At 36.9% G+C, this 57,671-nt stretch carries 53 protein-coding genes and 1 pseudogene (1 of these 54 running past the window's edge); 8 read left to right on the top strand and 46 right to left on the bottom strand.

What is annotated here, in order from left to right; translation table 11 throughout:
* The 4 genes from HMPREF3129_RS00265 to HMPREF3129_RS00250 form a co-directional block, all read right to left on the bottom strand.
* On the bottom strand, nucleotides 1-94 hold the 5' portion of the coding sequence (locus HMPREF3129_RS00265) for an oxamate carbamoyltransferase subunit AllH family protein (protein ID WP_036918919.1). The gene continues 731 nt to the left of window position 1, outside the view; 94 of the gene's 825 nt are visible here — the first part of the coding sequence; it begins with the start codon at nucleotides 92-94; its stop codon lies off the left edge, out of view.
* A gap of 36 nt (nucleotides 95-130) precedes the next feature.
* Complete coding sequence (locus HMPREF3129_RS00260) at nucleotides 131-1,396, bottom strand: YlbE family protein (protein ID WP_004244300.1); 1,266 nt, start codon at nucleotides 1,394-1,396, stop codon at nucleotides 131-133.
* Nucleotides 1,397-1,408: 12 nt separating this feature from the next.
* Entirely contained in the window at nucleotides 1,409-3,076 is a 1,668-nt protein-coding gene (locus tag HMPREF3129_RS00255; protein WP_004244301.1) for an acyl-CoA synthetase FdrA, read from the bottom strand.
* 599 nt (nucleotides 3,077-3,675) lie between these two features.
* A complete protein-coding gene (locus tag HMPREF3129_RS00250) occupies nucleotides 3,676-4,353 on the bottom strand; it encodes a hydrolase (protein ID WP_004244302.1) in 678 nt (225 codons plus the stop codon).
* 279 nt (nucleotides 4,354-4,632) lie between these two features.
* Between HMPREF3129_RS00250 and HMPREF3129_RS00245 the strand changes: the two genes are divergently transcribed.
* Entirely contained in the window at nucleotides 4,633-5,508 is an 876-nt protein-coding gene (locus HMPREF3129_RS00245) for a pirin family protein (protein ID WP_004244304.1), read from the top strand.
* A gap of 73 nt (nucleotides 5,509-5,581) precedes the next feature.
* Here the strand turns inward: HMPREF3129_RS00245 and HMPREF3129_RS00240 are convergent, their stop codons facing one another.
* Nucleotides 5,582-6,487, bottom strand: coding sequence for a LysR substrate-binding domain-containing protein (locus tag HMPREF3129_RS00240; protein WP_004248666.1), 906 nt, complete (start codon nucleotides 6,485-6,487; stop codon nucleotides 5,582-5,584).
* Between the two features lie 510 nt (nucleotides 6,488-6,997).
* On the opposite strand from HMPREF3129_RS00240, the gene HMPREF3129_RS00235 reads away from it, so the two are divergent.
* A complete protein-coding gene (locus HMPREF3129_RS00235; RefSeq protein WP_004244306.1) occupies nucleotides 6,998-8,470 on the top strand; it encodes an anion permease in 1,473 nt (490 codons plus the stop codon).
* 53 nt (nucleotides 8,471-8,523) lie between these two features.
* Here the strand turns inward: HMPREF3129_RS00235 and HMPREF3129_RS00230 are convergent, their stop codons facing one another.
* The 8 genes from HMPREF3129_RS00230 to HMPREF3129_RS00195 form a co-directional block, all read right to left on the bottom strand.
* Nucleotides 8,524-8,877 carry a helix-turn-helix domain-containing protein gene (locus HMPREF3129_RS00230; RefSeq protein ID WP_004244307.1) on the bottom strand — a complete coding sequence of 118 codons (354 nt, stop codon included), beginning with the start codon at nucleotides 8,875-8,877 and terminating at the stop codon, nucleotides 8,524-8,526.
* Entirely contained in the window at nucleotides 8,870-9,853 is a 984-nt protein-coding gene (locus HMPREF3129_RS00225; protein WP_036918921.1) for a fimbrial protein, read from the bottom strand. Before HMPREF3129_RS00225 ends, HMPREF3129_RS00230 begins: the two co-directional genes overlap by 8 nt.
* Nucleotides 9,834-10,127, bottom strand: a complete 294-nt coding sequence (locus HMPREF3129_RS00220) for a helix-turn-helix domain-containing protein (RefSeq protein ID WP_036920127.1) — start codon at nucleotides 10,125-10,127, stop codon at nucleotides 9,834-9,836. The genes HMPREF3129_RS00225 and HMPREF3129_RS00220 overlap by 20 nt, the downstream gene beginning before the upstream one ends.
* 22 nt (nucleotides 10,128-10,149) lie before the next feature.
* Entirely contained in the window at nucleotides 10,150-10,647 is a 498-nt protein-coding gene (locus HMPREF3129_RS00215; protein ID WP_004244312.1) for a fimbrial protein, read from the bottom strand.
* Nucleotides 10,648-10,659: 12 nt separating this feature from the next.
* On the bottom strand, nucleotides 10,660-11,181 hold the full coding sequence (locus HMPREF3129_RS00210; RefSeq protein WP_004244313.1) for a fimbrial protein: 522 nt from the start codon (nucleotides 11,179-11,181) through the stop codon (nucleotides 10,660-10,662).
* 66 nt (nucleotides 11,182-11,247) lie between these two features.
* Nucleotides 11,248-13,755, bottom strand: coding sequence for a fimbria/pilus outer membrane usher protein (locus HMPREF3129_RS00205; protein ID WP_036918923.1), 2,508 nt, complete (start codon nucleotides 13,753-13,755; stop codon nucleotides 11,248-11,250).
* A gap of 16 nt (nucleotides 13,756-13,771) precedes the next feature.
* Nucleotides 13,772-14,437 carry a fimbrial biogenesis chaperone gene (locus HMPREF3129_RS00200; RefSeq protein ID WP_004244317.1) on the bottom strand — a complete coding sequence of 222 codons (666 nt, stop codon included), beginning with the start codon at nucleotides 14,435-14,437 and terminating at the stop codon, nucleotides 13,772-13,774.
* A gap of 70 nt (nucleotides 14,438-14,507) precedes the next feature.
* Nucleotides 14,508-15,032 carry a fimbrial protein gene (locus HMPREF3129_RS00195; RefSeq protein ID WP_004244318.1) on the bottom strand — a complete coding sequence of 175 codons (525 nt, stop codon included), beginning with the start codon at nucleotides 15,030-15,032 and terminating at the stop codon, nucleotides 14,508-14,510.
* 695 nt (nucleotides 15,033-15,727) lie between these two features.
* Between HMPREF3129_RS00195 and HMPREF3129_RS00190 the strand changes: the two genes are divergently transcribed.
* Nucleotides 15,728-16,657: a Dyp-type peroxidase gene (locus HMPREF3129_RS00190; RefSeq protein ID WP_004244320.1), complete on the top strand. Its 930-nt coding sequence runs from the start codon at nucleotides 15,728-15,730 to the stop codon at nucleotides 16,655-16,657.
* 131 nt (nucleotides 16,658-16,788) lie between these two features.
* On the opposite strand, the gene HMPREF3129_RS00185 is transcribed toward HMPREF3129_RS00190, so the two are convergent.
* The 12 genes from HMPREF3129_RS00185 to licT form a co-directional block, all read right to left on the bottom strand.
* Nucleotides 16,789-17,808, bottom strand: a complete 1,020-nt coding sequence (locus tag HMPREF3129_RS00185; RefSeq protein WP_004244321.1) for a hypothetical protein — start codon at nucleotides 17,806-17,808, stop codon at nucleotides 16,789-16,791.
* 71 nt (nucleotides 17,809-17,879) lie between these two features.
* The gene (locus tag HMPREF3129_RS00180; protein WP_004244322.1) at nucleotides 17,880-18,425 is read right to left on the bottom strand and encodes a fimbrial protein; all 546 of its coding nucleotides are present in this window, start codon (nucleotides 18,423-18,425) and stop codon (nucleotides 17,880-17,882) included.
* Complete coding sequence (locus tag HMPREF3129_RS00175) at nucleotides 18,418-18,984, bottom strand: fimbrial protein (RefSeq protein ID WP_004244323.1); 567 nt, start codon at nucleotides 18,982-18,984, stop codon at nucleotides 18,418-18,420. Before HMPREF3129_RS00175 ends, HMPREF3129_RS00180 begins: the two co-directional genes overlap by 8 nt.
* A 15-nt stretch (nucleotides 18,985-18,999) precedes the next feature.
* The gene (locus HMPREF3129_RS00170) at nucleotides 19,000-19,503 is read right to left on the bottom strand and encodes a fimbrial protein (protein ID WP_170832178.1); all 504 of its coding nucleotides are present in this window, start codon (nucleotides 19,501-19,503) and stop codon (nucleotides 19,000-19,002) included.
* Between the two features lie 23 nt (nucleotides 19,504-19,526).
* The gene (locus tag HMPREF3129_RS00165; protein ID WP_004244325.1) at nucleotides 19,527-20,237 is read right to left on the bottom strand and encodes a fimbrial biogenesis chaperone; all 711 of its coding nucleotides are present in this window, start codon (nucleotides 20,235-20,237) and stop codon (nucleotides 19,527-19,529) included.
* Between the two features lie 34 nt (nucleotides 20,238-20,271).
* Nucleotides 20,272-22,770, bottom strand: coding sequence for a PapC/FimD family outer membrane usher protein (locus tag HMPREF3129_RS00160; protein ID WP_004248675.1), 2,499 nt, complete (start codon nucleotides 22,768-22,770; stop codon nucleotides 20,272-20,274).
* Between the two features lie 77 nt (nucleotides 22,771-22,847).
* Nucleotides 22,848-23,414: a fimbrial protein gene (locus HMPREF3129_RS00155; protein ID WP_036918929.1), complete on the bottom strand. Its 567-nt coding sequence runs from the start codon at nucleotides 23,412-23,414 to the stop codon at nucleotides 22,848-22,850.
* A 59-nt stretch (nucleotides 23,415-23,473) separates the two neighbouring features.
* Nucleotides 23,474-24,025, bottom strand: a complete 552-nt coding sequence (locus HMPREF3129_RS00150; RefSeq protein ID WP_004244332.1) for a fimbrial protein — start codon at nucleotides 24,023-24,025, stop codon at nucleotides 23,474-23,476.
* A 185-nt stretch (nucleotides 24,026-24,210) separates the two neighbouring features.
* On the bottom strand, nucleotides 24,211-24,519 hold the full coding sequence (locus HMPREF3129_RS00145) for a helix-turn-helix domain-containing protein (RefSeq protein ID WP_004244333.1): 309 nt from the start codon (nucleotides 24,517-24,519) through the stop codon (nucleotides 24,211-24,213).
* A gap of 758 nt (nucleotides 24,520-25,277) precedes the next feature.
* Nucleotides 25,278-26,102, bottom strand: a complete 825-nt coding sequence (locus HMPREF3129_RS00140) for a PHP domain-containing protein (RefSeq protein ID WP_004244334.1) — start codon at nucleotides 26,100-26,102, stop codon at nucleotides 25,278-25,280.
* Between the two features lie 83 nt (nucleotides 26,103-26,185).
* Nucleotides 26,186-28,075 (bottom strand): beta-glucoside-specific PTS transporter subunit IIABC, encoded by a 1,890-nt coding sequence (locus HMPREF3129_RS00135; protein WP_036918933.1) that lies wholly within the window; start codon nucleotides 28,073-28,075, stop codon nucleotides 26,186-26,188.
* Nucleotides 28,076-28,182: 107 nt separating this feature from the next.
* A complete protein-coding gene (gene licT, locus HMPREF3129_RS00130; RefSeq protein WP_004244338.1) occupies nucleotides 28,183-29,043 on the bottom strand; it encodes a BglG family transcription antiterminator LicT in 861 nt (286 codons plus the stop codon).
* Between the two features lie 417 nt (nucleotides 29,044-29,460).
* On the opposite strand from licT, the gene HMPREF3129_RS00125 reads away from it, so the two are divergent.
* Entirely contained in the window at nucleotides 29,461-29,910 is a 450-nt protein-coding gene (locus HMPREF3129_RS00125; RefSeq protein ID WP_036918935.1) for an acetyltransferase, read from the top strand.
* A gap of 206 nt (nucleotides 29,911-30,116) precedes the next feature.
* On the opposite strand, the gene HMPREF3129_RS18580 is transcribed toward HMPREF3129_RS00125, so the two are convergent.
* On the bottom strand, nucleotides 30,117-30,281 hold the full coding sequence (locus HMPREF3129_RS18580; RefSeq protein WP_175437858.1) for a hypothetical protein: 165 nt from the start codon (nucleotides 30,279-30,281) through the stop codon (nucleotides 30,117-30,119).
* A 477-nt stretch (nucleotides 30,282-30,758) separates the two neighbouring features.
* Here HMPREF3129_RS18580 and HMPREF3129_RS00120 point away from each other — a divergent pair, with 477 nt between their 5' ends.
* Together HMPREF3129_RS00120 and mutS are read left to right on the top strand one after the other, a co-directional pair.
* A complete protein-coding gene (locus HMPREF3129_RS00120; RefSeq protein ID WP_036905079.1) occupies nucleotides 30,759-31,541 on the top strand; it encodes an OB-fold protein in 783 nt (260 codons plus the stop codon).
* Between the two features lie 332 nt (nucleotides 31,542-31,873).
* Entirely contained in the window at nucleotides 31,874-34,438 is a 2,565-nt protein-coding gene (gene mutS, locus HMPREF3129_RS00115; protein WP_017627877.1) for a DNA mismatch repair protein MutS, read from the top strand.
* Nucleotides 34,439-34,503: 65 nt separating this feature from the next.
* Here mutS and rpoS read toward each other — a convergent pair whose 3' ends face one another.
* The 15 genes and pseudogenes from rpoS to cysJ all read right to left on the bottom strand — a co-directional run bounded on the left by rpoS (nucleotide 34,504) and on the right by cysJ (nucleotide 50,631).
* The gene (rpoS, locus tag HMPREF3129_RS00110) at nucleotides 34,504-35,493 is read right to left on the bottom strand and encodes an RNA polymerase sigma factor RpoS (protein WP_004244343.1); all 990 of its coding nucleotides are present in this window, start codon (nucleotides 35,491-35,493) and stop codon (nucleotides 34,504-34,506) included.
* 674 nt (nucleotides 35,494-36,167) lie between these two features.
* Nucleotides 36,168-37,292: a murein hydrolase activator NlpD gene (gene nlpD, locus HMPREF3129_RS00105; RefSeq protein ID WP_036918938.1), complete on the bottom strand. Its 1,125-nt coding sequence runs from the start codon at nucleotides 37,290-37,292 to the stop codon at nucleotides 36,168-36,170.
* A 153-nt stretch (nucleotides 37,293-37,445) separates the two neighbouring features.
* Nucleotides 37,446-38,072, bottom strand: coding sequence for a protein-L-isoaspartate(D-aspartate) O-methyltransferase (locus tag HMPREF3129_RS00100; protein WP_004244345.1), 627 nt, complete (start codon nucleotides 38,070-38,072; stop codon nucleotides 37,446-37,448).
* Entirely contained in the window at nucleotides 38,066-38,830 is a 765-nt protein-coding gene (gene surE / locus HMPREF3129_RS00095; protein ID WP_004244347.1) for a 5'/3'-nucleotidase SurE, read from the bottom strand. Before surE ends, HMPREF3129_RS00100 begins: the two co-directional genes overlap by 7 nt.
* Nucleotides 38,808-39,860, bottom strand: coding sequence for a tRNA pseudouridine(13) synthase TruD (gene truD / locus HMPREF3129_RS00090; RefSeq protein ID WP_036918940.1), 1,053 nt, complete (start codon nucleotides 39,858-39,860; stop codon nucleotides 38,808-38,810). Before truD ends, surE begins: the two co-directional genes overlap by 23 nt.
* The gene (ispF, locus tag HMPREF3129_RS00085; protein WP_004248690.1) at nucleotides 39,860-40,342 is read right to left on the bottom strand and encodes a 2-C-methyl-D-erythritol 2,4-cyclodiphosphate synthase; all 483 of its coding nucleotides are present in this window, start codon (nucleotides 40,340-40,342) and stop codon (nucleotides 39,860-39,862) included. The genes truD and ispF overlap by 1 nt, the downstream gene beginning before the upstream one ends.
* 1 nt (nucleotide 40,343) lies before the next feature.
* On the bottom strand, nucleotides 40,344-41,090 hold the full coding sequence (ispD, locus tag HMPREF3129_RS00080; protein WP_017627876.1) for a 2-C-methyl-D-erythritol 4-phosphate cytidylyltransferase: 747 nt from the start codon (nucleotides 41,088-41,090) through the stop codon (nucleotides 40,344-40,346).
* A gap of 39 nt (nucleotides 41,091-41,129) precedes the next feature.
* Nucleotides 41,130-41,420, bottom strand: coding sequence for a cell division protein FtsB (ftsB, locus tag HMPREF3129_RS00075; RefSeq protein WP_026090399.1), 291 nt, complete (start codon nucleotides 41,418-41,420; stop codon nucleotides 41,130-41,132).
* Between the two features lie 291 nt (nucleotides 41,421-41,711).
* Nucleotides 41,712-42,326 (bottom strand): adenylyl-sulfate kinase, encoded by a 615-nt coding sequence (gene cysC / locus HMPREF3129_RS00070; RefSeq protein WP_004244354.1) that lies wholly within the window; start codon nucleotides 42,324-42,326, stop codon nucleotides 41,712-41,714.
* Nucleotides 42,326-43,783, bottom strand: coding sequence for a sulfate adenylyltransferase subunit CysN (gene cysN, locus HMPREF3129_RS00065; protein WP_070486566.1), 1,458 nt, complete (start codon nucleotides 43,781-43,783; stop codon nucleotides 42,326-42,328). Before cysN ends, cysC begins: the two co-directional genes overlap by 1 nt.
* A gap of 11 nt (nucleotides 43,784-43,794) precedes the next feature.
* Nucleotides 43,795-44,703: a sulfate adenylyltransferase subunit CysD gene (cysD, locus tag HMPREF3129_RS00060; RefSeq protein ID WP_004244356.1), complete on the bottom strand. Its 909-nt coding sequence runs from the start codon at nucleotides 44,701-44,703 to the stop codon at nucleotides 43,795-43,797.
* Between the two features lie 11 nt (nucleotides 44,704-44,714).
* Complete coding sequence (cysG, locus tag HMPREF3129_RS00055; RefSeq protein WP_004244357.1) at nucleotides 44,715-46,136, bottom strand: siroheme synthase CysG; 1,422 nt, start codon at nucleotides 46,134-46,136, stop codon at nucleotides 44,715-44,717.
* Between the two features lie 220 nt (nucleotides 46,137-46,356).
* On the bottom strand, nucleotides 46,357-47,088 hold the full coding sequence (locus HMPREF3129_RS00050; RefSeq protein ID WP_012368298.1) for a phosphoadenylyl-sulfate reductase: 732 nt from the start codon (nucleotides 47,086-47,088) through the stop codon (nucleotides 46,357-46,359).
* Nucleotides 47,085-48,815 carry an assimilatory sulfite reductase (NADPH) hemoprotein subunit gene (gene cysI / locus HMPREF3129_RS00045; RefSeq protein WP_004248698.1) on the bottom strand — a complete coding sequence of 577 codons (1,731 nt, stop codon included), beginning with the start codon at nucleotides 48,813-48,815 and terminating at the stop codon, nucleotides 47,085-47,087. The genes HMPREF3129_RS00050 and cysI overlap by 4 nt, the downstream gene beginning before the upstream one ends.
* A gap of 1 nt (nucleotide 48,816) precedes the next feature.
* Nucleotides 48,817-50,631, bottom strand: a pseudogene (gene cysJ / locus HMPREF3129_RS00040) (NADPH-dependent assimilatory sulfite reductase flavoprotein subunit).
* Between the two features lie 294 nt (nucleotides 50,632-50,925).
* On the opposite strand from cysJ, the gene queD reads away from it, so the two are divergent.
* The gene (gene queD, locus HMPREF3129_RS00035; RefSeq protein ID WP_168713146.1) at nucleotides 50,926-51,291 is read left to right on the top strand and encodes a 6-carboxytetrahydropterin synthase QueD; all 366 of its coding nucleotides are present in this window, start codon (nucleotides 50,926-50,928) and stop codon (nucleotides 51,289-51,291) included.
* Nucleotides 51,292-51,350: 59 nt separating this feature from the next.
* On the opposite strand, the gene queE is transcribed toward queD, so the two are convergent.
* Nucleotides 51,351-52,022 (bottom strand): 7-carboxy-7-deazaguanine synthase QueE, encoded by a 672-nt coding sequence (gene queE / locus HMPREF3129_RS00030; protein ID WP_004248700.1) that lies wholly within the window; start codon nucleotides 52,020-52,022, stop codon nucleotides 51,351-51,353.
* A gap of 168 nt (nucleotides 52,023-52,190) precedes the next feature.
* Here queE and HMPREF3129_RS00025 point away from each other — a divergent pair, with 168 nt between their 5' ends.
* Nucleotides 52,191-53,558: an amino acid permease gene (locus tag HMPREF3129_RS00025; RefSeq protein ID WP_004248701.1), complete on the top strand. Its 1,368-nt coding sequence runs from the start codon at nucleotides 52,191-52,193 to the stop codon at nucleotides 53,556-53,558.
* Between the two features lie 77 nt (nucleotides 53,559-53,635).
* Here the strand turns inward: HMPREF3129_RS00025 and HMPREF3129_RS00020 are convergent, their stop codons facing one another.
* From HMPREF3129_RS00020 to HMPREF3129_RS00005, 4 genes are all read right to left on the bottom strand, one after another.
* On the bottom strand, nucleotides 53,636-54,817 hold the full coding sequence (locus HMPREF3129_RS00020; protein WP_004244365.1) for a methionine gamma-lyase: 1,182 nt from the start codon (nucleotides 54,815-54,817) through the stop codon (nucleotides 53,636-53,638).
* Nucleotides 54,818-54,836: 19 nt separating this feature from the next.
* Nucleotides 54,837-55,235, bottom strand: coding sequence for a helical membrane plugin domain-containing protein (locus HMPREF3129_RS00015; protein ID WP_004248702.1), 399 nt, complete (start codon nucleotides 55,233-55,235; stop codon nucleotides 54,837-54,839).
* Between the two features lie 12 nt (nucleotides 55,236-55,247).
* On the bottom strand, nucleotides 55,248-56,441 hold the full coding sequence (locus tag HMPREF3129_RS00010; protein ID WP_004250259.1) for an NAD(P)/FAD-dependent oxidoreductase: 1,194 nt from the start codon (nucleotides 56,439-56,441) through the stop codon (nucleotides 55,248-55,250).
* Nucleotides 56,442-56,626: 185 nt separating this feature from the next.
* The gene (locus tag HMPREF3129_RS00005; RefSeq protein WP_004244368.1) at nucleotides 56,627-57,412 is read right to left on the bottom strand and encodes an endonuclease/exonuclease/phosphatase family protein; all 786 of its coding nucleotides are present in this window, start codon (nucleotides 57,410-57,412) and stop codon (nucleotides 56,627-56,629) included.
* Nucleotides 57,413-57,671 lie beyond the last annotated feature (259 nt).

Here is a 57,671-nt window from a genome sequence, read left to right as displayed (position 1 = left end):
TAAAATTCAAAGCATGTTCATAAATGCCGACACATTTAAACTCACCTTCAAAAGCAAAGATATGCTGACTGGTTTGAAGTGCTTGAATTTGCATATTGCCCCCTGACGACCGTGTTATTACAAAACGTGATTAAGCTTCAATGCCTAATTCTTCTGCTAATGCCACTATCGCTTTTTCAAAACAGCCTAAAGGTGCACGTACCGTTCCTGCGCCAATTTGCCCAACCCCCGGCTCTTTATGAGCAATACCCGTATTAATTAGCGGTGTAATACCCGTTTCAACAACTCGACGAGCATCTAAACCTAAACACGCACCTTGGAAATCCCAAGTCGGTATTTGTAGCATCATATTACGAGCAAGGTAGATTTCAGCCATCTCTTCTGTCACTTCACGTGCTGCATCCATACCACCCGATGCTCCGACAAAGCGGGTTACTCCCGGAGCTGCAACCATTGCTGCACCACCAATACCGAAAGTTTCAGTAATAGCACTATCACCAATATCAGGGTTGGCATCTGCTTGGCTAAAACCAGAGAAGAATAATCCTTGTGGCGTATTAACCGGTGCAGTAAACCATTGATCACCCATACCACTTATTTTGATGCCAAAATTACTACCATTACGCGTCATTACCGTCACAATCGTACCTTGCTTAATTTGTGCTCCTGCGTCCATCGCTGCTTTACAATAAGCCATGGCTAAATTAAGGAAGAATTGGTCAGTAATACTGAGGAATTTGGTCACTTTAGTTATCTCAGCCGCATCTAAATCCAATGTGCTAAGAATTGGCGCCAGCTCTCGTAACAATAGTGCAGAAGCTGCAATATTACGTTGGTGGAATTCATCCCCCATCGTAATGGCTTGACCCATAATTGCCGTAAGGTCTATCCCATTCTCAATGGTGGCTAAAGCTGCTTTTAATACCGGAGCTAAGCTATTACGCATCCAATGCAAACGTTCTTGTACATCAGGACCATAAGCACCAAAACGCATCACTTTACCAATACCTTCGTTCATATTGCAGTAAGCATAGTTACCGTGAACATGGTTTTTAATCACTAGCATTGGCATATGAGCAGAAGTAATACCGCCCATCGGCCCTACTGCATTGACATTATGGCAAGGAATAAACTCAATCTCTCCCGCCTCTAACATAGCCAAGGCTTGCGCTTCATTTTCAGCCCAACCTTCAAATAAGCTAGCACCAATACAGGCGCCACGGACAGGGCCACTCATTTCTTGCCAAGTTACAGGAGGTCCCGCATGCAGTAATTTTTTTCCTGTTGCTAAAGTTGGCACTACTTCTTTTGCTAAACTCACATCACACCAGTGAGGACGGGCTTCACGGATACGTTCGATAACTGCTTCATTCGCTTGTTCGATAGTTGAGTACATATCTGCAATTCCTTATTTCAATTTCTTTAATATTTCAGCCAGTTTTTTATTACCACCTGCGACAGGTGCCCATTGATAATGAACAACAGGCGTACCACTGGATTGCAGATCGTCAGCAAAACTGCGTAATCCGGCGTTGATCACGGAGATCCCATTTAAAAGTGGTGAAATTTCAGCAGCGGCTTCTACTGGATGTGGCTGGATTAATTCTTTGGCTAACAGTACGACTTCTGGCAAGGTATCCATCACAATAATACCTGCATCTTGTAGCTGTTTTTGTTGCTCACTACGGTTTTGAGGATCTTCCTGCGTACCGGTAATAGTGGCGATAGTAATCAGTGGATTAGCTTCACCACGTTTTTCATTTAGTTTTTTAATTTCTTGAATTAATGCACCTGCTGGATCTGACGTTGCACCATAACCAATCACAAAGTCGACCAGTAATACGCCAATATCATGCTTATTACTTAATTCACTAATAAATTTATTGCGAGTAGAAGGATCTATCATTGGATGGGGTTTGCCTTGGGTATAAAAATCATCGCCCATATCAATAATTTTATGCCCTTGTGCATCTAGCATCGTACCTTGCTTATGTTCGTTATCTACCGCCACATTGAGTTGCTCAGATAACAACATCGCGCATTCTGCCGCTAATGTTCCACCCGCATATAATCCAATAATCTTTTTACCTGTCACTTTAGGTAACTGAGCAGCACTATCTTCAACACGTGCTAACGTAGCCGCAATACGCGCCGTTTCGTCTAAGGTGCGAGTAAAATAGATATTATCGTCTTGATATTTCTCTGGTGTTGTTCCTAAGAATTGCGCCACTATCGGTTTATTATGACGCTTCATTTCTGCAATGATTTTTTCACGTACTGCAGGCGCGGGAGGTTTAGAAACAAAAGCAATCACACGGGTTTGAGGATCTGCCGCTAGCATATTAATAGCCGTGATAGCACTAATGCCACCAATTTGCTCGCTGAGATCTCGTCCCCCCAGACCTATTGCATGAGAAACCCCTTGGCGTTGTAATACAATTTGTGAGGTGATCTCTTGAATTCCTGTCCCTGATGCACCAACGATACCAATAGAGCCTTTCGGTGCAATGTTAGCAAAGGCTAAAGGTGCGCCAGCAATATTTGCCGTACCACAGTCAGGCCCCATGACTATCAATCCGTTAGCGGCGGCTTTTTCTTTTAATGCTTTTTCATCAGCAATAGAGACGTTATCGGAAAATAGCATCACATTACAGCCATCTTCTAATCCCGTATCAGCTAATTCTGCCGCATACTCACCGGCAATAGAAATAAGCAACATATTAGCGTTAGGACTTTTTTGTTTAGCCGTACGCCAGCTACGTACAGTGGTTAATTTATTACCACTTTTTTGACCGTTAGCAATATCAGCTAAGGCTTCTTCTAACGCACTGGAGATAGTCTCGATAATAGCGGGATCGTCTGATTCAGCTTTAATCGAAACACAGATATCATTAGGTGTCGCTTCGTTAAAAATGTCATGCCAAAAACCGGTGACATCAAGGAGAGATTTATTCGCTGGTGTTCCCATCATGACGGAAATTTCTTCCACCTCAGGGGCTTCACTTAATTTTCGGGAAATTATCATCAGGCTGACGGAATCCTGAAAGCTCCCTTTTTTAATAAAAGCATGGATCATTATAATATCCTTAACGCATTTAATATATGTAACTGCACATATCTAGTTGCATTTCGTTTTTTTGATAATAAGAAGCCTATTTACTTAATAGCTTAAGTAATATAAATAAAATTCGAGATAGACATGTTTGAAACTCTGTATACAAACATACTGAATAAATATCAAAAAGTAGAGTGATTAAAGTCACAGTTATTTATTGTAAAAAATTTTTATTTAATCGGTCGCTATTTATTAAATAAATTATAATGAGTGGAATGGGTGAAAATAAAAAACAACAGATTGAGTAAATTAATTTATATAAAATAAATTAATCATATAGTTAGCCATACCAAATGGTATGACAAATCAAGGGATTTATAATAAATTTAACAAACAAGTAACATAACGCAGTTAGCCGATATTATCAACAAATAAAAAGCACTTTATTAATAAACAAAGTGCCTTAAATAATTTTCATATAAATAAACATAAGTCTACACTTTACTTTTACACCCTTGTTAAAAACAATATTATTGAAAAAAAAACAAAAATAATGCCTATAAAAATAATATTTATAGGCATTTTAAAATTAATAAGTTTTAAATAAATTCAAGAATAAATTAACGTTGTGAATCTAAAGTTTCATTATTCTTTATAACATCTTGAGCTTTACTATAACTTTCAATTAATAACTGATAAGCAGGGAATATTTGGGTATAAGCTTGAGCCCATTCAGCGGCATCTGCACGGTTCCAAGTTTTTTGCATTTCAGAAGCCACTGCTGCCGTATCCATAGGCACAACACCGGCTTGAACAATACGTGCTAAGGTAATTTCTTCTGCCATTTTGCTATACGTTCCTGATGCATCAATCACAGCAAAAACTTGATAACCTTCAGCAACAGCACTAATTGCTGGGAATGCCATGCAAACACTCGTAATAGTACCAGCAATAATTAATTGCTTTTTACCCGTTGCTTTCACAGCTTCAACAAACTCAGGGTTATCCCATGCGTTAATTTCACCTTTACGGGCAACATATTTAGCATGTGGTGCATTTTGATGAATTTCTGGAATTAATGGGCCATTAGGACCTTGAGGGACAGAAGCCGTTGTAATAACTGGCATCTTCGCTAATGTTGCCATTTTTGCTAATACCGCAGCACGAGCGCGTAATTCCGTCATTGGCATATCACCAACGGTTTGGAATAAACCACTTTGGTGATCGATCAATAACATAACAGCATCATCTGGATTAATAACTGGACGTTGACCATTGAAATTTGCAGGAGTACTCATTTATTTATTCCTTCTAATTAACAAAAACGATTATTAACAATATGAAGAAGATATAAGGAAATAGCGTTAATTATCTCCTCGCTCTCGATATAATTAACAATAGTCAATTAATTAAAAAGTCGGTAGTAGCAATAATGATAAACACTATTCTAAAAATAGAACACTGAAACACTTTTGTCATTGTTCTATTTTTAGAATAATGAAACCTATTTTCTCCTCTACTCAAATCAATATAGCTCATTAGAATACCACCTATAGAAATTTTATAGGAATATCATTATGAAAAAAGTTATTGGTGTTTATAAAGCGCCTCGTCAACATTGGGTCGGTGATGGCTTCCATGTACGCTCACTATTTAGTTATGGTGATCATGGTAAATATTTAAATCCATTTTTATTATTAGACAGAGCTGGCCCGACTGATTTTCCAGCCTCTCAAGGCCATAACCGTGGTGTAGGCGAACACCCTCACCGTGGGTTTGAGACTGTGACTATTGTCTATAAAGGGGAAGTGGCACATCACGATTCTACAGGTGAAGGGGGAGTGATTGGCCCTGGAGATGTACAATGGATGACCGCAGCATCAGGTATACTACATCAAGAGTATCACTCTGATGCCTTTAACCAAGCGGGAGGCATACTTGATATGGTGCAGTTATGGGTAAACCTCCCATCTCATGCTAAATCAGCGCCTGCTGGCTATCAGTTACTCAAAGAGAGTGCTATTCCAGTGCTTCCATTAGCGAATGATGCCGGACAACTGCGCGTGATTGCGGGGGAATATCATCAAACTCAAGGGGCGGCAAAAACCTTTTCACCTGTTGACGTTTGGGATATTCAATTGAAAAGTGGTAAATCTACGACCTTACCAAGCAAAAAAGATCGCTATGTGGGATTAGTGATACTCCATGGTAGCGCCTATCTTGATAGCCAAACTCAATTAAATACGGGCGATTTGGTTATTTTAGATAATCAAGGTGGCTCAATTAATCTTGAAGCCATTGAAGATGCGGTTGTGTTATATCTTAGCGGAGAGCCAATTAATGAGCCTGTAGTTGGTTATGGTCCATTTGTGATGAACAGCAAAGATGAAATTAGGCAAGCTATTGATGACTTTAACCAAGGTAAATTTGGTCGTATCCCAAACGAAATATGATTAATACTCTCCTTACTCTATAACCTTTATAACAAACGGCTGCTCACTTAGAGCAGTCGTTTGTATCTATTTTTTACTCTTTATATGGAGCCATATTCTGCGCTAAATAATCTAATAACACTTGAATAGCGGGTAATAAACCTTTTCGTGACGGATACACGGCATGAATAACATCTTTAGGAAAACGCCACTGTGGTAAGACTTCCACCAAAGAGCCATCTGCTAACTCTTTCTCTACGACACTCAATGGTAAACGCGTGATCCCAAGTCCCTTTAATGTTGCTTTATATAAGGTCATCACATCCGTTGTCGCTAATTTAGGTGTAACATGTTGCGTTGAAACAGTACCATCATTATGGGTAAGCGTTAGCGTATACTGCTGCGAATGTTCGCTATTAGCTAAAATAGGATAATCAGCAAGTTGCTCTGGAGAATCAGGCGCACTGTTGGTTGCAAATAATAGCGGATTAGCAACTAAAACACGGCGAGAATAACCTAATATTTTCATCGTTAAGCCAGAATCATCCAAAGGTAATGCTCTAACTCGTAAAGCTAAGTCAAGACCTTCACTGATCACATCCACAGGGCGATTGATCGCTAAAATTTGTATATTGATATCAGGATATTTTGCCATAAAATCCACCAAAATATCTTGAATATAAATTTGCAGTAATGCAACTGGGCAAGAGAGTTTGATCGTGCCGTGAGGGTGCCCTTGTGCTGAACAAATAACCTCTTGAGCAATCTCCGCTTGTTCAACGACATTTTTACACTGTTGGTAAAAAGTTTGCCCTATCTTAGTGACATGAAATTGACGAGTTGAACGATAGATCAGCGAGACCTTTAGTCTCTCTTCTAAATCAGCAATACGACGACTAAGTTTTGATTTAGGAATACCTAACGTTTCGGCCGCTTGTGAAAAACCGCCAAACTCCACCACTTTAACAAAATAATAGAGGTCATTTAGATCATACTTCATCGCCTATTACCTATTTAATTGTCATTATATAAAAACTGAATTGTTTCAGCTTCGGAAATTATGATACATATATTATGATCTATTTTCACGCTAATAATATATTATAGGCTGATATTTTAGTAAAATAAAAATAACCATTAATTATAGCAATATAATATAAATAAAAATGGAGATTATTTTAATTCTGTGATGCTTATTTTTAATTACATAACACAATAAAAAATAAAAAAACAGGGATAGTTAAAAAGATTATTACTATTTAAATTAATTTAACACAAAACAACTAGCCTGAGTAAACAATAAATCACCTAAACAATAATGACTATAAAACAAATAGTTACTTAAAAACTTAATTACAAACCAAGATGTTAAGATTTAATTTTATTTTTATGATATTAATCAATGTATATTTAAAAATATGTTAATAAGATTATAATTAATAAAAATACTTATTTACATAATCTGTCACTTACAATTATTTCTTACACCTGTTTTTAATGGAATAACCTGATGAATAAATTAACTCCATTACGACCTATACCTACCTTAATTGCGGTTGCTATTACCCTTATCATTTGGTTTGTTATCCCTGTTCCCCAAGGGGTAGATCCCAATGCTTGGCACTTGTTAGCGCTGTTTGTTGGTACTATTGCGGCTATTATCGGCAAAGCTTTACCTATAGGGGCAGTATCCATTATTGCTATTGCGCTTGTTGCCGCAACAGGCGTCACTAACCCAGACTCAACTAAAGGGGCGATTAATGATGCATTAAGTGGCTTTTCCAACAATCTTATCTGGTTAATCGGTATTTCTATTATGGTTTCAATGAGTCTTAATAAAACTGGATTAGGTGCTAGAATTGGCTACTATTTTATTTCGTTATTTGGTAAAAAAACCATTGGTATCGCTTATTCTCTAGCTATTGCAGAAACGATCCTCGCCCCTGTTACGCCAAGTAATACAGCTCGAGGTGGCGGGATTATTCACCCAATAATGCGATCTATTGCCGATAGCTTTAATTCAAAACCCGAAGAGGGTACTAGTGGTAAGATTGGTCGTTATTTATCGCTAGTCAATTATAATATCAATCCTATCACCTCAGCGATGTTTATTACTGCAACCGCGCCTAATCCTCTTATTGTAAGCTTAATTATCGGTGAAACAGGGCCTGAAAATGAGTTAACTTGGTCAATGTGGGCAATAGCGGCTTTTGTTCCCGCCATTGTTTCATTATTTTTAATGCCGATTGTGATCTACTTTTTATATAAACCAGAGATAACCCATACGCCGAATGCTCCCCACTTTGCCAAAGAGCGTTTAGCTCAATTAGGCCCTATTTCATTACCAGAAAAAATCACTTTGGGAGTATTTGCACTGTTATTAATTATGTGGGCAGGAATACCCGCACTATTATTTGGTGATGCTTTTAGTATTAATGCGACTACTGCGGCTTTTATTGGTTTATCAATCTTATTATGTACTGGCGTATTAAATTGGGATGATATTTTAAAAAACAAAGGTGCATGGGATACCGTGGTTTGGTTTTCCGCATTAGTAATGATGGCCTCTTTTTTAGGAAAATTAGGTCTAATTAAATGGCTCTCATTAAGTGTGGGTGCCGGTATTGATAGTATGGGGATAAGCTGGGTAAGTGGTATGATATTACTCGTGCTGATTTATGTCTATTCTCACTATTTCTTTGCTAGCACCACGGCTCATATTACCGCCATGTTTGCTGCATTCTATGCCGCAGGTTTAGCTCTTGGCGCGCCACCAATGTTATTAGGACTTATTTTAGCTTTCTCTTCTTCATTAATGATGTCTTTAACTCATTACGGCACAGGTACTGCACCGATTATTTTCGGCTCAGGCTACGCGACCTTAGGTGAGTGGTGGAAAGCAGGTTTTGTTATGAGCATTGTTAACCTCATTATCTGGATAACCCTCGGTAGTTTATGGTGGAAGGTGCTGGGGTATTGGTAAAATAATAAAAACCAAAATATGATGCCTAATCAGTCTGTTAGGCATCATATTAACTAGCGCCAAAGTTCACACTTTTCGACAATCGTCTCAGAATGATAATAACTTTCTTTATAGGCTATTCCTTCTTGATCAAAACAATCATTTATATCCTGAAAAAAATAATTTAATTTAACTTTAAAAATATAAGATAATAAGTAAATTACATCCACATGAATATTGCACTCCCCATTTTCAAAGCGTGATTGATGTTGCTGGCTTACTCCTAATAAAGCACCAAGCTCACTACCCGTCATACCATGTTGTTGTCTTAACATTTTTATTCTTGCGCCAACTATCTTTGATATTTTTTTATTCATAATCGCCTCGAATGACAAAACCATATCGAAAAATATATTATTATCACTCATATAAGATATTTACTGTTGCTGTTGAGTTAGCACTACCAGGCGTTATTTTATTACCTGTTTTTATATATCTTGCTTTCCAACCAAATATATAATCACCGGAGGAGACCCCATTTTGTAGACTATTTTTTGTATTTAGTTTTATCGGGTTATTGTTTTTATCTAATAACTGAATGGCAACACCAGTGGCTCGATTAGTGCCCGATAGGTTTAATTTCCCTGTATTTGCATCTATATATCCAGCACTACTTGTCACTGTCGCTTTAATGTTAGTGCCAGCCGCACAGTTTAATGTAATAGGAACATCTACACTTTTACTGACATCACCAATATTTTTAAATTGAGTATCATACCAAGTCCCCATATTAATATTATAATTTGATGATTTTGTAGTACATTTTAATGAATTTATCTTTATTGCATTAAGAGGCAAATAAAGTGAAGTTAAGTTCCAAGTTGTGTTTTTAGGTTGTGTATTATTTTGTACTGCTTGAGCAATCTTGCCCCATTGAAGGCTTCCTGATTGCGTTACTCTGCCTGTTTTTATAATTTTGACTGTCCAATAAGGGGTAAGAAGTCGATAAGAATTGCCACTTGGGTCCTTTGGGTTCAAATACGTTGTATTTAATGCACCTATTCCAGCAAATTTAACCTGTATCCCAATACCCGCAATATTGGTCTGTGCTATTTTATTCGCATTAGGCAACCAGCCATTAGTATAATTGGCAGTGATTGATGCGTTCCCACACCGCCCATCGTTACCTGAAAAAGTTGTTATAGGCCCATTGGCATAATTAATCTGAAACTCATCTAATACTCTTGTCCCTATATCATCATATTGAATTGAATAGGTTTTATTGGGGATCCGAGCCTGAATATTTTTTAAATTAGGATTTTGAATACAAGCTGCAAAGGCGTCAGCAGAAAAAAAGAAGATTGTACCTAATAAAAAAAGTCTTTTACCCATCAAATGGTTCATTTTTATTTCCCACCATATTTGATATTTTATTTTCTATTTCTATTTTCTCTTCATCATCTAATTGAAAAAGATCACTTAAACTAATACCGAAAAAACAAGCATATTGATAAAGCCTATCTAGACTCACTCGATTAATTCCCCGTTCATATCTTGATTGCTGCTGTTGACTTATACCTATTTTCTTAGCCAATTCACTTAATGTGAGTCCATTTACCCTACGGTAATAAGCGATTTTTTTTCCTACCATCTTTGATGCTGGATAAGAGCGATTCACTTGAAACCCCTTTATGACACATTTAATTATAAATAAGAGTAAATTCAAGATGGCTCTTAAATGATCCCACCGTTATATTATTTCCATAGCCAACCATTCTTGCCGATAAAGCAAATTCCGCATTATGGTTATATTTATTAACAGCCGTCATTAATTTATCATTATTTTTTACAATACCTTTATTATTTTGCATTGCTAAATTTAGTGCTATATCTTTAGCAGTCCCACTATTAATAAAATATTCCGAATAATTAGGAACACTTTGGCCTCTTAAAATCATAGTGACTTTCTCTGTATTAACTGGGCAGTTTTTTAATTTTATAGAAAAATCTATCCAGTCTGATGCTTGACCATTTTTAATATTTCTAATATTGATTTTTTTTAAATCAATTAAATGGTTTTTCGTTTCTAACTCACAAGGTGAGGCTACTACTGACCCATATACATTAATATTAACAGTATTGCTTAATGCGATAGGAGAATATGAAAATAATAAAAATAACGTTAGTGATTTCCACATAACACCCTCTTTTTATTGATAAATAAGCGTTGCTGTTATTTTGGCGGACACCGTCCCCGGTGTTGCATTACCTAATTTACTAAATGCTCGTGTTCTTAGTGGAACAGTAACCGATGGTTTACCATTAACCGCGATATATAAATTTTTTCCATTGCCTAATGGAATTTCGCCATTACTGTTTTTATTTTGTAATTGAACGGCAATATTTTTTGCCGTCCCCTCATTTTTATATAAATTATTCACATCTGCATTATCAGGCGTTCCAGAAAAAGTCAGCTTTACTTGATTTACCCCCGGAGAACAATCTATTAACTTAATATTAAAATCATTCCAAACAGAACTAGAGTTTACTTTATTAAATAAACTTTCTGGCATCTGTTTCAAATCAATATTAATATTTTTACTACCAGAAACATTACAAGTCGCGGCTTTTATATTTCCAGAAAATTGAAGTGTCACAGTACTTCCTGCAGATGAAAAAAAACTTATTCCAATAGTAGTTATAAGAAGGAAGAGCCTCATTACTTTTATCATTTTACTTTCCTACAGGTAGCAAACATCAATAGCTATAAAAATAACTATGTTTGATATTTAAATTAATTAATAGCAAGTTACAGTGGTTTTATAGAGTCCTAAATAATCTGGAATATCAGATAGATCATAATTTACCTGACAGCTTTCATTGTTGTATTTAATAGTAAACTTTCCTTTCTGTTTTAGCCCTGATAAATAAACTTCTCCATCATTACCTACAATACTATTTAACTGACTATTGTCTTTAAAAATAGCTTGAGCGCCAAATGGTACTGGCTTTTTGTTTTCCAAATTTATCGTCATTAATACACGATAGCCTACATTTGCTGAAAAATTCGCTTTTACTAAAGCCCCTCGACTCGGTAAAACCGTCTGACTGGTAAGTTCCATTTCAGCATTCTCTGGCAATCTTAATGTATCGATCTCGACAGTATTTTTACGATATGGTGTGACATAAGGAACTAATGCATACCCTGAGTTATTAGTCCTAACTCCCGCTTGATTTAATATCGTAATATCACCCGCATTAGGAATATCTACGATTGCCGCGGTTTCTCCCAGTTGCTGTCCAAAAACAACTCCCTGAGAATGAGCAACGACGCTACCGCTCACACCATAGTAAAGATTATGATTATCTTTGCTATAACTGTACCCCCCCGTAATATCACCTAGTTGGCCTTTGTAGGATGCATTGATATTTCCAGAAGATCCTTGATCTTGATTGGTAAATGCTTGTTGCACACTCCAATTTAGTCGATTATTTAACTGAGATGCCGATATACCTACACTTCCTGTACTTGAACTATTATTGTTACTATTCGCATTAAAATTATAATAAAAAGTATTATCAAATACGCTAAAGGGCACATTCACCGAAAAAGCCAACAAATGTTCATCATCATTTTGTCTTTTCTGATCAGCAATATAAGAATGATTAACTGTATTTTTATTGTAGGTATAATTTATTCCATAGCTGATACCTTGCCAGCTATTATTATAACCAAGTGTTGCTGATTGTTTTTTGCTTTTGCTGTTCCAATAATCCTCTTGTATATATCCGATAGCTAAAGAGCCATATTTATCACCTAAATTTTGATTAAGTGTTATCTCCGCACGATGACGGCGTTGCTCAATTTCAGGGCTATAATGAGTACGACGAAAACTATCAAATACTTCAGATAAACTATAAAAGCCACTCGTTGAATAGCGATAACCTGCTAAAGCAATATTGGTTCCTATATTGTTCAAATTCTTATTATATCTAAACCGATAAGACTGACCTTGTTGCTTCCTTCCATCATTAAAAGTTGACTTAGCCTGTGTAACATCAACAGAAACAGCACCAAATGAGCCTAAATTTTTCCCAACACCTAGGGAGTAAGATTGATAATTTTGACTCAACTGACTTCCCCCATAAGCAGTAGTGCCATAAGGTAAACCATAAACTAATGTAAACTGACCAAACTTCGTTTTATCTACATTATTATCATAAGCACGATATTCACCGCCCGTTACGCTATAAGTGAAATGACCTTCACGCTGTAATACAGGTAAAGAGGCGAAAGGTACGATTTGATGTTGCTCACTACCATTAGCACCCTTAATCGTAACGTATAAATCCCCACTACTACCTGATGGATATAAATCATTAATTTCAAAAGGGCCAGCTGCCACTTCAGTTTGATAAATAGTATATCCATTTTGTTTGATGGTTATTTGCGAGTTACTTTTTGCAATCCCTCTAATGATAGGCGCATAGCCTCTTAAACTTTCTGGATACATCTCATCATCTGTTGATAATTGCATGCCTCGAAACGGAACACTATCAAAAACATCAGATGAAGATATCCCATCCCCTAGTATTAACTGACTTTTTATTTTATTTATATTTCTAGATAAATAGGTATAAAGGGTGTTCCACTTCCCTGACTGATTACTTGTACTCGACCATGTTGTGTAGTTTCTTAAACGCCATGGTCCTAAATTTAAACCTGGTCTTAAATTTATATAATTTGAAGTTGTATTTGAACTGCCATTCTTACGATCATAGTTTTTAGAACCACTATAACTATAGTTTAGTAATAAGGCATTTATACCATTATCAATATTATCTAACTCTATATATCCTCTTGGGTTTTTAGATAATGCAATTTGCGGAATACTTAAATATAACCTTTGTGAATCAAAATCTAATTCACTTTTAGCTTCTGGTATCGCAGACAAATTGACACAGCTAGTATATTCAGAATAAAGCCCAGGATAATCTGTTGTTTTAACTCCAAAGTCATTTAGATCATTTACTGATAAACAAGGTTTAAGCTGATTATTTTTATCTTTATCAAATCTAATATTTTTAGTTAAAATTAAATTAGTGTTAACATAAATATCAACATAATAGTCACCTGCTAGCTGTTGGTTATTCTCAAAAGAAGATAAATCAATAATATCTTTATTTGGCAGCTCTAAAAAATCTGGATCAAAATAGATATCATCTAAATTATTATTTTCTGCATATAATAAAGCTGCATAGCCTAAGTATAAAATGAGGCTAATACATACCTTACTTATTTTCATATTAGAAACCTAATTATTATATTCTAACTTCGGATAAATCCACATTAGCCCCATAATCATTAATAAGCTCCCAGCTTATAAGACCATGTTCATTATTATCATTTATATCAAATGATTTAGTTGAAAAAGGTTTAGCATAAGAAACATCATCAACCAATTTTCCATTAAATTTTATTGTTTGAAAATTCATAAAATAAGGTGTGGGATTATAAACTATGACTTTCCCTCTTTCCTTTGACCAAGATAATTTCTTTTGTTCTTCTTCAAAATTAACGTCTTTTAGACTTTTAGGTCTATAGATCAATTTCATTTGCGTTTTAAATGCAATTTGTAATGAATTTTCTGTTTTTTCTGTAGCAGGGATCGTTTTTATATTTAACCAAAAAAGAGATTCTTGATCACTTGGTAGCCCTTCTTCTGTTAAAAAGATCCTCAATGTATTCTCTTTATCTGGATTCAATCTAAATAAAGGTGGCGTGATCGTAAATTTTGACTGTTTTTTTTCCTCAAAATCATCTATCCATGACTGGATCAAATAAGGCATTTTATCTGGGTTTTTCACGTTAATGCTGACATTCTTATTGCCTTCATTATAAATTACCCTTGTGCCACTAATAATAACACCTGCATAAGATGTATTAATAATAAATAAAGAAATAAAAAATAGAATAATAGACTTCATATTATCACCATAAAATGATTGTATAATAAGGTTTAAATCCCTTTAAACCTTATGACTTACCTAGTTATTTTTAATTATAATTAATAGTAAATGTTGCATTCGCATTTGCTAAACCCGCAGTGACAGAATCTGTTTTAGCAATATAACGAGCTCTAAAGTCTAAATTATTTTCAACACCTTCTTTTAATGGATAAGTTTTAGATGCGGTAAATAAAGGGACAACGGTATTTGCATCATCCGTAATTTGAATACCGACACCTGTTGCCACTCCCGACTCTTGTTTTAGCGCAATAACAGTATCGTCTCCAGAATAAGACTCTGCATCAAATTTAACAGATGCAGTACTTACTGTTGCAGGGCAATTAATTAATTTAATCGTAAATTTAGTTGCCGCAGCAGTAACTCCGGCACTAGGTAATGCTGTTTTAGATACCTTACCTAAATTAACTTTTAGAGCATCAGATCCAGCTGCTAATTCACATGCGTTATCGATAATTTCTCCTGTAAAATCGATTGTTCCATCTGCAGCTAATGCATTATTCGCGACAAAAATAGACGTTGTAGCAATCAACATTGCAATAAAGCTTTTTCTCATTTATTTCTCCAAATAATTATTTTAAACACATTGAGATAATAGAAATAAGATTAATTAACTCAATACGCGAGTATTATCTATTTATTATTTGAAATAAACAAGTTTCGGTTATTACAGTATAATGTTGATAACATTTTAATATTAAATAGTGTTATTAACTAATAAAACACAGTATAAGTTAAACAATATTTTTTACTTTTAATAAATCTTATTTTTAATAATTTGAAACAAAAATAAAAACAAAAATAAAAATAAAATTTTTCTTTTTTAAATAAAATATTTTTTTGTTTTTTTTTTATAACTCATATAGTGTTAATCGTATATTAATGTTCAATAAAAATGAGTTTTCTGATTAAAATAAAATAAATTCTAGCTGTATATAAGCTCTAAATGCTTATTTAATCAACACTATGGCTAAAAAACATCAATACTATATTCTAAATACCTGTATAAGTTAGTGATTTACTCTAAAGAAAAGCTAAGAATTTTTTCAAATTTATATAAAAAGCATTATTTATCACAAAAATCACAGTTCGATTGTTTTCCAACCAAAAAAATATTTACTATTCATCTTTCATGATAAAAATCAAAAACCATGCTTTGTAAAAGGAAATACTTTGGTGTAAAACTAAATTTAGTTTTTACTTATATCGCATTAAGCAAAATTTTCTGCCACGTATCTATTAGGAAGCACTATGAAATATCAAGATGTAACAAAAACCCCCTGTGAGAACGCTTATTTTCTAGTCTTTAATCTTATTAACTCATCGGAAACCCGCCCTACTCTTATCGACTTTTGTAATAATCTATCAGGTCTTCTTCGTAGTATGAGAACCCGTTTCCCTGAATTAGACGTAAGTTGTGTGATGGGATTTGGTGCTGATGCATGGTCTAAACTATTCCCTAATCAAGCTAAACCGCGAGAATTAAATACCTTTAAGCAAATCAACGGCGATGTGTATACCGCAGTATCGACACCTGGCGATCTGTTTTTTCACATACGGGCACTAAAGGTATCCGCTTGTTATGAATTAGCTGCAATTATTAGCCAAAAATTAAACTCTATTGCCACCTCAGAAGATGAAGTACATGGTTTCCGCTATTTTGATGGTCGCTCAATTATTGGCTTTGTGGATGGAACAGAAAATCCTGAGTTTGAAGATGAGCGTGTCGCTTATGCGGTTATTGGTGATGAAGATCCACTGTTTACCGGTGGAAGTTATGCATTTGTACAAAAATACATTCATGATATGGCAGCTTGGGAAAACCAATCTCTCATCGAGCAAGAAAAAGTGATCGGTAGGCATAAATTCAATGATGTTGAACTAACTGATGAAGAAAAAGATCCAGGCTCACACAATGTCGTCACCAATATTCAAGATGAAAACGGTGATGATTTAAAAATCGTACGAGCAAATATGCCGTTTTCAAATCCCTCCAAAAATGAATATGGTACCTATTTTATTGGTTATGCTCGCTATTTCTCAACAACAAACCGTATGTTAGAAAATATGTTTGCAGGAACACCCGAAGGACATACCGATAAACTACTGAAATTCAGTACTCCCGTCACGGGCACATTATTTTTTGTCCCATCTCCGGCGTTTTTAGATGATATAGAATAAAAGTTGATTATCAGTACAAACAAAAAGTTAATAGCAATAGCTCATACACTGCTCTATATTCGATAAGAACAAGAAAGAGCTATTGCTATTCAATATGATGACGGCATTAACTTACAATATTAAGCGCCTGATCAGTCAACCAATACCCGCAAAATAGCACTTCCTTGAAAACTACCTTCAACAGGGTTTCTTATATCATTAGGATGAAAGGTTGATGTGATAGAAAATGTTTTCGCAGCACCTGCGTTAAGTTTAAATTTACCTTTATATTCGGTATCGTTATATTTCAACTCACAAGAGCCACCATTACCACATTTTGTATAGTTTTCCGTTTTTCCAGAAACAGGTGCACTTCCTATTAATGAAACGGATACTGATGCATCATAATCACACGTTAGTTGATAGTTATAAGGTGGAGTCACATTGTTAATAGATTCTTCTGGGGTCATATTTCCATGAGATAAGTTAATAACTTGGTTTTTAATATTACATTTACTTGTGATACTCACAGGAATATTAATATAACTATTCATATAAGGCTTCATTGCATTACCAAATTGAAGATAACCCGTACTGTTGCCACCAGACCCTTTATTTTCTTCATAAGCCCATGCAAAAGGAATATTTAAATTATATGATCCCGGATAAGCCGTCGCTCTGGACACTGCCACAGTTAATGACATAGAACGATCTAACGGAAGCACTGCAGAACCTAATCCCCAAACGGTTCCAACACTATGGCAACCACTCGGTGACTGCTTAGCATAATAATTTGGCCCTACATAAACCTGATTATTGTTATTATTGGTACCTGCTAGTGTCCAAGAGAGATTGGACAAATAATAGCTCAATCCTGATGAATGTTTTTGCCAAGTATTTGTTTGTGGCAATCTAATCCAATAGCGGTAATTTCCTTCTTCTGCCATTGAGCCTGAACCACTACAGTAAGAAGCGATAACCCGCCACCCTTTAACCTGAGGTATGGTCACCTTAATTACACCACTGGCGTTAGCATCTGTCACATTAAGCGCAGGGGCTGTTGCTGATGCAGTACTACCATTTGACGGTACATGCAAAAAATTTTGTTGCCAGCCTACCGCATATGGTGTGGCTAAAGAAAATAAAGCTATTCCTATTAATGTCTTATTCATTTAAACCGTCCTACTTTTTAGGATTACATAAACCTCAGTCTCTGATACTCATCATTGACTCTGTTTTAGGTTTAGTTATAAACAATGCTTAATGATGCGGAGGCCGTAAAATTTCCAGGAGATAAATCAGCAGTACCTGTTTTAAAAGGAACAGCAGTAATAGTAAATTGGCTCCTGTCTTGCCCTGTATTAGAAAAACCTTTTGTAATGGCATAACCTCGAGGGGCTGAACCATTCAAACGCAAAGGATTATTCTCATCAACACTCTCTCCTTGATATAAGGCAAGGCCAAATCGATTTGAATTCACGCTATCTGCGGAAACTTTAAGCACATTATCAGGCGCTCCAGCTAACTGAATGCCAGATACTTTAACGTAAGGTGAGCCCTTAAAATAAGTACATGTAATAGGAATATTTTTTGTGATAGCGCTTGTTTGACCATCGACTTTATAAGTCATTATTTGATTAAAAGAAAACTGTATAGGAATATTATTATTAACAACACAAGGTGGAACATAAATAGCGCCTGTAATAGCTATATTTATATCAACTGCCCGTGCAGTTCCTGATAGTAAATATAAAAAAATAGGCAGTATAAAATATTTACTTTTATTCATAAGAAACCTCAAATTCTACCGTGGCATTATAAACTCCAGGTACAACACTTTTTTCCTGTATTGCTTTTGGTGTCGCTTCAACAAATGCATTAAAGGTCAGCAACATCGTGCCATCGTTAAGTTGAGTTCCATTTCCACCGTTATGGTTTTCACCTAAAGTAATACGTTGGTTTCCATCTATATCAATTAATCCAATGGCTAACTTACTTTTATTAACGCCAGATGAAAGTGTAAGGTACTTTTGTTGTTCAGCCCCCATCTCTGGCTCTGGCTGCCCATTAAATTTAATTTTCACTGATTTCCATAACGATTTTGCATCACACTGGATCAGTTTAATGGTAAATTTTTCTGCAGGTCTAACCGCAGGATATTTCCAATAATCCCTTGGTGTGCTATTTAAAAAAACCACATTTTGATTTAAACTTGGTTGATCAATTCTACATGGCGTATCAATCAAAGTACCATCAAAATTCATTGTTGTAGCCGCATTTGCAACAGGTAAAAAAATAAGCATAAAAAATAATATTTTTACCCATTCTCTATAAAAATAAATAACCATATGATCTACCTTAAATTAATTATACTGCAATTTAAGAGTTAATATATTTAACTTCCGGTCAAGAATATTTCTCTTTATTTCATCTGAAAAGAGGTAATTCAAAATAACATTATCTTTATAATGCTTTAATCTATTCATTCTTATATCAATATTTTCTACGTTATCGTTGATTTTATTTGTGAAACTTAACACACTAGTAAACGCAGGTTTACTAGTTGAGCTGTTTTTAAAATCACTATAAATATTACAACCACCAATAACGACATCAATATCTTTTATGTATAGCTCTTTTAAACTAATTTCATTCGAAATAAGCTCACAAGGAGCATTTAAAAATGAGCCTTTTATATATATAAAACCATGTTGATTTTTTTCATTTTGATTATAAAAATCAATTTTTGCTCTATTAATATTAAAGAATGATTTATCTCGAGCAACAGGTTCTGCAAAGCCAATTTGAGAAATAAAAAGGCCATTAATGTAAAGCATCAACATAAAAATAAATTTTCTATTCTTCACCTTTCTATCTCCAAAATCAGTTTTTATTTTTTCTCTGCTACACAACGATTAGCTTGACATTGAAATTTAATTGTCGGTCTTCCACCATAATCATTTATATAAGATAAGTATGGCGTTGAGTACACTTTACTATTAACCCTTTGTGATGATTTAGGGGCAATCATGACTGCATTAAACTCAGAATCAACCGCTTCTTTCTTTGAACCACCAATACCGAATACAGTGACGTAATAAGGTGTTGGATTCTCTATTTCATAACCGTCAGATAGCTTATTTAAAACTAATTGATCTTGCCAAATAGCATTTGGCTCTCTCAATATTTGTTTAGGTCTATAAAACAATTTTATTTTTGTATGCAAGGCAATTTGTAATACATTATTGTCTTCAGCTTTAGGTGGAACTTCTCTAACATTAAAATAAAATAATGTTTCTCTATCGTTAGGTAACTTTTCAATATCTGGTGTCGCAGATACTTTAATTAACGCTTTATCACCAGGCTCTAATCGCTGAACTAATGGTGTGGCAATTAATGGCCCTAGCTCAATTTTTTCATTTTTATCATTTTCAATCCATGTTTGGGCTAAATAAGGTAATTGTTTATTATCATTAGTAATATTAATAACTAATGCATTTGACCCACCTTCGTATATAGCTCTTGTTCTATCTAAAGAAATTGCTGCATAGGAGTTTGATGTAACCATTAATCCTAATAATAAAAATGATATTTTTTTCATTTCAAGACCTTTGTCGTTTATTAATTACCGATATTTATTTTTCACACAATAATAATATCTTATTACTCGGTTCTATTTTATTTGGAAGTTTAGCGACACATTGTTGTTCAGCTCCCCAAGATACTCTAATTTCTTCATTTGGGTTAATACCTGTTAGCCAAGCAAAACCATCATCACTAATTATTCCTAGCTCTCGCCCTTTAGCATTACTAATTATTGAACCAAATGGTGGATAAGAGTTATCAGCTAACCTAATTATTGCAAAGGCCTTCTCACCTTTTAACACTTCAAATTTTCTATAACCAATAGCACCTTCAGTTAATGAAGATTCTACAATCGCCTGTGTCGCTTCTATATTATTAGGTAATTTAGTTAAATCGATCGTTGTTTCATTGCGATAATAACTATTAATATCGGTAACAACACCATAACCCCAATTATTGGTTGTTACACGGCCACCATCGACTGGTACTCCTGCAACACCTTCAGTATCAACTAATAAGCGAGTACCACCATTAAATCCATCTGGGTGAAGTGCTGCTCCTTTAGCGGTAATCGTTAAGCCCCCATTAGCAGAAAAACCAAATGATGAGGTATTTTTATTTGAGATAGTGGCATTCGCATTAATATTAGCGATTGAAGTATAGCGTCCATAATAGCCAGAGAAGCTTGAACTACTATCCATATCATCGCCATATGTCGTTGAAACATTTAAATTATAATTAGCTAAGTTATCTTCCGTGGTATTAAAGTACCCTATATTATGCGTATAGTTCCCCGAATTTCTTGAGCCATCATAATTTATAAATCCTCTATTATTCTCTAATGGAATACTGACTCTCGCAAAGAAGACATCATTATCTTTGCCATAGTATTTAGATCTCGATGCAGATAAATTTAATGAAATATTTTTAACTGCAAAAACATCCATATATTTATTTAAGTTAATAGAATAATAATCGGAATTACTTTGATCCCAATATGTCTGATGATTATATTGCACCCCAATTGATGTGTTATATTCAGAAAGACCTTTATTAAAGGTTACTGTATAGAGTTCTTTCTCTTTTCCAGTAAAATCATCACGATAACGTGCATCTAAATAATTTTGCATCGTCATATAATTACGTTCATTAAATCGGTATCCAGCGAAGGTTACATCCGCATCCAAATTATCAAAACGTTTAGAGTAACTGACTCGCCATGACTTACCTTGCATAGTGCCACGATCAGGTAATCGTGCATAAGATTGTGTAATATCGGCAGATACCGCACCGAAAGCGAACATATCGCGCCCAACCCCAAGTGCTACACTATTATAATCACCGGCGAAAATGGTACCACCATACATAGTCCAAGCATTACTTAAACCAAAAGCAGCTTCAGTCGTACCAAATATAGGTCCTTCTGTATTATGTAATTTATCTCTAGAGCGTCCTGCAACAACCTTATAACGAACTTGTCCCGGTCTTGTTAAATAAGGAACATAGGCTGTATCAATTTGAAATTTATTCGTCTTTCCATTTTGCTCAATAATCTCAACATCCAATTTACCACGCACCGAACTGTCTAAATCTTGAATGGCAAATGGACCTGCGGGTACTGTTGAATCGTAAAGAATACGTCCTTGATGCTTAACAACTACCCTTGCGTTAGTTTCAGCGATCCCTGTAACTTGTGGTGCATATCCCCTTAGTTGAGGAGAGAGCATCCGATCATCACTTTCTAAACTAATCCCCGTATAACGCCAGGAATTAAATATATTGGAGTTTATAAAGTTTTCACCGATGGTTAGGTTAGACTTTAAACTGCGGATCGCGCGATATCCATAAACTCGAGTAAAATTTAATAAATCTTTATTGTTTTCCGCATCACCAGAGGTTCGATTATAATTCCCTTGATAATCAGAACGAATACGCCAGCTACCGAAGTTATAACCAACAGTACCATTGTAATAAATACTTTGCGTATTGCTTCCTTCATGAGGGATATTAACATTGGTGTTAATATTATAATCAAGGATCAAACCTGAGATCCCATCATCCCAGCGAGATGGTGGTAACCAAGTAGCACTTGTATACTCAAGCCATATTTGAGGTATTTTAATTGATAATATACCTTCATTTAATTTTGTTGTAACTTCAACACCATCTAGGCTTAATAAGTCAATACATTTTCCATCATTCCATGTTGGTAGATTATTTTCTATTTTTTCCTTTAATCCTAAAGATGAAATAATATCACCTGTTAAACAGGCTTGAGATAACAGTTTTTTATTTTCATCTTGAGATTTATTTTCTCTTTCTAATACGTTAACAGTATATGTTGATGAACCGATCCCTTGTCCATTAAGTACTAAGTTAAGCTGATATTTACCCGGTAAAATATAACCGGCTTCACTAAACCTAGCAAAGTTAATATTATCTTTAGATTTAGAGTCAACAACATCTAAGTTAAACTCTACAGAATATACATTTTGAGAATAAATTATAAATAATATAGTTGCCAAAATGCTTGTAGATCTTCCACTCATATTCTCTCTGTTCATATTGGCTAATAACCTTAATTATTTAAGTCTTAAAGTTTTAATGAGAAGTTGAAAGCAGCTAATCATTCATAATTTATTTTGAATAAAACGCTTGCATAATAATCACCAGGAGTAATTACATCCAACTTTTTTACAACGTCTATTTTGTAATATAGATATGTATTATCCCCATCAACATATATTAATGGTAATGACTCTCCAGAATTAACGCTATATCCATATTCATCTATTATTTTAAAATAGACTTCATCACTGTTATTAAATGAAAATAAATCAGCTTTAGATCCACTAACATCTGAATAAAATGTTAACGTAACGCCTTTCACTTTATCGATATTTTTAGTCTTATTAATAAATTGGCAATCAGATAATTTTATTTTTATTTTTTTACTCGCTAATAAGTCATCATTATTGTTCATTTTATTAACAGGTATAGTACCTAGATCAACCAATTGATATTTACTATCCATATCTAATGTGCAAGCAGGCGAAATTACTTTTCCTAAAAACTTTGCTGTTCCTTGCCACCAAACTTTATCTGATGGGATATATTTATCCAATACAGCTCCGCTTGCATATGTTGAAAAGATTTTAGTGAAAAATAATAATATTATGATTTTTTTAAACATAGATTTTGGCCTTAAATAATCGAGAGCAGATTAACTGCTCTCGTTAAATTTAATATTTTTTATTCATAGGCTAATGTGAAGTTTGTTGTAGCGTTAAACTCACCTTCAGCAATTGTTCCGTTTGTTGCTTTCTTAGCCCAAGCTGTATACATCAGCGTATTATCATTATTACCCAGTGCTTGTAATTCACCTGCTTCATTGAATTTAACCATTGAACCAGTTGTTGTTCCTGAAATAACAATAGCAGTCCCTGTATTACCAGTTGTTGCTAACTCTTCTGTTGCACCAGTAATAGTATTTCCATTAAAGGTTACTTTTACGCCTTTATAAGAACCTGCAGCACCAGTATCAGAACCGGCTTTAGTTAAATCACAATTAACCAATTTAATTGGGATTTGTTTAACTTGAGAAATACCATCTTTCTCTAATAGGCTTTTGCTGATTTGACCAAAATCGATAGCTTGGTTAGCACTTTCGGTAGCAATACCACAAGGTGCATCAATAACTTTACCAGTGAAAGTAATAGTACCATCACCTGAAGCCGCTTGAGCAACAGTCGCAGAAAAAGCCATTGATGCAATAGCGAACATCGCTAATTTATTCAATTTCATATTTTTACCTTTATATTTAACGTAGGAATTAAAGCGTTAAAAAATTAACTATGATATATAGTTACACACATTATCCTCATCCCATCCAGAGATGATATTGTTACTTCCATTACTTTTAAAAACTTATGACTATTTAAATTTTTATATAAAATTTAAACTGTATTTATACAGATGATATAAATCATCTAAACACGCAAATAGAATGGAAACGAATCACTATTTTTTAATTTATGTTTTATAATATCTACGACAAGAACTTTTCGATAAAACTCAGACCAGTCAGCATCCAATAATTTTAATATCATATCTAATGTTTCAATATTGATACTTGTTATTCCATTTTCATATCTTGATATTTGTTGCTGACTCACATCAAGTAATTCGCCTAATTGGGCTCCTGTTAGAGATTTACGTATACGAGATTCTCTAATAAAATTTCCAATATTCTTCCTTAATAATAAAGAATCAGATCCTCTATTCTTATCGATATTCATGAAAAGCCACCTTCGTATATGTAAATTACCACTTACTTTATTCTCATTAATAAATTTAAATAGAAAAATTTAAAATACGATTTACATCTGATTTGCAGAGACAATAGTTTGCTTATCAATTTATGTAAACATGTTTAAAACGATAGATAATCAAAATACGATAGTTTACAACTATTGTTTGTTAAATATTTATCTATTTTTTGTTTCATGTATGTAGAAAAAAATGAATAAATTCAATAGTAAAATTACTTAGTCTAAATTCGTTAATAAATGCAATTTTACACGCAACACGTGTTAATTATTTTCACTTAAGTTAAATTAATTTAGTTTGCTTTAATTTTTGCGATATATTTACAATCAAAAAAAGAGCATCTCAATAAGATAAAATTAAGTAATTGATGTTTTTTTAATAATTACAACGTTCATTTTGCTTAAAATAACACGGCTATATTGATTAGATATCCCCATCAAAGTGGGTAAAAATTATGATGAGAAAAATCGGTTTTGCTCAAATTCGCAAATCAATTTTTTTAAAATCATACTAATTCAGATATAAAAATAGCTGGTGTCTATCTCAAAAATAAGATTAGTAACAGGGTTTACTGACATTGTCGATTAAAAATCAGACGACCAAGCAGAAAAAGAAGATGTAAAATGGGTTGGATAATGTGAAAAAAGACAATGTGGGGGCTTAAAGATAACGCCCAATAAACCATCTGGGCGTTTAATCGTTTCATTATATCAAGTCAGATCATTACTTATTTATTTGCGTCCTTTTTTAAGGTCTCAAATTGTGTTTGATTTAGGCCAAAATCGCCAAATTTAAGTAACGCAGGATCATGGAAGTCACTACCGCCACTTTTTAGCAAACCAAATTTATTAGCATAGTTTTGGGTCAGTTCATAGTCGATAGGTTTCATTCTAGAATGACTTATTTCTAATCCTTTCAATCCAAACTGGACATATTTTTCTATTTCATCATAGTTGTCATAGACACATGGGTGAGCAAGTATAGGAATACCACCGTCTTGTAAGATAGCAGCAATTCCTTCATCAACAGGGATATACCCCATTTTTAAGTCTGTTTCTATTTTTGTTTTAGAGCCAAAAAGTTGTTTATAACGCTCTTTGGTCATTTCCTCTGGATATTTTTCTCTCAATGCTTGGAATATATTCATTTTAAAAACGATATTATATTTTGAGAACTTTTTCGCATCTTCATAACAAATATCGTAGCCTTGTTGATTGAGAGATAATATTAATTCTCGGTGAAACTGATCACGACAGTTGAGAGTGTTATCACACAGCTTGTCAACGTTGGGCGTTTTTTCGTTAAGCCAAAGTCCCACTACATGGACTTTTTTATAAACGTCAAAGTCATAACAACTCATTTCAACACCTTTGACGATATTTAATCCAAGACGCTCCCCTTCTCGGTAAATTTCGTCATAATGATTGGTAGTATCGTGATCGGTGATCGCAATAGTCTTAATGCCGTTTCTAAATGCATTTTCAAGGACATCTTTTATTTCACAAACACCATCACTATGGTTTGTGTGAACATGTAAATCAGCATAGATCATGAAGAAGTACCTCTGTTAATTCTTCCATTAAAAATAGTCGCGCAATAATCGTTAGTTACCATAAGCTTGTTATTCATATTGTTTTAACCCACGGTTAGTAAAACTGTATTTTGGTCGACATGTTTTTTATCGGTCTGAACAACGTCTAGCTTATGATCATCATTAGTAATGATGATCATCGTTGTTGGATCATAGCCTGCGGCTATTATCGCATCTAAATCAAATTCAATTAGCGTATCACCTTTTGTCACCTTCTGACCTTTAACGACACAGCATGTGAAGTGCTGTCCCGCTAAGTTAACGGTATCAATCCCCACATGGATCAGCATTTCAATATTGTTAACCAGTGTTAAGCCAATCGCATGACCAGAAGAAAAGGTAATATCAACAACGCCATCTGCAGGTGCAATCACTTTTCCTGTTGTGGGGATAATTGCCATGCCAGGTCCCATAATGCCAGAGGCAAATGTTTCATCATTAACCTCTGAAAGTGCAACCGTTTTACCTTGCAGAGGTGAAATTAACCCAACAGGTAATTTACTATTCGCTATTTGTGGTTTTTTGTTGGTTGATGCAGCTTGTTTATTATTTTCTTCTTCGTCACGGATTGGATCGTCAGTAGGATCATCAAAACCAATAATAAGCGTTGCAATAAAAGTGGCTACACTGGCAATCAATAAGGTGATTATTGCATTTACTACTTGGTTATCTGTATCAGATATCCACATTGGTAAACTTAATAACCCCGGAGTGACATAGACAAACGCTTTTAACTTAACAATACCAGCAAATAATCCTGCAATAGCACCACCAATCATACAAGCGTACATTGGTTTTTTCAGTTTGAGGTTAACCCCATACATAGCGGGTTCAGTTATACCACCAAAAAAGGCGGTAATACTGGCAGAAAAAGCTAATTGTTTTAAGGTTTTGTTTTTAGTACGCACAGAAACAGCTAAAGAAGCAGCAGCCTGAGACATGTTGGAGCATAGCGCCATCACACGAATAATCGGGTCAAAACCTTTTTGCTCCACTAACATAATACTGACAGGACTAAGTGCTTTATGCATACCAATAGATACTAACCATGGATAAATAGCCACTAATAATGGAATAGCAATAAAACCGGTGTGCTCTTGGATTAAGATCACCCCATCAGCAATTAATTGAGCGAACCATGAAGTGACAGGACCGACCGCAATCAACGCAATGGGTGTCGAAACTAAAATCACCAATAAAGGCACCATAAATACTTTAACCATTTCTGGCACAATACGAACAATAAAGCGTTCTATATAAGACATCATCCAAACAGTAATTAAAGCAGGGATCAGTTGAGATGAATATTTAACCAAAGCGACAGGAATATGCATAAACTCGACAGGCTCACCGGCTTTAACTAAGCTTGTCCATTCAGGACTGACCATCGCCAAACAGACCATTGCAGCTAAATATTGGTTACAATTAAATATTTTCGCCGCCGAGAAACCAATAAATACCGGCATAAAATAGAAGGCCGTATTAAAGATAAAGTTAAGGATATAATAGGTTTGGTCACTTTTATCCAACCAACCTAGCATCGTTAATACAATAAGTAACACTTTCCCCATACCGGCACCCGCTAACAGAGGGATAACCGGAGCGATAGAGCCAGTAATTGCTGATAATATTTTATTTACGATAGACTGTTTCTTCTGGTCTTTATTATTATCATGAGGAGTATTATTTGTTTTTATCATTTTTGTTAGTTCATTAAATACTTTATCAACATCATTACCGATAACCAGTTGATATTGTCCTCCCTTCATCACATCAGATAATATTTTACTATTTGCTTTGGCTTTTGAAGGATCAATTTTATCTTCATTATGTAATGTAAAACGTAATCGAGTCGAGCAGTGTACTAATGACTTTATATTATCCTCGCCACCAACAATAGCGAGAATTTGTTTTGCAAATTCTTTATAATTCATAGCATTGCCTTTTATTTATTCTGTAAAAATAAATTAAAGATATATGGATAGAGTTGGTTATCGCCTAACCAACTAAATTTAAATGATTTATTATTACGGCATATTTTTTATTTATTCATCTTTTTATTATCCTCTGCAATTTTTGCAATATGGATTATTAGATATAAAATTTCATTGTCATCTAAGGTGCAATTATATTTATCTTTAATAAATTTACTTATTTTCAAACAGCACATATAAGGTTGATGGTACTTGTCTTTTATTATATCGAGTAATTCATTTTCTAAAGGTTCGTGATCATTTTCAGGTTGTGAAAATAATCGGATGGAGAAATAGCGAAGATGTGTCACAAAACGACGATAATTTAACGATCCTATGTCGTACTCTATATTTAAATAATATTTGACTATATTAGTAATGCTTTGGATAAAGTGGGTCACTTTGTAGGTTTGCTGAATATTATCGTTTGTTCTAATACTGGCGATATGTAATGCAATAAATCCTGCTTCATCTTCTGGCATTGAAATGTTAAATCTATCATTAATTAATTTTAAGCCATAAAGACCAATATCAAACTCTTCACTATAGAAATTTTTTATCTCCCACAATATTTTATTTCTTATAAAGGTCCCTTCTTTATACCGTTCAATGCTGGCTTGAATATGGTCGATCAATGCAATATAGATACTATCTTGTGTATCTAAGGTCATTTTTTCTTTTGCATACTGAATAATATTGTCCGCAATTTCTACGTAATCCAACGTAATATTCGATAAAAGATCGAGCACTCTCTGCGGACAATTTTTAGGGCTTAAGATAAATTTTTTGGTTATTTGTTCAGATGTTATCTCATCACCTACTTTTTTGGCGTAGGCAATCCCTTTTCCCATGACGATAATTTCTTTTTCTGCTTCATCCAGAGAGATCACAACACTGTTATTTAATATTTTTTTAATTTTCATGTTCATCTGGCATGCTCAAAAATTTTCTTTTATTAAGGCTTAAAAACGCAAAAACCCATTTGTAGACAAAAAATACTTTTCATCTACAAATGGGTTTTGTGTAGTAAGCTAGGTACTATTACAATCCCTACGTTTACTAGGACGTTAACATGGGATATTTATATCGTCAAACTTAGCACAGTAAAGTTAGTAATAGATCACATATTTATCCGACTTATTAAAAAAGGGATTGTTTAAGGTAAGAACGATACCGGCTGATGGCTTTATATTTTAATTTATAACCATATGATAATATTTTATAAAAAATAAATATCCTCTAGATTAGCTCCAACACTTAAAAATAACTTTTTTATCAGAAAAAATGACATTAATATCATTAGTATAAGTTTATTTTAATATAATAGGTCTATCTAAAGGTAAAAAATGTTAAAAATTAGAATATCACGCCCCTCAGAAGCACCAGAAATCATACAAATCTGGAAAAATTCAGTCGATGCTACACATGACTTTCTGACAGCTAACGATCGCCAAGAGATTGAAAAAGAAGTTATCGGTTTTTTTTCCGAAACACCGGTATGGGTTGCTACTAATCAAGAAGATCGCCCACTCGGCTTTATGTTTTTACATGACGGTCATCTAGAGGCACTTTTTATCGATGCATCAGCACGCGGGTTAGGGATAGGAAAACAGTTAATATCACACGCATTAACTCTTCATCCTAATTTAAGCGTTGATGTCAATGAACAAAATCAGCAAGCCGTCGGTTTTTATCAGCATATGGGCTTTCAAATATCTGGACGTTCGGAGTTGGATAATCAAGGAAGAGCGTACCCATTATTGCATCTAAGTAGAGCTAAGGCGATCACCCTTTAGTTTTACAAGCTTGTACGTATATAGATTGCTATAACTCTAGAATAGAGAAATACCTTTATGCTTATTACTTACGCACGATGAATATTAGTAAAAGCGGCTTTATGTTTACCTCTGCAGGGGAATAGCGAAGTAACTTGCTCAATACTCAATAAAAGAAAGCGTATCTAGCGAAATAGATATCCTGCACAAATATGAGTCTAAGATAACTAAGTAGCAAGTTTCAAATGCCCAAACTTCTCACGCTTTGCTTTCATTTCTTCTTCAAGGCGACGGGACTCCTGCCCTGTTTCAATCGCCGTAGAGGTTGTTACCAAACGAATAAGTTGAGTACGAGTTGGTTTTGTTACTTGAACTAATTCATTCTTTTTCATACTAGTCTCACTTCAAACGGGCGATAGTGCATTTTATTATCGTTGTTTTATATTCAATGTAGATTATTTTTCTAGTTAAAAATTAGCCAGTTGTTTTTCTAAATTAGGGCAACAGGATAACTGCAAATCTGAAAAGTCGCTTAACTTAGTGTGTCAATCAGAACCTTGGCTAATATTTAATCTTAAAGACCAAGCTTATTCTTTTAAAACTTCATACGGTGTTTTACCAGCATGAGCTGAATGGAATCGATGACAATTAAATATCACCGTAAAATAAGACATAACAACAAACGTTCCTATAAAATCAATTAATCCATCTATCAGCGGAACTGACATGACTATAAAACGAGCATATATGAATAACCGGCGTGCTATAAATCCCAATTAAACTAATATTTTGTGTTTTTTCTTGCGATCCCCTTTTATGATGGTTAAATAGAATTGTAAAGTTTTGTTTAACCATCAAAGGGTATTGAAATGAAGAAAGTTTTAAAATGGGTGTTGATTGTTCTTGTTGTGCTAATCATTATTGGCATATTTGCCGGCAAAGATAAAGATGGTTCTGATAAAAAACCAGAAGCAGTAAAATCTTCTGAACAAAAAATAGCAATGACAGACAAAGAATACAAGATGGCTGAGTTAATCATTAACAATGATGTGATGAATTCACTGAATGGTAATGATTCACAAATAACTACAGATTATATTCGTGTTACAGCTAGAGAGATGCAACAGACTTATGCTAGCAATGAGGCAAGAGGAGATAAAACCTATAAAGGTAAGAACATTATTATTACAGGCATTATTAAATCTATAGACTCAAGTATTGGCGATATACCTGTTGTTAGCTTAAACACAGGAGAGATGTTCTCTACTGTAAGACTTCATCTAGCAAAACCATACAGAGATATGGCTGCTGATTTAGATAAGAATCAAAAAATAACACTTGCCTGTGTTGGTGACAGCGTAATTATAGGCTCTCCAGGGCTAAAAGATTGCAAACCGGTACCTGCTGTCGCATCAAAAATAACAAACGAGCAAATGAAGTTTGTTAATAAATTTATTAAGGGAAACAATGAAGTACCTAATGAAATAAAGCAAATAGTATTACTTGCTAAAGTATTAGGTAAAGAAACAGGTGATTTCTCTCAATGCCAAGATATTAACTCTCAATGCATGAATGACTCAGTAAAAGTATTAAAGAGTATTAGCAAAGAAAAACTACAAGAAGAAGCTAAGTTACTTGGCGTTGAAATGTAGCTTTTAGGTACAACTATCCTGATTAAATTTTAAAACAAGGGCATCCGTGCCCTTTATTGTTTTCTGCAAGCACCAATCCAAACTTATTCTGAATATAGCCAAACGGTGGATTTGTATAGTCTAAATACACATAACGCTACACTTTCACAGAACATCATAAAAATAAGCCATCAATCATACTTTTATTGGCAAAGATATTTAGATGATTAAAGCAACACACTGAAACCTTATGGTATGATGCCGTATGATGTTTGTGAAATAAAACCAGATAGAGTTTAACAACCAACACTCACAAACGAGATAAACTTCAATACGTTAAGAAAGACGACACCATGACTGACAGCCAAAATTTCGAATCCCACACCCCCATGATGCAGCAGTATCTTAAGCTTAAGGCAGAGCACCCAGAAATCTTACTGTTTTATCGTATGGGTGACTTTTATGAACTGTTTTTTGATGATGCTAAAAAAGCCTCACGCTTATTAGATATTTCATTAACAAAACGAGGTCAGTCGGCAGGTCAACCTATTCCTATGGCTGGCGTTCCTCATCATGCGGTTGAAAATTATCTGGCTAAATTAGTGCAATTGGGGGAATCCGTTGCCATCTGTGAACAAATTGGTGATCCGGCCACCAGCAAAGGCCCTGTTGAACGTAAAGTGATCCGTATTGTCACACCGGGCACCGTTACGGACGAAGCGCTACTTGAAGAGCGCCAAGACAATCTATTAGCCGCTATCTGGCAAGATAAAAATGGCGCTTTTGGTTATGCCACTTTAGATATTACTTCTGGACGTTTTCGGGTCACTGAAATGCCGGATAGCGAAAGTATGGCTGCTGAACTGCAACGCACTCACCCAGCAGAACTACTCTATCCAGAAACCTTTGAGTCAATGGCATTAATTGAGCGTCAGCAAGGTTTACGCCGGCGTCCAATTTGGGAGTTTGAGTGTGAAACCGCCAAACAACAACTTAATTTACAGTTTGGAACCCGTGATTTAACTGGATTTGGTGTTGAAAATGCCCGACTTGCACTTTGTGCCGCAGGTTGCTTATTACAATATGTTAAAGATACGCAACGCACTGCGTTGCCTCATATTCGTAGCATTACCATGGAGCGTCCACAAGATACCATTATCTTAGATGCAGCCACTCGCCGTAATTTAGAATTAACCCAAAATCTTGCTGGCGGTTGTGATAACACCTTGGCATCTGTACTTGATCTGTGCGTGACCCCAATGGGAAGCCGTATGCTCAAACGTTGGATACACACCCCTTTACGCCAGCGTGAACAATTAATTAAACGCCAAGATGCGATTAGCGCCTTACAACCCCTCTATTTTGAGTTACAGCCTTTTTTACGTCAGGTGGGTGATTTAGAGCGGGTACTTGCTCGTTTAGCATTGCGCTCCGCTCGCCCTCGTGACTTATCACGTATGCGCCATGCCTTTCAACAATATCAAGATATCCACCAAGTGCTTGATCAGGCGGATATGCCCTATATTAAAGAATTACAGCAGCGTATCAGCCAGTTTGATGAGTTGCGTGAATTACTGGAAAATGCCATTGTTGAAACACCACCCGTATTAGTACGCGATGGGGGGGTGATAGCCCCTGGTTATAATGCAGAATTAGATGAATGGCGAGCACTGGCTGACGGTGCGAGTGACTATCTTGAAAAGCTTGAAGTTCGTGAACGTGAAAAATGGGGTATTGATACCTTAAAAGTTGGCTTTAATGGGGTTCATGGTTACTACATACAAGTCAGTCGCGGCCAAAGCAATTTAGTTCCAATGCACTATGTGCGTCGTCAAACACTGAAAAATGCTGAGCGCTATATTATTCCTGAACTAAAAGAGTATGAAGACAAGGTATTAACCTCTAAAGGTAAAGCATTAGCAATTGAAAAAATGCTCTACGAAGAGCTTTTCGAAAAACTATTACCTCATCTAACCGCCTTACAAACCAGTGCTGAAGCGTTAGCTGAAACCGATGTTCTGGCTAATCTCGCTGAGCGTGCAGAATCACTCAATTATACACGCCCTGAATTAACAGAAAAAACAGGTATTCAAATCACTGGTGGACGTCACCCTGTTGTAGAACAAGTACTGAGTGAGCCATTTATCTCAAACCCTCTACAACTCGCGCCTCAACGTCGTCTACTCATTATTACCGGCCCTAATATGGGCGGTAAAAGTACCTATATGCGTCAAGCGGCATTAATTACGCTACTGGCTTATATTGGTAGTTTTGTGCCCGCAGAAAAAGCGGTAATAGGCCCAATTGATCGTATTTTTACCCGCGTGGGTGCCTCTGACGATCTGGCTTCAGGTCGTTCAACATTTATGGTGGAAATGACAGAAACCGCAAACATTCTTCATAATGCCACTGAAAACAGTTTAGTGTTAATGGATGAAATTGGCCGAGGCACTTCTACTTATGATGGGCTTTCTCTCGCTTGGGCTTGTGCCGAAAATTTAGCGAATCGCATTAAAGCAATGACACTCTTTGCCACACACTATTTTGAATTAACAACACTGCCAGAAAAACTAGAAGGCACTGCCAATATTCACTTAGATGCGGTAGAGCATGGTGAGACTATTGCCTTTATGCACAGTGTTCAAGAAGGTGCTGCCAGTAAAAGTTATGGTTTAGCGGTTGCGGCATTAGCCGGTGTGCCAAAAGAGGTGATCCGCCGTGCAAAGCAGAAATTAAAAGAGCTGGAAACCCTATCAGGTCATTCAGGGGCAAGCCATGTAGAAACGTCACAACTGATGTTATTAGCAGATATTGAGCCTTCTGAAGTTGAATTAGCATTAAATAAAATTGATCCTGATTCATTAACTCCAAAACAAGCGTTGGAATTGCTCTATCACTTAAAAGAGCTAAATAAATAACAAAAGAAAAGCCGATTAGTTAATTTAACTAATCGGCTTGATAACGCATTGAGCACCTAAAGCAACTAGTTCATCTTAAAAAGTGCCTCTATGCATAATCCTTGCCCTTGCAGAATATCTTTTAAACGACGCAATCCCTCAACTTGGATCTGACGAACCCGCTCTCTTGTCAAACCAATTTCTCGACCAACATCTTCTAATGTTTCAGCCTCGTAACCCAGTAATCCAAAGCGACGCGCTAATACTTCACGCTGTTTTGGATTTAATTCAAATAACCATTTTACGATATTTTCCTTGAGGTTATTATTTTGAATGGTTGCTTCTGGCCCTTCTTCATTTTCGTCTGAAATAATATCTAGTAAGGCTTTATCTGAATCCCCACCAATCGGTGTATCAACAGAAGAAATACGTTCATTTAAACGTAGCATTTTGCTGACATCATCGACAGGTTTATCCAGCGTTTGCGCAATTTCTTCAACACTTGGCTCATGATCGAGCTTATGTGCTAATTCTCTTGCGGTTCTTAAATAGACATTGAGTTCTTTAACGATATGAATGGGGAGACGAATAGTGCGGGTTTGGTTCATAATGGCACGTTCAATAGTTTGACGTATCCACCATGTGGCATAGGTTGAAAAACGAAATCCTTTTTCAGGATCAAACTTTTCAACAGCACGAATAAGGCCTAAATTACCTTCTTCAATTAAGTCAAGAAGAGCTAACCCTCGGTTCGTATAACGGCGAGATATTTTAACAACTAAACGTAGATTACTCTCTATCATCCGTTGTCTTGACGGGATATCACCTCGTAACGCTCTACGAGCAAAGAATACTTCTTCTTCAGCACTCAACAATGGAGAATAGCCAATTTCTCCTAAATAGAGCTGAGTTGCATCTAACGCACGCTGATTGACTCCTTCAATGAGTTCAATTTCATCTTGAGCGTCAGATTCATTTTCAGCCTCTTTTGTTGCGGCTGCTTCATCGAACTCTTCCATGTTCTCATCAATATCATCAGTATATAACTCGTCTACTCTTAGCGTACTTTGGCTCATCAGCTGCTCCTACCCTTGATAATTTAGGTAAACGACGCTCTTAATGAGATCGATTTACCAGTTTATCGCTGTGTCACGACACAACGGGTTTACTGATTTTCCCTTGTAACGAATTACAAAATAAAAAAATAACATAATCTGTTTTACTGTTAATTTACTTTATAGTTTATTCAATATATTTATTAACTATAAGTATTAGTTATTAACAGCAATTATTATTATTTTACGTATATTTATCTATACGTATATTCACTGTTTAACAAGCAATATGTGACAATGTACATCAAAAAAAAGATAAACAAAAATCCGCAATAATAAAATAATATTCAATAATATATATTATTCTAAAGATAAGACAAAAAACAAACCTATAATAAAAACAATAAGTTAATTCAATACACTATCTTTGAATACATTAGATTTTTATTCATACTTTTAACTAACGTTTTTTAGCATACTCATTCATTGTTCGATAATCAACAGTCTAATTTAATCTTATCTATAATTTGACAGAAATATCTCATTTTGCTTACGTTCCAACTAAGCAATCTTACTTAGTGAAAAAAATTTATTTTCAAGGTTTTAATTAATTTAATAACTAAAAAAGCCCTTTTGTTAATATTAACAAAAGGGCTTAATTTTCAGATTATTCACTAACAACGTTAAGCGTTTATTTATCTTTTAGGTAAATAGCTCATTGGGTTAAGTGATTTTTCTTTATAACGGATCTCAAAGTGTAATCGAACAGAACTAGTACCAGTACTTCCCATGGTCGCAATTTGCTGTCCTGCATTTACATTTTGCTGTTCACGTACCAAGATTGTATCGTTATGAGCATAAGCACTGAGATATTCATCATTATGTTTAATGATAACTAAATTACCATAACCTCGTAATGCGCTCCCTGCATAAACCACTTTACCTGCGGCTGTTGCCACAATGGGTGAACCTCGTGTACCACTAATATCAATACCTTTATTACCACCAGGTGCATTTGAGTAGCTCTCAATAATTTTACCTTGTGCTGGCCATACCCATTTACCTGTTGAGGCTGCAGGTTTAGAGGTTGCCGTTGTGTTATTACTGGTTGTTGCCGAAGTTGTTGGTGTCGAAGTCGTTGTCTTTGGCGGTGTCGTTGTTGTTGGTTTCGTGATCAACGGCCCCATTGAGCTATTATTATTTGACGGCTTAGTTTGTGCCGTCTGAACGCCTTCACTACTTGGTTTATTAATTACTGAAGTATTTACATTGGTATTGGTACCGGTATTAACTTGACGGTTACCAATCTTAAGTACTTGTCCAACATTTAAGCTATATGGCTCTGGAATATTGTTCATCGAGGCCAAATCTTTTACATCACTATCCGTGATCCACGCAATATAAAACATTGTATCGCCACGTTTAACCGTATAAGTGTTACCGCTGTAATTCCCTTTAGGGATATTGTCATAATTACGGTTATACACAATGCGTCCGCTACCATCCGTATTGACATTTTGAGGGGTAACATTTTGCGTACGAGGCTGGCTTTGAGGCTGCGCGGTTGTGTTATTCACTCTAATAGAAGGAGGAGGCGTTGTTTGTAACGGAGTTGAACCTCTTTCAATAGGTGTTGCCACTCCTGCATTACTGTTAGTTGTAACAGGTGATGTAGAAACGGTACGATTTGACGAACTATCATTGACAGAGGTTATCGGTGCAGGACGATAAGGCGTGTCGGCACAGCCTGTTAATGCAAATCCGATTACCGAACACATGATTGCCCAGCGGACATGCTTAATTGGGCTTTCTGAATTCATACTTCCTTCTCCCTTTTAAAAGGCATTAGCGTCTAGCAATTTGTTGAGTAACACAAAGAGACTGCAATTTTTTGAAAATATTTCATTTATTAGTGCAGATTACGACAAGCTACAAAAAAGCAGTAATAAAAAATGGTCAGATTTATCTGGAAGTTATGCTAACTCACCCGCAATTAGGGGGACAAAGCGTACAGCCTCGATAGATTGATAGTGAAAATCATTACCTAAACGACGAATAAACTTAAGCATCTGCTGCTGTTCACCGACAGGAATGATCATCCTGCCACCATCAGCTAATTGCATCAAGAGTCGTTGCGGTACTTCTGTTGCACAGGCAGTAACAATAATAGCATTAAAGGGGCCTTTTGATACCCAACCTTCCCAACCATCACCATGACGAGTCGAAATATTATGTAAATCAAGGTGTTTAAAGCGTCGTTTTGCCTGCCACTGCAATATTTTTATCCGTTCAACTGAACTGACATGATGCACTAAGTTTGCTAATACTGCAGTTTGATAACCAGAGCCTGTGCCAATCTCTAACACAGAATCCGTTGCTTGTAATTCAAGCAGTGATGTCATTTTAGCAACAATATAAGGCTGTGAAATAGTTTGACCATTACCAATAGGTAAAGCCGTATTTTCATAAGCCTTATGGGAGAGCGCTTCATCAATAAATAGCTCTCGGGGTACTTTGCTCATAGCTTCCAACAGACGCTCATCATTGATGCCGTGTTGTTTTAACATTGTCAGTAAGTCTTTCATTGACCGACTTAACATGTTTTTTCGACCTCTGCTTTATTTAACCAATCTTTTAATAACTCAAGCGCTTTATACGCTGTTGAATCAACATGTAATGGTGTGATGGAGACATAACCTGCATCAACCGCTGCAAAATCTGTATCCGGCCCCACATCATTTTTTTCGCCAGGAGGCCCGATCCAATAAAGGGTATTTCCTTTTGGATCTGTTTGTGTATAAACATGTTGTGAAGCATGACGACTTCCACAACGTGTTATACGAAAACCTTTGATCTCCGCTAACGGAATATCAGGCACATTAATATTTAAAATATTCCCAGCTCTTAAAGGTACTCGTTGTAGCATAGCTAAAACATCACAAGTCACTTGGGCTGCTGTGTCAAAATGCGTTTCGCCATCAAGTGATACCGCAATCGCGGGTAAACCTAAGAACCGGCCCTCAGTAGCGGCAGCAACCGTACCTGAGTAAAGCACATCATCCCCTAAATTAGGGCCATGATTAATGCCAGACACCACAATATCTGGACGCGGTCTGACGAGATGATTAACACCGAGATAGACACAATCCGTGGGTGTACCTTCAACTATCGCAATATCACCATTTTCATGTCGCTGTTTACGCAACGGTCTATCAATAGTTAATGAGTTGGATGCAGCACTACGATTGCGATCCGGTGCGACAATTTGTACATCATAACGCTGGCGTAAGGCTTTTGCGAGTGTCTGTATCCCTTTTGCCATAACACCATCGTCATTACTCACTAATATTTTCAGCATCAATATTCCCTAATAATATCAATTCACGGACAACGCTAGTGGCAAAACTTCCTGCTGGCAAAAAGAACGATAAAGAAACCGTAGTATCATCTAACCAATGCCATGACATATTTTCTGGTAGCAAATTAATCGCACGGCGAGTGGTATCAACTCGCTCTTGTTGTGCTAATGACCATAATGCTTCGTAGTCAGCTAAGTTGTCGGTTTCAAATATCAGTGCTTGTGCTTGTGTACCTAAGTCACCTTTACCCGGCAATGGAGCGGTAATATGTATATCATGCTCTTCATAGCGTGTTTGTATTTGGGCAAGTTCCGCTTCTTCTGCCACAAACCAACTTCTTTTACCGTGCAATTGCATCGCATCACCACAAAGCACTTGAGTATAAATATGACGCTCAAGTCGTTGGCTCACCAGATGATTAAACATCGCACTACGTGCAGCTGAGAGATAAAAGCTACGTTTGCTACGCTCTTTTACCCGAATTTCATTGGTTGCCCAACGCCATGCTTGGCGTAAATTGTCGCCATTACGACCAAAGCGTTGCACACCAAAATAGTTAGGAACCCCTTGTTTTTGTATCTCTACTAGACGAGTTTCCACCGATGTCACATCGGAGATATCACGTAATACTAAGGTGAAATGGTTCCCTTTTAATGTCCCAATACGTAGCTTACGTTGCTGGCGGGTGGTTGTTAATATTTCGCAACCTTCTAACGTAAATTGACTAAAGTCGGGCATCTCTTTACCCGGCATACGCAAACAAAACCATTGTTCCGTAACCGCATTTCTGTCTTTAAGCCCAGCATAACTAGCATCTCGAGGATGAATACCGGCAAATTTAGCTAACTTTTCAGCCACAAAAGCCGTATTACAACCTGTTTTTCTGACTCTAACCATCACGTGTTCGCCTTCACCATCTAAGGTAAAGCCGAGATCTTCGCTGACCTTAAAATCTTCTGGTGTCGATTTTAATCGCCCTGTCGCTGTCGGTTTGCCATGTAGCCAATGAAGTTCTGGTAAATCACTCATTAAGATAAAGACTCTTTGATTAATAACACCACCGCTTCACAAGCGATACCTTCTTTGCGTCCTACAAAACCTAATTTCTCAGTAGTGGTCGCTTTAACATTGATATCATCGACATGACAATGGAGATCTTCAGCAATATTGACACGCATTTGTGGAGTATGAGGTAGCATTTTAGGTGCCTGAGCAATAATAGTGACATCAAGATTACCAATACGGTAACCTTTAGCCATCACTCTTGAAAAGGCTTCGCGCAATAATACTCGGCTATCCGCACCTTTATAAGCCGGATCTGTATCAGGAAATAATGTACCAATATCGCCCATCGCAACAGCACCTAAAATGGCATCTGTCACCGCATGTAGTACCACATCGCCATCTGAATGGGCTAGTAGACCTTGTTCATAAGGAATTCTCACACCACCAATAATAATTGGGCCTTCTCCGCCAAATTTATGTACATCATAACCGTGTCCAATTCTCATATTATGTGTTCCTTATGCTGGTAATTTGTCGAGAGAGGAAAAATTCTGCAAGAGCCAAGTCTTCTGGTTGTGTGACTTTTATATTATCCGCACGGCCTTTAACTAATAAGGGTTCATATCCACCAAATTCCATCGCAGATGCTTCATCAGTAATGGGTACGTTTTGTGCCAATGCGTTTTCAAGATTTTGTTTTAACAAGGCCGCTGGGAAAAATTGTGGCGTTAAAGCATGCCATAGCGTGTCTCTTGCCACTGTTTTTTCAATATGGTTATCTTGTTGATGACTACGTTTCATCGTATCACGCACAGGAGAGGCTAAGATCCCGCCACAAAATTGAGGATCAAGATGGTTATCATCAATGATTTGAATAAGATTATCCAAATCACTAAAGGACAGGCAAGGTCTTGCCGCATCATGAACTAGCGCCCATGTATTTTGCGCAAGATGTTCTGTAATATAGCGAAGCCCTGATAATACCGAATCAGCACGTTGTCCCCCTCCTTTAACGACAATAATTCGTTTATCTTTAGCAAGGGCTAGGTGATAAAAATAGTCATCTTCTGGGTTAATTGCGACAATAATTTGCGAAATGCGTGGATGTTTTAATAGCGCATTAATAGTATGTTCAAGGATAGTCAATCTGCCAATTTTAAGGTATTGCTTCGGGCAGGTTGCTTGCATTCGACTACCTATGCCGGCAGCGGGAATAACCGCCACAATAGGAAAAGTAGAGTTTGGTATATTCATTATAGTATTTATATCAAGGCACACTATTAATTCAACAAATTAACGACGTGGTTGGGATTTATCATTAACAATACGATAAAAGCTTTCATTAGGCTTTATCATGCCAAGTTCACTACGAGCACGCTCATCTAATGCTTCTTGCCCGCCATTGAGGTCATCAATCTCCGCAAATAAGCGATCATTACGCGACTTTAATTGTGCGTTTTGCGCTAATGCAGATTCAACTTCTTGACTTACTTTGTTGTAATCATGAATACCATTTTTACCTAACCACAATGAATATTGTAGAAAACCAAGTAAGATCAGAAGTAAGACTGTTAATTTCCCCATTACCACCCCCAAAATGAATGGGCTAATCATCCCACAACTCTCCCATCTGCGCCACAAAAGCGCGCAGATATATTACATGAATATTCGTATTCCCCCCACCCTTAACATAAACAATCACGCTATTTTTCAGATAAAGTATAAGTTATATGCTTAAAAGCGCGTTTTTATCTACTGGAGTGGTAAGTAAAGAAGTGGTATTTACACTGTATTTGCCGCCAAATCAGTTTATTAAAAAACCCCTTCTATCCCTACATATTTTCCCAGATAAGAGAAAATGATGTAGAGATATGATTAGCGGTAAATTTGTTGTTGCTGTAAATAAGCGAGGATTTGTTGTGTAAGCTCATTAATCGCGAGTGAGCCGTCTAAATGAATTTCTGGCGCAGTGGGTGGTTCATAAGGTGAATCAATGCCGGAAAACTGTTTGATCTCTCCTCGTCGTGCTTTTTGATAGAGGCCTTTAGGATCACGTGCTTCACAAAGGGCTAAAGGTGTATCAACAAAGATCTCAATAAATCGCCCTTGAGCAAACCTTTCTCTTACTTGTTGTCTATCTTGCTGATAAGGAGAAATAAATGCTGTTAAGACAATTAATCCGGCATCAACCATTAGTTTAGCCACTTCCCCTACACGGCGAATATTTTCATGCCTATCTTGTTCACTAAACCCAAGATCATGGCATAAACCATGGCGTAGATTATCACCATCTAATAAATAGGTGCGGATAGGCGCATGGAGTGTCGAGTACTGATATAAGGTTTGCTCTAGCGCATCAGCCAGTGTTGATTTACCTGAGCCAGATAACCCAGTAAACCAAAGTACACATCCTTTGTGTACCTGTTGTGCTTCACGCTCTTTTAACCCTATTTGATGAGGATGCCAGACAATATCTTGATGTATCGTCACTATTTTCCTCCCAGTAAGTCTCTTGCGCCCCAATGCGGAAAATGGCGGCGGATCAACTGATTGAGTTCAATTTCAAATGCATCGTATTGGGAAGTTGTGGGTTGCACGTTGTCGCGAATTTCTCGAATAAGACCAGCACCCACCGTGACATTGCTTAATCTATCAATAAAAATAAGCCCTCCTGTTTGTGCATTAAGTTGATAGTTATCCAGCACCAATGGCTCTTCAAATAACACTTCAACATGCCCAATGGCATTTAGCGCTAAACTTTCGGTCACTTGTTGAGTGAGCTTATCCACATCAACTTGATAGTGAATATTCTCTATTTTGGCACGACTTTTTTTGCCTGCTACTTTGATATCAAGGGTTTGTCCCTGTACTAACGGTTGTTCTGACATCCATACGATATCCACCAACGCATGATTGCTAACATTAGCAGTGGTATCGTTAGCATCAACAATAATGTCGCCACGACTAATATCGATTTCATCCGCTAACACCAGTGTAATCGCTTGAGCCACTTGCGCCTGAGTCAGATCGCCATCAAAAGTCACAATACGTTTAATGGTTGAACGCTGTCCTGAGGGTAATACTTTGATTTGTTGTCCTTGATAAAGAGAGCCTGATGAAACTGTGCCACTGTAGCCTCTAAAATCTAAATCAGGACGATTCACATACTGTACAGGAAAACGCAATCTTTGAGATTTAGCCCCTAATTTAAATTTAACCGGCGCATCTTCAAGTAATGCCAGCAGTGTTTTTCCTGTATACCAAGGCATATTTAATGAAGGAGATACTACATTATCCCCCTCCAGTGCAGAGATAGGCACAAATTCGATAGTGAGATCGCGCGGTAATTGTTGTGCAAAGTGCAGGTAATCTTGTTGGATCGACTCAAAGATCTCTTGTTGATAATCAAGTAGATCCATTTTATTAATCGCGACCACTAAGTGACGGATCCCAAGGAGTGTGCTAATAAAACTATGGCGGCGAGTTTGCTCTTGTACCCCTTTTCGAGCATCGATCAGCAGAATAGAAAGCGTACTCGTTGATGCTCCTGTCGCCATATTGCGGGTATATTGTGCATGTCCCGGCGTATCGGCAATAATAAATTTTCGTTTGGCTGTTGAAAAATAGCGATAAGCTACATCAATAGTGATCCCTTGCTCTCGTTCAGCCGCTAAACCGTCCACCAGCAAAGCGAGATCTAATTTTTCACCTTGAGTACCAATCTTTTTACTCTCGTTTTGTAAGGTGGAGAGCTGATCTTCGTAGATCTGCCGCGTATCATGAAGTAAACGACCAATTAAGGTGCTTTTTCCATCATCAACATTGCCACAGGTTAAAAAACGTAATAACCCTTTGTTCTGTTGTGTTTTTAAATAATTTTCTACACCACCTGATTGTGCTATTTCACCGGCGATCAGTTGGTTGGTTTTGATGGCTGCAAGTCCCATAGTGACTCCTATTAAAAATAACCCTGACGTTTTTTAAGTTCCATTGAAGCAGACTGATCACTGTCAATTAAACGCCCTTGTCGCTCGCTACTGGTGGAAATTAACATCTCTTCAATAATGGCGGGTAATGTGTCTGCTTGTGAAGGAATAGCGCCCGTTAATGGCCAGCAGCCTAATGTTCTAAAGCGTACTTTTTGTTGTGTGATCACCTCTCCAGCTTTTAGGTCGATTCGATCATCGTCAACCATAATCAAGGTACCATCCCGCTCAATAACTGGACGGTGTTTAGCGAAATAGAGCGGCACAATATCGATGTTTTCTAAATAGATATATTGCCAAATATCTAGCTCCGTCCAATTTGATAATGGAAAAACGCGAATACTTTCCCCTTTATTAATTTGGCCGTTGTAGTTTTGCCATAATTCTGGACGTTGATTTTTCGGATCCCAACGATGAGATCTATCTCTAAATGAGTAAATACGCTCTTTAGCACGCGATTTTTCTTCATCACGACGCGCCCCACCAAATGCGGCATCAAAACCATATTTATCCAGAGCTTGCTTAAGACCTTCTGTTTTCATGATATCTGTATGCTTGGCGCTACCATGAATAAAGGGATTGATCCCCAATTGTGCCCCTTGGGGATTACGATAAACTTTGAGATCAAAACCATACTCTTTGGCCGTTTTATCGCGAAACTCATACATCTCACGAAATTTCCAACCCGTATCAACATGTAAAAGAGGAAAAGGTAATTTCGCCGGATAAAAAGCCTTACGTGCTAGATGCAACATCACCGAAGAATCTTTGCCTATTGAGTAAAGCATGACGGGATTTTCAAATTCAGCGACAACTTCACGCAGTATATAAATGCTTTCTGCTTCTAATTGCTGAAGATGAGTTAATTGTGTTTCATTCATAACAACCTCGTTTAGGCAAAATGAACCAAAGATGAGTGGATGGCAGAGGTATGTTGAGTTTGTCTATCACCAAACCACGCAAGTTGGTGATGTAATGCAGCAACTTCTCCAACGATTAATAATGCCGGGGTGGGAGCTTGCTTAGCTAATTGCGCTAATTGTGTTAAATTTCCCGTTAAGATCTGTTGATCATGGCGTGTACCGCAACTAATGACGGCAATAGGGGTGAGTGGTGAACGACCTTGCTCTATTAAACGCTGGCTAATAAGTTCTGCTTTCGTCGTTCCCATATAAATTGCTAACGTATGATTAGCTTGCGCTAAAGCTTGCCAATCTGGCTCTATCCCCCCTGATTGGCAATGCCCAGTCATAAAAGTGACACTTTGCGCATAGTTACGATGAGTTAATGGAATACCCGCATAAGCACTGGCCCCACTAGCTGCGGTAACACCGGGAACAACTTGAAAAGGAATGCCATGTTGTACCGCAATTTCAAGCTCTTCTCCTCCGCGTCCAAAAATAAAAGGATCGCCCCCTTTTAGTCTGACAACTCGTTTACCAAGCTGAGTATATTTCACGATCAATTGATTGATTTCTTCTTGCAACGTACTGTGTTGCCCCGCTCTTTTACCCACACAAATTCTATCAGCATCACGGCGTACCAGTTCTAAGATGTCTGCACTGACTAAACTGTCATAAAGTACCACCTCGGCCTGCTGGATAACTTGCAAACCTCGTAAGGTTAATAACCCGGCATCACCCGGCCCTGCCCCCACTAAAGCAAGCTCACCTTGTGGGCTATCTGGATGAGACAGTTGTTGTTCGAGCTGTGCTTGCGCTTGTATTAATTGACCACTTGCCACTAATGAGGCAAATTTGCCACTAAACGCTTGCTCCCAAAAGCGGCAACGTGCTTGAAAACCAGTCAGTTTTTGTTTCACTTTATTGCGCCATTTCCCCGCAATAGTCGCCATAGCCCCTAATGAGGTAGGCAATAATGCCTCTAGCTTTTCCCGTATCATACGAACTAAAACAGGGGCTTTGCCCGCTGATGAAATGGCAATTAATATCGGATTTCTATCGATAATGGCAGGAAAGATAAAAGAGCATTGGGGTTGAGAGTCGACGACATTGACAAAAATGTGGCGTGCTTGCGCATCTAGATACACTTGTTGATTTAATACCTTATCGTCTGTTGCCACGATCACCAGCATCATGCCAAGTAAATGCTCTGACTGATATTGCCCAGCAATCCACTCAATTTGATTTTGCTGATAAGCAAGATGCAATTCATCACATAACTGTGGCGCGATAACACGTAACCGAGCGCCCGCTTTTAATAACAGTACGGCTTTACGCGCAGCGACATGCCCACCGCCAACCAGTAATACTGGGCGCTGTTTTAATTCCACAAATAAGGGTAGGTAATCCATACGCGTATCTCACATTTTTATTGTTTACTTATATGAATAACGACTATAAAAGGTGCATTCGGGGTTATGAAATGACAAAAAGCTATGTGATGGAACAGAAAGGAATAAGCAAAAATATAATAATTTCAAATGGTTATTATTTTACTCACGACAAAGAGGGCAACAGATGACTCTATTGCCCACTCAAAATAAATAGCGATATTAATAATGAATAATAATATTATTCGTGTAATCCACACTCACGTTTTAAGCCAAAGAATCGCGTCTCTTCTTCACTCATTCCCTCTTGCCATTTGCGTGTCGTATGCGTATCACCCACAGACAGATAACCTTGTTCCCATAATGGATGGTAAGGTAAATTATGCTGTTTAAGATATTGATAAATTTGTTTATTATCCCAATCGACTATCGGTAGTAACTTAAAAATACCTTTCGCTATGGATAAAACAGGTAAATGCTCTCGACTTTTTGATTGCTGGCGTCGTAGCCCTGCAAACCATGTCTTCGCCTGTAACTCCTTTAATGCCTTTTCCATTGGCGCAACTTTATTTATTTGGTTATAACGTTCGATACCTTCAATCCCTTGCAACCAAAGTTTGCCGTAGCGTGCTTCTTGCCAAGATGAAGATATTTCAGCGCGATATACTTTTAAATTAAGTTGTAGTGAAGAGGTTAATTCATCAATAAATTGATATGTTTCGGGAAAGAGATAACCTGTGTCTGTCAAAATTACAGGTATATCGGGATATTGTCTGGTGAGCAAATGCAAACAAACTGCCGCTTGAATACCAAAACTTGAGCTTAAAACAAACTGGTTAGGAAGATGTTCTAAAGCCCAAATCACCCGCTCTATCGCCGTTTTTTGCTCTAATTGTTGGTTGATTTCATCAAGCGCCAGTCGCTGCTCTTCAATCGATAGCAACACCAACTGAGAAAGTGATAATCGACTCATATCACCTCCTGCACTTCATAAAAATCAATGGCTGAATTAACAACGGGTTTGATAACATCAGTACGAATAAGAAAATCACCAAAACCTTCATTTAATTCACGTGAAATAGCCCACTGACCAATTAAAGTATCAAGAATTTCAATGATTTCTTGTGATGAAATATTTTCACGATACATTCTAGGAATGCGAGTACCCATGCGGTTTCCTCCTAGATGTAAGTTATAGCGATCGGGGGCTTTACCCACCAGTCCGACTTCCGCCAACATCGCACGACCACAACCGTTAGGACACCCTGTTACACGTACAACAATATGCTCATCACTGACTCCGTATTTAGCCATGATATTATCAAGGGTATCGGTAAATGCGGGAAGGAAACGCTCCGCTTCTGCCATGGCTAATGGGCAAGTTGGAAATGAAACACACGCCATGGCATGTTTACGCAGCGGTGTAACCTCATCATTAATTAAACCATATTGACGCGCTATCGCCTCAATCTGCTCTTTCTGTGCCTCTGGTACACCAGCAACAATCAAATTTTGATTAGCTGTTAAACGAAAGTCACCAAGATGCACTTTGGCAATTTCAGCAACCCCCGTTTTTAACGGCGCATTAGGTTTATCGATTAATCGACCACTTTCAATAAATAAGGTTAGATACCATTTGTTATCAACCCCTTTTAACCAACCAATTTGATCACCACGGTGAGTAAATTGATACGGTCGGATCATATCAAACATAACGCCTGAGCGACGTTCAACTTCCTGTTTAAATGTTTCAATACCAACACGCTCTAAGGTGTATTTGGTTTTGGCATTTTTACGTTCAGTACGATTGCCCCAATCTCGTTGCGTCGTCACAATCGCTTCAGCGACTGCTAATGTTTTATCAATAGGAATATAACCAAATTCACTAGCTAAACGCGGAAAGGTTTTTTTATCACCATGGGTCATCGCAAGGCCGCCACCGACTAGCACATTAAAACCAACCAAATGCCCATTTTCTGCGATGGCAATAAAATTCATGTCATTGGCATGCAAGTCAACATCGTTATAAGGGGGGATCACCACCGATGTTTTAAATTTCCGAGGTAAATAGGTTTCACCTAAAATAGGCTCCTCATCCGTTGTCGCCACTTTCTCTTTATCTAACCAAATTTCTGCATAGGCATGGGTGCGTGGCAATAAATGCTCGGATAGTTTTTTGGCCCATTCATAAGCTTCTTGATGCAATGAAGATTGTTCAGGGTTTGAGGTACATAGCACATTTCGATTAACATCATTGGCGGTTGCAAGAGCATCAAGGCCTGTTGACGCTAGCATTTGGTGAGCCGGTTTAACATGACCTTTTAAAATGCCATGAAATTGAAAAGTTTGACGATTAGTAATACGAATACTGCCATAGAGCGTATTTTCACTAGCAAACTTATCGATACTTAGCCACTGCTTTGGTGTGATGACACCGCCCGGTAAACGACAACGTAACATCATGGCATGACGAGGCTCTAGTAGCTGTTGGGCACGCTCGGCACGAATATCTCTATCATCTTGTTGGTACATACCGTGAAAACGAATTAATAAAAAATTATCGCCCTCAAAACCACCGGTTAGACCATTTTGTAGATCATCACTAATAGTGCCTCGTAAGAAATTACTCTCTTTTTTCATACGTTCACTATCAGATAGTTTTCCTTCAACCACTAAGGGCGCTTGAGTTTGTGATTTCATTTTAATAAACATCCCTCTGATAACGACGTGCTAAACGTAGCTCACTTAAATAATCATCTGCTTGCTCAATATTTTTATTGCCATGGGTCATTACTATTTCTAACAATGTTTGTTCAACATCTTTAGCCATTCTTGATGCATCACCACAAACGTAGAGATAAGCACCTTGCTGTAACCATTGCCAAATTTCCTGACCTTGCTCCCGTAATTTATCTTGCACATAAATTTTATCGGCTTGATCACGCGACCATGCTAAATCAATACGTGTTAACAACCCGCTTTTGACATAACGTTGCCATTCCACTTGATAAAGAAAATCTTCTACAAAATGAGGATTGCCAAAAAAGAGCCAGTTTTTCCCCGTCGCACCTTCACTTTCACGTTGTTGCATAAACCCTCGAAAAGGCGCAATCCCCGTCCCTGGGCCAATCATAATCACAGGGACTTGATTATCTTCAGGTAAACGAAAATGATCATTACGTTCAATAAAAACGTTTACTGTATCGCCTTCTTGAAGTTGATCAGCTAAGAACCCTGAGGCGCCTCCTGTATAAGCACGCTGATCGACGTTATAACGAACAACACCTAAGGTAAGATGAACTTCATCATCAACTTCTTGTTGTGATGAAGCGATGGAGTAAAGACGTGGAGTTAATGGGCGCAATATATCAATAAACTCTTGAGCATTAGGTTGCGCACTATATTGACGTACCATTTCATTAATTGGGTAGGTTTGCGCATATTGCTGAAGTTTGCTTTTATCAGCCACCAGCGATAATAACTCTTCGTGGCGGGATAATTGGGCATATGCTTTAATAATTGGTGCACTATTTTGAGTTAATTCAACATGATGCAATAATGCTTCTTTTAACGTTAATGTTTGTGATTTAACATTTACCTGCTCATCCCCCGTTAACCATAGTAGGGTAATAAGCTCATCCACTTTTTCTTCCGAATTCTTAAATCATACTCCTAGCGCATCTCCGGGAAGATATTGCAATTCAGAGCCTGCTAGACTGATTTCAATATGACGAATATCTTTATCTGAATGTCGACCGGTGATCTTCTGATTAGTTAATAAAGTGGCACTAAAAGGTGCATCACGATGGTAGCGTGCGGTATCGACACTGTCGGTTGTTCCTGATTGTGTTTGTTGCAATACTTGAGTATTTTGCTCAGGTATACGTATTTTTAAAATATCAGTCAGCTGAGTTATCCATTTATCAGCGTCAGCTTGATAATCAACATCTGCATCTAATCTTTCTAATAGACTGGTCGCGCCAAGTTGCGCCAATTGATGATCAAAATCTTTACCTGCTTGGCAAAAATGTTCATAGCTACTATCGCCGAGACTCAGTACAGCATAAGCCGTTTGCTTCATTGGCGCGGCTTTTTTAGAGTGCAAATATTTATAAAATGCGATGGCTTCTTCAGGAGGTTCACCTTCCCCCTGTGTTGAGGTAATAATAATTAAGGTTGTCGTTTTGTGGATCTGCTTAAATTTATATTCACTCGCACTATAGAGCTCAACATTAAGTTGATTATCAACCAATTTATCGCGTAATTGTTCAGCTAAACGACGTGCATTGCCAGTTTGTGATGCTGATATCACGGTGATGGTTTCTTGTTGGGGAACCTGACTTTGTACACTTACCAGCTCATCTTTAGTGGATGAATGCTGATTTAATTGCCCCCAAAAATAGCCAGAAAGCCAAGCAAATTGGGCTGGAGTTAAGTCTTTCGTCACATCCTGTAATTTATTCAATTGCTCCTGTGTTAATGGAAGCATTGATAATAATGGGGGTTGATTGCTCATCGATCCTGCCTTAAAAAAACATTGCACTGCATCGGTGCTGTTATTGTGGTTGGACTTTTTTAATGTATATGAGGGTATCGCACGATCAGAGCACGACTTAAAGACTGGTTTGCTCTATCTAATAACCTTAAAGACTAAATTTATTTACCGATTTCCTTTATCGATATAATGAATAAACGAAAAAGAATATAATAAGTCGCTAAGGTTAAGCGATTAGGCGTAACACACTAAATCAGATACACTAAATAGACACCGTTTTATCTGTATTTTTTTACTATTTAAGTCAAGAGAGTTTTGATGATAACCACCATCTTTAAAGATTTTCAGTTTGAAGCTGCGCACCACTTACCCCATGTTCCCAAAGGCCATAAATGTGGACGTTTACATGGGCATTCATTTTTAGTGAGATTAGAAATCACTGGTGAAGTAGATGCGCAGTCAGGTTGGCTAATTGATTTTGCTGATGTGAAAGCCGCATTTAAACCGACTCTTGATAGGCTCGACCACTATTATCTTAATGACATTGAAGGTTTAGAAAATCCAACCAGCGAAGTACTGGCAAAATGGATTTGGCAACAAGTTAAACCATCACTCCCCCTGTTATCCGCCGTGATGGTTAAAGAGACATGTACCGCAGGATGTATTTATCGTGGTGAGTAATTTTCACCTAAAAAAATCAGCCACTCATAGGCTGATTTTTTTTAACGATAAATGACACACTAGGCGATATTTAAATATTTATGTGTTTGCATTGAAAAACGCCAATTACGCTCAATACAGGTTTTAATACATAACGCTGTTGCACTCTCTTTACAACTGATTGGTTGTAAGGCAACGATCGCCATAGGTTGTTGAGTTCTTAATCGCAGTAAATCATCCAGTGCTTCGATATCTTTTTCACGAGCAACAGGGTGTTTAATTTCATTGGCACGATTAATCGCACTAGATAAAACACTCAATCCACCTCGCATACCGACTTTCGGCGAAAGTGTTACCCATGTTGCTTCACTACAGAGGATGTCATGCGTGCCACTGGTTTCTATTTGGCAATCAAAACCTGCTTTTTCTAAGCCTTCCGTCAAAGGCCGTAAGTCATAAAGGCAGGGTTCCCCTCCCGTTATCACCACATGCTTTGCACTATAACGTTGTTGCCGGAAAAGTGATAAAATATCTTCGACAGTGGCTATACCCCAAGTATCACTTTCTTGTGTTTTAATGGGAATATCTCCAAGAGGGACTTTCTTGCTCTCTTCTTTTTCCCAGGTATGTTTGGTATCACACCAACTACATCCTACAGGGCATCCCTGTAATCGAACAAAAAGCGCAGGAACGCCAGTAAAAACACCTTCACCTTGCAAGGTTTGAAACACTTCATTAATGGGGTATTGCATAAGAAACTCTGATATCCAATGAATGCTGATGATTATTACAGATAACTGTCTCACCGTAAGAGGCTTTATGATAAGGTACATGCTTTGTTTTGGATAGCTAACGTGCGAAAAGACACTGAAAAAAAGAGAGCCGATTTTTCGGTTGGACAGAGATGGGAAACACTTTAGATGCAAAAAGAGAATAAACTTTCACGAGGACTATCAGGGCGGCATATTCGTTTCATGGCGCTAGGCTCTGCTATTGGGACAGGGCTTTTTTATGGTTCAGCCGCGGCGATTGAAAAAGCAGGCCCCGCTGTACTTCTTGCTTATCTTATTGGTGGTGCCGCAGTATTTATGGTTATGCGCGCATTAGGGGAAATGGCAGTCCATCATCCAGTGGCAGGTTCTTTTTCACAATATGCTAGCCATTATATGGGACCATTAGCCGGATTTTTAACTGGCTGGAACTACGTTTTTGAAATGCTTATCGTTTGTCTTGCCGACGTAACCGCATTTGGTTTTTATATGAAACTTTGGTTTCCCGATGTCGACCAATGGATATGGGTATTAGGCATAGTCTGTTTTATTGGTGCCTTAAATTTATGTCATGTGAAAATATTTGGTGAAATGGAATTTTGGCTCTCTATCGTTAAAGTGACTGCAATTATTGCCATGATTATCGGTGGTGTAGCCATAATGATCTACGGCTTTGGTCAGCAAACAGAACATCCAATTGGTATTTCTAACCTATGGGAGTTTGGTGGCTTTATGCCAAATGGTATAGAAGGCATTATTGCCTCACTCGCCATTGTGATGTTTGCATTTGGTGGTATTGAGGTTATTGGTATTACCGCCAGTGAAGCTAAAGATCCAGAAAAAACGATCCCTAAAGCTATCAATGCGGTGCCATTTCGTATCTTACTATTCTATGTACTGACCATTTTTATTTTAATGTGCATCTTCCCATGGCAACAAATTGGCCATAACGGTAGTCCATTTGTACAAATTTTTTCCAATCTGGGTATCAATTCAGCCGCTAACATTCTTAATCTTGTGGTGATCACCGCCGCTATCTCTGCGATAAACAGTGATATTTTCGGTGCTGGTCGCATGATGTACGGCATGGCACAAGAAGGGCAAGCACCTAAATCCTTTATGAAACTGACGCGTAACGGTGTACCTTGGATGACCGTATTAGTGATGTCAGTGGTGCTATTATTAGGGGTTGTGCTTAACTATCTTATTCCAGAAAAAATCTTCGTACTTATTGCCTCTATCGCGACATTTGCCACTGTATGGGTCTGGTTGATGATCTTACTTTCTCAAGTGGCTATGCGTCGCCAAATGAGTGCTGAAGAGGCGAAAAAACTAAAATTTCCTGTACCATTTTGGCCAATAGCACCCGCCATTACCATTATTTTTATGGCATTTGTGATAGCAATTTTAGGCTACTTTGAATCAACCCGAATGGCATTAATCGTTGGGTTAGTATGGGTGGCTATTTTAACTGTTGGTTACTATATTGGTATCAAACCAAGAATAACGCAGAAATAATCTACTGTTATCAAGAAAAATAAAGGCTGTGAGTTATTCACAGCCTTTTCTTTATCCATTATCTGCGCTCAATACAATTAGGCTAGCGCTTGGGTTAAATCAGCAATTAAATCATCAACGTCTTCAAGACCGATTGATAAACGAATTAATCCATCACTAATACCATGGCGTTGACGCTCTTGTGCACTGTATGTCGCATGAGTCATAGTCGCAGGATGCTGAGCCAATGATTCACAATCACCTAAACTCACCGCTCGAGTAAAAAGCATTAAGCGATTAAGAAATTCTCTGCCAGCTTTTATTCCACCATTCAACTCCATACTTATCATACCACCAGGTAACGCCATCTGCTTTTTGGCTAGTTCATATTGAGGAAAAGAATTTAATCCGGGATATGAAATCGTTGCCACCTTAGGATGATTTTCAAGAAATTGCGCAATACGCTGCGCATTCTGGCAAATTTTTTCCATTCTAATGCTAAGCGTTTTTATCCCTCTTAAAACGAGTGCTGCATCATGAGGTGATAAACAAGCCCCCGTCATATCTTTTAAGCCCTCAACGCGAATTTTATCTGCTAATTGATAATTAGTGATAATTGCCCCCGCCATCACATCACCATGACCTGATAAATATTTAGTCATAGAATGTACGACAATATCCGCGCCTAAGGTTAGTGGCTTTTGTAAATAAGGCGAACAGTAAGTACTATCAACCATGACTAAAACATCATGTTGATGCGCAATATTAGCGATCTTTTCAATATCACTAACCCGCATATTAGGATTAGCCGGTGTTTCAAAGAAAATAAGCTTTGTTCTATCTGTAATTGCTTCGGCTAATTTTTCAGGATCGGTTAAATCAACATGTTTGATAGTGATACCAAATTTAGCCAGCCCATGATTAAAGAAAGTAAAAGTACAACCATAAACGGTCATATCAGCAATGAGTTCATCTCCTGGCTGCAATAATGACCAACATGTTGAAGTGATAGCCCCCATACCGGAAGAAAAAACAACAGAAGCGTCTCCTTGCTCTAACTGAGCTAATCGTTTTTCTAATAAATCCAATGTAGGGTTAGATATACGAGTATAAAAATGCCCTTTTTCTTTCCCAGCAAAACAATCAGCACCATATTGAGCCGTGGGAAATGCAAAAGTGGACGTTTGAAAAACAGGAGGCACTAATGCCCCCTGATAATCTAACGGAGAGTAGCCATAATGTATTGCTTGAGTATTAAAACACTTATTACTTTGCGTCATTATATCTCCTTGACATTAATTAAACTTCTATTTTCTGATTATTTTCCCCAATAATTTGTAATGTCCTTAATACAATAGTTAATCCTTTTAAGGTGTCAGGATTTTTTAATAATGAAAAAGTCGCACCTAAGGTATATTTTTTATCCTGATAAAGAGATTCTTTTTTAGCCATATTAAAGGCCGTAGTTAATTCCCAAACCGGAATTAATGTTTCTTCAAAAGCAACCGCCAATTTTTCTACCGTTGCGTTATCCATAATATCGACGGTATCTGAGGCTAAAGATAATAAATCAACAATATTATCTAGGCGCTTTAATGCTAATAAAGGCCTTATTTTTTCTAGTAAATGTTCTAAATGAATTTTATCTTCATTAGATAACAACGGTTTTTCATTTGGGCTTAAATTATTTTCACTCATTATTTTATTCCCCTACAATAATCCTCTGACCGTTGCCCAATATAAGCCCCGGTTATAACCGTTACGTAACATGCCACCGAGTTTTGTTGGAGGTGTTGGAATAACATCATGTTTATAGTCATACTGTAATGGCATACCCGCTGATAATCCCATTTGGGCAACAGCTTGTACTCGCCCATCATAAATTGCTGCCGGATAACCATAACGCAGTTCACCACAAATATTATTAGCTATAACCCCCGCTTGGTTATGACAGCTACCACCGGCCTTACTAATAGGCAAATCAACCGTATCACCTAACACATAAACTTGATTTAACCCATATACCTGTAATGTTTCAGGATCGGTCGGTAGCCAGCCTTCACCATTGTTATATTCACTTAATCCTGTATTACGAATGGCTTCTACCGCTGTTATAGGAGGTGTGCTCATTAAGATATCAAAAGGCTCTGCTTCTCCTTCTTTCGAATAGGCGATTTTCTTATCAGGATCAACATGACTTAATGTAAAACCACGCTTTGCTTTGATATCTCGTTCAGAAAAGACCGCAGGAAGTACTTCACAAACTTCTTGCTGCATAAAAAGACAATTTCTTAATAGTTGAGCTACGGTAGGATAGGTATAAACAATTTCTATATTACTTCTTACCCGTCGCTGACGTAAAAATTCATCCAGCATCAAGGTTGTTTCCATTGGTGCAATACCACATTGGTGAGGTACATTTGGCGTTTCAGGGAAAGTTACCGTGATAAATACACGCCCTTTTTCAATGGTAGCAATTTTATCTGCTAATTTTCGTGCAGCTTCATATTGATAAAAATGATTTCCAGCTTCAGCTAAACCTTCAATTCTATCAAGACGAGGAACACATCCTGTGGCTAATACCAGAAAATCATAGTGATATTTTTTCTTAGAACAACAATAAACTGTTTTATTATTAAAATCGAAACTTTCAGCTTTATCTATAACAAATTCAATTTCTGGTCTTAATAAACTTCTTTGTGATCGCATTAACTCTTCTTTTAAGAAAAGGTTAAATGCAATATACATAAATGCAGGTTTGTAATAATGGTATGGATTATCTGAAATAAGCGTAATTTTTATTTTTTTTGAAAATATTTCATCATTTAATTTTTTAGCTAAGATATTAGCGAGAATAGTACCCCCCGTACCACCGCCAATAATAACTATATTTTTTGTTGCCATATTATTTCCTATATTTGTAGGGAATTAGATAGACAAAAAAAGTATAGTAAAGCGCGTTAATATAACAAATAGATTAAATAGATAGATAAATTAAATATAGAGTAATAATACTAATCAATAATAAATACAATCATATTATATTAAAATATTTATATTTTAATATTAACGAATGTTATCATCACGAGTTAAGAAAATGTCGCCACCAAAGGATTATGATCAGATGCATCTGTGATTAAGATTTCCGCTTTATTTAGTGATAATCCACGATAAAATATATAATCAAGTGGCTTACCAAAAGCGCGAGTGCGTAAATCCTTTTCAAAGATCACTTCTTTAAGTTTTAATCTTCTAGCAAAACGCTTTAACACATTAACTCTTGGACGACTCCAGGCGTTAAAATCCCCCGCCAAAATAACAGGCCCTTTATGATCGATGATATGAGTCGATAAGCTGTTTAATTGTCTTTGATAAACATCAACACCGAAACTAAAATTGATCGCGTGTACATTTATCACCATTAAATGCTCACCAGTAATAAGTGGATAAACCGTAATTAATGCAGATTTAGCAAGCCTTAAAAAAGGCTCTTTTTCTCTTAATGGGCAACAATAGATAGGATGAGAACTTGATAAGGTCATAACACCCGCAGGGTGCTGTTGAAAGGCTAAAGCAGGAACTTGATCAGCAATTAAATGGTTTTTACCCGCAAAACGAACTAATTCAGGTGTTGTTTGCGCTTCTTGTAAAAGTAATAGTTGAGTATCGGTGGCAAGCGTTTCCAGCATACTACGCCAATTGACCCGTTGCTGTTTGTAAATATTCCAAACAGCAATTTTTAAAGTGCCTTCTGTATATAGTGGCATCCCAATCGGTAGCATCTCTTCTATTTGGCCTAAAGGTAGACTAGGTTCAATCCTTTCTACAGGTTGACCTGCTACAAAACGTACTGAATAAGTCGGTTTTTTCGCCATTAAGCAACCTCAGATAACCAATAGGATCTCTTGCTACCTATCTAGTATACCAAAGCTGGGATCTCCCCTCACCCTTTTAAAGAATATAATGATAAATAAGTGTAACTATTTTTGTAAAAAATAGCTTTAATGGTGAATTATTATGAAATAAGCACTGGTAATGTAGACAACTTTAAATTTTAAACAAAAAAAAACCTAAGTCATTAGACTTAGGTTTTCTTATGTGTTGGCGGAACGGACGGGACTCGAACCCGCGACC

This window comes from Proteus sp. HMSC14B05, from assembly GCF_001808035.1.
GTDB classification, from domain to species: Bacteria; Pseudomonadota; Gammaproteobacteria; order Enterobacterales; family Enterobacteriaceae; genus Proteus; species Proteus mirabilis.
Note: the sequence above shows the minus strand (reverse complement) of the source record. Positions and strands in the feature narration are given on the sequence as shown.

Excerpts from the sequence above, each read along its gene's own strand:
- HMPREF3129_RS00005 (WP_004244368.1), bottom strand. The coding sequence starts at position 57,412 with ATGGCGAAAAAACCGACTTATTCAGTACGTTTTGTAGCAGGTCAACCT.
- HMPREF3129_RS00245 (WP_004244304.1), top strand. The coding sequence starts at position 4,633 with ATGAAAAAAGTTATTGGTGTTTATAAAGCGCCTCGTCAACATTGGGTC.
- HMPREF3129_RS00225 (WP_036918921.1), bottom strand. The coding sequence starts at position 9,853 with ATGAACCATTTGATGGGTAAAAGACTTTTTTTATTAGGTACAATCTTC.
- HMPREF3129_RS00205 (WP_036918923.1), bottom strand. The coding sequence starts at position 13,755 with ATGAAAATAAGTAAGGTATGTATTAGCCTCATTTTATACTTAGGCTAT.
- HMPREF3129_RS00020 (WP_004244365.1), bottom strand. The coding sequence starts at position 54,817 with ATGACGCAAAGTAATAAGTGTTTTAATACTCAAGCAATACATTATGGC.
- HMPREF3129_RS00165 (WP_004244325.1), bottom strand. The coding sequence starts at position 20,237 with ATGAAAAAAATATCATTTTTATTATTAGGATTAATGGTTACATCAAAC.
- HMPREF3129_RS00230 (WP_004244307.1), bottom strand. The coding sequence starts at position 8,877 with ATGAGTGATAATAATATATTTTTCGATATGGTTTTGTCATTCGAGGCG.
- HMPREF3129_RS00185 (WP_004244321.1), bottom strand. The coding sequence starts at position 17,808 with ATGAATAAGACATTAATAGGAATAGCTTTATTTTCTTTAGCCACACCA.
- HMPREF3129_RS00180 (WP_004244322.1), bottom strand. The coding sequence starts at position 18,425 with ATGAATAAAAGTAAATATTTTATACTGCCTATTTTTTTATATTTACTA.
- cysI (WP_004248698.1), bottom strand. The coding sequence starts at position 48,815 with ATGAAATCACAAACTCAAGCGCCCTTAGTGGTTGAAGGAAAACTATCT.
- HMPREF3129_RS00255 (WP_004244301.1), bottom strand. The coding sequence starts at position 3,076 with ATGATCCATGCTTTTATTAAAAAAGGGAGCTTTCAGGATTCCGTCAGC.
- truD (WP_036918940.1), bottom strand. The coding sequence starts at position 39,860 with ATGAGTGATTTACCAGAACTTCATTGGCTACATGGCAAACCGACAGCG.
- ispD (WP_017627876.1), bottom strand. The coding sequence starts at position 41,090 with ATGAATATACCAAACTCTACTTTTCCTATTGTGGCGGTTATTCCCGCT.
- HMPREF3129_RS00250 (WP_004244302.1), bottom strand. The coding sequence starts at position 4,353 with ATGAGTACTCCTGCAAATTTCAATGGTCAACGTCCAGTTATTAATCCA.
- ispF (WP_004248690.1), bottom strand. The coding sequence starts at position 40,342 with ATGAGAATTGGACACGGTTATGATGTACATAAATTTGGCGGAGAAGGC.
- HMPREF3129_RS00215 (WP_004244312.1), bottom strand. The coding sequence starts at position 10,647 with ATGTGGAAATCACTAACGTTATTTTTATTATTTTCATATTCTCCTATC.
- nlpD (WP_036918938.1), bottom strand. The coding sequence starts at position 37,292 with ATGAATTCAGAAAGCCCAATTAAGCATGTCCGCTGGGCAATCATGTGT.
- HMPREF3129_RS00050 (WP_012368298.1), bottom strand. The coding sequence starts at position 47,088 with ATGAGTCGATTATCACTTTCTCAGTTGGTGTTGCTATCGATTGAAGAG.
- licT (WP_004244338.1), bottom strand. The coding sequence starts at position 29,043 with ATGAACATGAAAATTAAAAAAATATTAAATAACAGTGTTGTGATCTCT.
- HMPREF3129_RS18580 (WP_175437858.1), bottom strand. The coding sequence starts at position 30,281 with ATGAAAAAGAATGAATTAGTTCAAGTAACAAAACCAACTCGTACTCAA.
- HMPREF3129_RS00155 (WP_036918929.1), bottom strand. The coding sequence starts at position 23,414 with ATGTTTAAAAAAATCATAATATTATTATTTTTCACTAAAATCTTTTCA.
- HMPREF3129_RS00160 (WP_004248675.1), bottom strand. The coding sequence starts at position 22,770 with ATGAGTGGAAGATCTACAAGCATTTTGGCAACTATATTATTTATAATT.
- HMPREF3129_RS00240 (WP_004248666.1), bottom strand. The coding sequence starts at position 6,487 with ATGAAGTATGATCTAAATGACCTCTATTATTTTGTTAAAGTGGTGGAG.
- rpoS (WP_004244343.1), bottom strand. The coding sequence starts at position 35,493 with ATGAGCCAAAGTACGCTAAGAGTAGACGAGTTATATACTGATGATATT.
- HMPREF3129_RS00190 (WP_004244320.1), top strand. The coding sequence starts at position 15,728 with ATGAAATATCAAGATGTAACAAAAACCCCCTGTGAGAACGCTTATTTT.
- cysN (WP_070486566.1), bottom strand. The coding sequence starts at position 43,783 with ATGGGACTTGCAGCCATCAAAACCAACCAACTGATCGCCGGTGAAATA.
- cysD (WP_004244356.1), bottom strand. The coding sequence starts at position 44,703 with ATGAATGAAACACAATTAACTCATCTTCAGCAATTAGAAGCAGAAAGC.
- HMPREF3129_RS00145 (WP_004244333.1), bottom strand. The coding sequence starts at position 24,519 with ATGAATATCGATAAGAATAGAGGATCTGATTCTTTATTATTAAGGAAG.
- HMPREF3129_RS00125 (WP_036918935.1), top strand. The coding sequence starts at position 29,461 with ATGTTAAAAATTAGAATATCACGCCCCTCAGAAGCACCAGAAATCATA.
- HMPREF3129_RS00195 (WP_004244318.1), bottom strand. The coding sequence starts at position 15,032 with ATGAGAAAAAGCTTTATTGCAATGTTGATTGCTACAACGTCTATTTTT.
- HMPREF3129_RS00260 (WP_004244300.1), bottom strand. The coding sequence starts at position 1,396 with ATGTACTCAACTATCGAACAAGCGAATGAAGCAGTTATCGAACGTATC.
- HMPREF3129_RS00235 (WP_004244306.1), top strand. The coding sequence starts at position 6,998 with ATGAATAAATTAACTCCATTACGACCTATACCTACCTTAATTGCGGTT.
- HMPREF3129_RS00010 (WP_004250259.1), bottom strand. The coding sequence starts at position 56,441 with ATGGCAACAAAAAATATAGTTATTATTGGCGGTGGTACGGGGGGTACT.
- HMPREF3129_RS00200 (WP_004244317.1), bottom strand. The coding sequence starts at position 14,437 with ATGAAGTCTATTATTCTATTTTTTATTTCTTTATTTATTATTAATACA.
- HMPREF3129_RS00135 (WP_036918933.1), bottom strand. The coding sequence starts at position 28,075 with ATGAATTATAAAGAATTTGCAAAACAAATTCTCGCTATTGTTGGTGGC.
- surE (WP_004244347.1), bottom strand. The coding sequence starts at position 38,830 with ATGCTGAAAATATTAGTGAGTAATGACGATGGTGTTATGGCAAAAGGG.
- HMPREF3129_RS00150 (WP_004244332.1), bottom strand. The coding sequence starts at position 24,025 with ATGAAATTGAATAAATTAGCGATGTTCGCTATTGCATCAATGGCTTTT.
- mutS (WP_017627877.1), top strand. The coding sequence starts at position 31,874 with ATGACTGACAGCCAAAATTTCGAATCCCACACCCCCATGATGCAGCAG.
- HMPREF3129_RS00140 (WP_004244334.1), bottom strand. The coding sequence starts at position 26,102 with ATGATCTATGCTGATTTACATGTTCACACAAACCATAGTGATGGTGTT.
- ftsB (WP_026090399.1), bottom strand. The coding sequence starts at position 41,420 with ATGGGGAAATTAACAGTCTTACTTCTGATCTTACTTGGTTTTCTACAA.
- HMPREF3129_RS00015 (WP_004248702.1), bottom strand. The coding sequence starts at position 55,235 with ATGAGTGAAAATAATTTAAGCCCAAATGAAAAACCGTTGTTATCTAAT.
- HMPREF3129_RS00100 (WP_004244345.1), bottom strand. The coding sequence starts at position 38,072 with ATGTTAAGTCGGTCAATGAAAGACTTACTGACAATGTTAAAACAACAC.
- queE (WP_004248700.1), bottom strand. The coding sequence starts at position 52,022 with ATGCAATACCCCATTAATGAAGTGTTTCAAACCTTGCAAGGTGAAGGT.
- HMPREF3129_RS00025 (WP_004248701.1), top strand. The coding sequence starts at position 52,191 with ATGCAAAAAGAGAATAAACTTTCACGAGGACTATCAGGGCGGCATATT.
- HMPREF3129_RS00175 (WP_004244323.1), bottom strand. The coding sequence starts at position 18,984 with ATGGTTATTTATTTTTATAGAGAATGGGTAAAAATATTATTTTTTATG.
- cysG (WP_004244357.1), bottom strand. The coding sequence starts at position 46,136 with ATGGATTACCTACCCTTATTTGTGGAATTAAAACAGCGCCCAGTATTA.
- HMPREF3129_RS00210 (WP_004244313.1), bottom strand. The coding sequence starts at position 11,181 with ATGATAAAAGTAATGAGGCTCTTCCTTCTTATAACTACTATTGGAATA.
- HMPREF3129_RS00120 (WP_036905079.1), top strand. The coding sequence starts at position 30,759 with ATGAAGAAAGTTTTAAAATGGGTGTTGATTGTTCTTGTTGTGCTAATC.